Origin of the sequence: Luteimonas salinilitoris, from assembly GCF_041300785.1 — a bacterium.
Classification (GTDB): domain Bacteria; phylum Pseudomonadota; class Gammaproteobacteria; order Xanthomonadales; family Xanthomonadaceae; genus Luteimonas; species Luteimonas salinilitoris.
Window position 1 is genome coordinate 745,330 of record NZ_JBFWIB010000001.1, and the last position, 57,671, is coordinate 803,000.

Consider the following 57,671-nt stretch of genomic DNA (forward strand, 5'->3'; position numbering starts at 1 on the left):
CTTCCTCGATCGCCTCGCACAGCCGTTGGCGGCACGGCTGCGGCCCGGCATGCGCGGGCTGGACTACGGCGTCGGCCCGGGCCCTGCGTTGCCGACGATGCTGGCCGCACGCGGCTTTCCCACGGCCGCGTACGACCCGCTGTACGCCGCGGACCCTGTACTGCTGCGGCGCCGCTACGACTTCATCGCCTGCAGCGAAACGGCCGAACACTTCCACGATCCCGCGGCCGAGTTCGCGCGTCTCGATGATCTGTTGCGGCCGGGCGGCTGGCTCGGCCTCATGACGCAATGGCGATTGCCGGAGCGGCCCTTCGCCGCCTGGGGCTACGCCCGCGATCCGACCCACGTCTGCTTCTACCAGCAATGCACGCTGCAGTGGATCGCGCGGCGCCACCGCTGGCAGCTGGAATGTCCGGCGCCGCACATCGCGTTGTTCCACAAGTCGGCCGCGCAGGGCATGGATCATGGATCCCGGCTGAAATAGGCGTACTGCCCGGGTGCGCCGAACTCGTCGTCCGGTTCGCCGATGCCGCCGACGCGCACCGCGTAGCCGTTGCGCCGCGCCACGCCGACCGCCCAGGCGCGGAAGCGCGAGCGGTCCCACTCGAAGCGATGGTCGGGATCGCGCAGGCGGCCCTCGGGCAGTCCCAGCAGCGGGTTGTATTCGCGGTTGGGCGTGGTGACGATCGCGACGTACGGCCGGTAGCAGGCGAACAGCGTGCGCTCGGCGGCCGAGAGCACGCCCGGGTCGAAATGCTCGATGGTTTCCACCATCGTCGCGGCCTCGTGGAAGGGCAGCCCGTCCAGCGGCCGCGTGCAGTTGGCGTGCATCAGCTGCAGCCGCGACTGTCCGGCGCGCGGTTGCAGTTCGTGCCTCGCCACCGCCAGCGCATCGGCGCTGACGTCGATGCCCGTCACCCGTGCGAACTGCGGATGCCGCAGCAGGCTGGCCAGCAGGCGGCCGGCGCCGCAGCCGAGGTCGAGCACGCTGCCGGCGCCGGACTGCAGCAGCAGGCCGGTCACCAGGTCGAGGCGTTCGTCGTGCAGGGTCGCTTTCATCGCCGGCGATCCGGAGGGAGAGATCCGGGTCAGCGCGATGATAGCCGCGTCGCGCCGCCTGCGCGGGAAGACCAGCGGCCGGTGCACCCGTTTTCGCCAGGCGCTTTCGGCGTGCTCGGCGCCCTCGAACCGGAGGCTGATCCAGCTTGAGCAGGAGGAGGGCGCGGGGTGGCGTGGCTTACGTGTCATGTCAGATGGCCTCCCAGGGATCGACGGTAACGGCGGCTCACGGACTGTGCAGAAAAGCTCAATCCGAGTGAGCGCCAATGTGACGCCGTCAATCCGTCCGGCCGTAGAACACGCCGCTCCCGGGCAGCTGCAGGACGCCGTCGTCGATCCCGCCGCCGAGCAGCCCGTGATCGTCGACCGGCCGCGCCGCGATGCCTTGCGGCAGTCGCCAGGCGACCGCGTCGGCCGAGAGATTGAACGCCACCAGCAGCGATTCGCCGTCATGGCCGCGGGTGAAGGCCAGGACCGGTTCCGGCGCATCGAGAAAGCGGATGTCGCCCTCGACCAGCGCCGGGTGCGCCTTGCGCCAGCGCAGGAAACGCCGCACCGCGACGAGCACCGAATCCGGGTCGGCTTCCTGCCTGGAGACACTGCGGGCGCGGTGCGCGTCCGAGATCGGCAGCCATGGCTGGCCGTCGCTGAAGCCGGTGCCGTCGTCGCCGTTCCACGGCATCGGCGTGCGGCAGCCGTCGCGGCCCTTGAACGTCGGCCAGAAGGCGATGCCGTAGGGGTCGCGCAACGCCTCGAACGGCACCTCCGCCTCCGGCAGGCCGAGCTCCTCGCCCTGGTACAGGCAGACCGAGCCGCGCAGCGAGCAGACCAGCGCCACCATCTGCCGGGCGAAATCGTCGCTGGCGCGCTGCCCGCCCCAGCGCGTCACCGCGCGCCGCACGTCGTGGTTGGAGATCGCCCAGCACGGCCAGCCCTCGGTCATCGCCGCCTCCAGCCGCTCCACCGTGCCGCGGATGTAGGCGGCGCTGAAGTCGTCGGTCAGCAGCTCGAAGCTGTAGCCCATGTGCAGGCGCCGGCCGCTGGTGTATTCGGCGGTGGTCGCCAGCGAATCCTCGGAGGAGATCTCGCCGAGCGCCGCCGCATCGGCGTAGCGGTCCATCAGCGCCCGCAGCTGCTCCAGGAAGCCGATGTTCTCCGGCTGGGTGTTGTTGTGGTGGTGGTACTGGAATGCGTACGGGTTGTCCGGGCTGAAGCCGCGCCCGGTGCGCAGTTCCGGCGGCTTGGGCGGGTTGTCGCGCAGCAGCTTGTCGTGGAAGCAGAAATTGATCGCGTCCAGGCGCAGTCCGTCGACGCCCTTGTCCAGCCAGAAACGCACGTTGTCGAGCGTCGCCTCGCGCACCTCGGGGTTGTGGAAGTTCAGGTCCGGCTGCGAGGACAGGAAGTTGTGCAGGTAGTACTGGCCGCGGCGCGGCTCCCACTTCCAGGCCACGCCGCCGAAGATCGACAGCCAGTTGTTGGGCGGGGTGCCGTCGGGGCGCGCATCGGCCCAGACGTACCAGTCGGCCCTGGGATTGTCGCGGGACTGCCGGCTCTCGACGAACCAGGCGTGCTCGGCCGAGGTGTGGCTGAGTACCTGGTCGATCATCACCCGCAGGCCGAGCCCGTGCGCCTTGCGCAGCAGGTCCTCGAAGTCGTGCAGGGTGCCGAACAGCGGGTCGACGTCGCGGTAGTCGGCGATGTCGTAACCGAAGTCGTGCATCGGCGAACGGAAGAACGGCGCGATCCAGATCGCGTCCACGCCCAGGCTGGCGACGTAGTCCAGGCGCTCGACGATGCCCGGCAGGTCGCCGACGCCATCGCCATCGGTATCCATGAAGCTGCGCGGGTAGATCTGGTAGATCACCGCGCCGCGCCACCAGGGGCTGCTCGTCATCCGCATCCTCGGAATCGGTCGCGCCAAGGATGCGGCGCGCTTTCGGGGCGCCACTATTCCACGATGCGCCATCCCATGGCGACGACCGCGTTCGCGCTGATGCGATGAATACGTATGCAACCGCCATGCTGCACCTGCACCCGAAACTACCATGGCCCCGGCCCGCGACAGCGGGTGTCGACGTGCCCGGACGACGGGTGCAGGATCAACGCAACGGGAGCCGGACCGGCACATGGGCGCAAAACCGCAACTGACGTTCTGGCAGATCTGGAACATGTGCTTCGGTTTCCTCGGCATCCAGTTCGGCTTCGCGCTGCAGAACGCCAACGTCAGCAGGATTTTCCAGACGCTGGGCGCCGACATGGACCAGGTGCCGGGCCTGTGGATCGCCGCGCCGCTGACCGGGCTGCTGGTGCAGCCGGTAATCGGCTACTTCTCCGACCGCACCTGGACGCGGCTGGGGCGACGCCGGCCGTACTTTCTGTGGGGCGCGATCTTCTCCACCGCCGCGCTGCTGGTGATGCCGAACTCGCCGGCGCTATGGATCGCCGCCGGCACCCTGTGGATCCTCGACGCCTCGCTCAACGTGTCGATGGAGCCGTTCCGCGCCTTCGTCGGCGACCAGCTGGCCCCGCGACAGCGGCCGGCCGGCTACGCGATGCAGAGCTTCTTCATTGGTATCGGTTCGGTGGTCGCCAGCCTGCTGCCCTGGCTGCTGGCCAAGGTCGGAGTCGGCAATACCGCCGGGCCGGGCGAGATCCCGGATACCGTCCGCTACGCCTTCTATTTCGGCGGTGCGGTACTGTTCGGCGCGATCGCGTGGACGATCCTGCGTACCCGCGAGTACCCGCCGGACACCCTGCACGCCTTCGACGATGCGCAGCCGCCGGAACTGCCCGGCGACCGCGCGCGGGCGGCTCTGGAGCCGGGCAGCGGCCTGCCCTGGCTGCTGCTGGGCATCCTCGGCATGGCCGCGGTGTATGCGTTCGGCTGGGATCGCATGCTGTACGTGCTGGCAGGCATTCCGCTGGCGTATGGCGTGCTGCTGTTGGTGGCGCGGCGACTGGCGCCGCAGCGGATGCTGGCGACGATCGCCGCCGACCTGCACAACATGCCGCAGGCGATGCGGCAACTGGCCGTGGTGCAGTTCTTTTCCTGGTTCGGGTTGTTCGCGATGTGGATCTACGCCACCGCCGCGGTGACCCAGGTGCATTTCGGCACCACCGATCCACAGTCGGCGGCCTACAACGAGGGCGCCAACTGGGTGGGCGTGCTGTTCGCCGCCTACAACGGCTTCGCGGCGCTGGCGGCAATCGTGATCCCGTGGATGGTGCGCGCGATCGGCCTGCGCGGCAGTCACCTGGTCAACGTCACCCTGGGCGGGCTCGGGCTGATGTCGATGGCGCTGGTCCGCGATCCGCAGTGGCTGCTGCTGTCGATGGTCGGGGTGGGCTTCGCCTGGGCCTCGATCCTCTCGTTGCCGTACGCGCTGCTGTCCGACAGCGTGTCGTCGAAGAAGATGGGCATCTACATGGGCATCTTCAATTTCTTCATCGTCATTCCGCAGCTGGTCGCGGTGAGCACGCTGGGCTTCCTGCTGCGGCACCTGCTGGATGGCGCGCCGATCCGGATTGTGGTGCTGGGCGGCGCCAGCCTGATCGTGGCCGGCTTGTGCGTGCTGCGGGTACGCGACCCGCAGCCGCTGGAGCAGCCGGCATGAGGCGTGCTTGGCTTGGCTGCGTGATCGCGCTGGCGCTGGCGGCCTGCACGCCGGACGGTCCGGTGCCGCCGGAAACATCGCCCGCGCCGGCTAGCGCGAAATCGCCGGCGCCCGGCTTCTACGGCACCACCGAGCCGTTCGCGGAAAATGCGGTGTACTTCGTGGTCACCGACCGCTTCGTCAACGGCGATCCGTCCAACGACCAGCGCGACCAGGGCCGGCCGCATCCGAGCTTCGATATTCCTGTCGAATGCCCGGACGGGATCGACGGCAACATCGGCTACCTCGGCGGCGACTTCAAGGGCATCCTCGACAACGCCGGCTACATCCGCGGCATGGGCTTCACCGCGGTGTGGATCACGCCGATCGTCGACAACCCCGACCAGGCCTTCACCGGCGGCGACGCGATCAGCTGCGGCAGTTCGCTGACCGACCGCGGCAAGGCCGCGTACCACGGCTACTGGGGCATGAACTTCTATCGGCTCGACGAGCACCTGCCGAGCGCGGGCCTGGATTTCGCCGCGTTCACCGCGGGCATGAAGGCGCAGGGGCTGAAGACCGTGCTCGACATCGTCGCCAATCATTCCTCGCCTGCGTACACCATGCCCGAGCGGCAGCCCGGCTTCGGGCAGGTGTTCGATGCCGACGGCGCGCTCGTCGCCGACCACCAGAACCTGCCGCCGGCCGAACTCGATCCGGCGAACGAGCCGTTGCACCGGTTCTATTCGACCAAACCCGACCTTGCCCAGCTCGGCGACTTCGACCCGGCCAGCCCCGAGGCCATGGACTACCTGGTCGGCGCCTACCTGCAGTGGATCGGGCAGGGCGCGGACGCGTTCCGCATCGACACCATCCGCCACATGCCGCACCCGTTCTGGAAGGAGTTCAGCGACCGCATCCGCGCCGAGCATCCGGGGTTCTTCATGTTCGCCGAGGCCTTCGACTACGACGCGGCCAAGATCGCCGCGCACACGCTGCCGGAGAACGGCGGCGTCAGCGTGCTCGACTTCCCGATGAAGGAGGCGATGCAGAAGGTCTTCGCCGAAGGCGCCGATTTCTCGCTGCTGGCCGACGCGCTGCACCTGCAGGGCGACCCCTATGCCAACCCCTACGAACTGGCGACCTTCTACGACAACCACGACATGGCGCGCATGGACGCCGGCGACGCCGGCTTCATCGACGCCCACAACTGGCTGTTCACCGCGCGCGGCATCCCGGTGGTCTACTACGGCTCCGAGACCGGCTTCATGCGCGGCCGCGGCGAGCACGCCGGCAACCGCAACTACTTCGGCCAGGCGCGCGTGGACGCCGCCGCCGGGCATCCGATCCAGGCCGCGCTGACCCGCATCGCCAACCTGCGGCGGCAGTCGCCGGCGCTGCAGAAGGGCCTGCAGCTGGACCTGCGCTTGCAAGGCGACGAGGCGGCGTTCTACCGCGTCTACGACGATGGCGACAACGCCCAGATCGCGCTGGTGCTGCTGAACAAGGGCGACGCGGCACGCACGATGGAAGTCACCGAGTTCCTGGAGCCCGGGGACTGGCGCGACGGTTTCGACGGGACGGTGCAGACCGTGGAGGGCGTCCTCGCCGCCGAGGTGCCGGCACACGGCGTGCGCCTCTTCCTGCACGACGCGCCGCCCCGGCGCGACGACCTGCGCGCGCGCCTGCGCTCGCTGATGGACCACCAGCCCTCCTCCATGCTTCCGTAGGAGCGCGCCATGCGCGCGATGCCGCGCCAGGCAGCCTTCTCCGCTGCGGTGAGATCAGACCCGTCGCCACGGGCGGTGTAAATGAACAGCCGGGCCCTTCGCGATGGGCTAACCACCATCCAGGCTTGAAGCGTCGGCGATTCATTGGCGAAACCCGTGGCGACGGCCCAATCCTCACCGCGGCGGACAGTGCTGCCTGGCACGGTATCGCGGGCGCGGCCCGCTCCTACGCCGGACCGTAAAGGACCTGTTCGCAGGAGCCTGCCATGCGTGCGATTCCGATGCGGTCCGCGCGCCGGTGTCGCCGTCAATGTGGTAGCCACGCAGGCGCGCGGCCGATGCCGACCTCAGTTCCCGGTCGAGCCGCGCAGCACCAGCTTCGCCGGAATCGTGCGGCTCTCCACCGCTTCTCCCACGATCAGCCCGAGCAGGCTGTCGACCAGGAGGGCACCGGCCTGGCGGGTGTCCTGCTGTACCGTCGACAGCCCCGGGGTGACGAAGCTCGCCAGAGGGATGTCGTCGAAGCCGGCCACGGCCACGTCCCCGGGCACGTGCAGTCCGCTTTCGTGCAGCGCCTTCATCGCGCCGATGGCGATCAGGTCGCTGCCGGCGAACACGGCGTCCAGGTCGGGGACCCGCTGGAGCAGTTCGACGGTTGCGGCATGTCCGGACTGCTCGGTGGAGATCGCGTCGATCAGCCACTCCGGACGCGCCTCGATCCCGGCCTCGTCCATCGCCCGCACGCTGCCGCGGTAGCGCTCGCGGAATTCCGGGTAGCGCTCGGAGGCGTCGCCGACGAAGGCGATCCGGCGCCGTCCCTGCGCGATCAAATGCGCGGTCATGTCCAGGCCGCCGCGGAAGTTGTCGCAGCCGATCGACACGCCCGGCTGCCCGGGCAGCGCGGCGCCCCAGCGCACGAAGTGGGTGCCCTGTCCGACCAGCTGCTCGAGGCGCCTGCGCGAAACCAGGTAGTCGCCGTAGCCGAGCAGGATCAGTCCGTCGGCCTTGTTGCTGTCCTCGTAGTCGGCATGCCAGTCGTCCGACAGCTGCTGGAAGGAGACCAGCAGGTCGTAGCCGCGCAATGCGCAGGCGCGGGTGATCGAGCCCAGCATCGAGTGGAAGAACGGGTTGATCAGCGAATCGTCTGGGGTTGGATCCTCGAAGAACAGCAGCGCCAGCGTGCCCGACTGCTGGCAGCGCAGGTTGGACGCGTTCTTGTCGACCTTGTAGTTCAGCTCGCGCGCGATCGCCAGGATCCGGCGCCGGGTCTCGGGATTGACCATGGGGCTGCCGCGCAGGGCACGCGAGACGGTCGGCTGCGACACCCCGGCCAGGTGGGCGATGTCCAGCGAAGTGGCTTTGCCCTTGATGGTCACATCCGTTCCGGGTGAATCCGCGCGGGGGATCGGAGTCGGTCCCGGTAGGGGGGTGGCCCCGATTCTTCGTTATTCGACGGCAAGAGGCAAGGAAGGCCCGAAATCCGCGGCGGATCCCGGAAGACCGCTTACCGGGATTGCGGCGGACCGCCGGCCGGCGGGAATACAGCGCGGAAGTAGTCCCGCCGGCCGGATTCCCGGCGATCCGGGATCGCGAGGAGGGGACGGTCATGGCCGGCTGGAGGCACATGCGCGAAGCGCGCGGCGAGCATCGCCTGCGCGAAGAGGAATGGGAGGCCGTCGAGCGCATGCGCGAGGCCGGCTCCGGGCTTGCGCCGCAGAAGTGGCGAGGGGCGAGGGCCTTCATCGACGCGATGCTGTGGGTGGCGGGCAATCGCTCCTCGTGGAAACGGTTGCCGGAGGGCTACGGCCCGGTACGCGCGACCTACGTGCGGTTCACCCGCTGGGCCCAGGACGGCACCTTGCGCAAGGTGGTCGACGCATTGCCGGAAGCGGCGCACCGGAAGATGCTCCAGGAACTCCTGGAAGACTATCTCGACAACAGTCTCCTGCATCATGCGCACTGCGGCGGCAGGCGGCGCATGCGGGGGATGTCGTTGCGGCCCGATGGCGCCGCACCGCCTAGCATGGAATGGCACGCCATGCGCGACCCGCCCGGGCATGACGTCATGCGGCCGGCGGCGAACGACGGCATCGACCTGTCCGGGTACGGACCGATGGCGGAGGCCGACCCGGCATGCAGCGAGGCGGAGAGGGCGCTGATGAAATCCTCCCACTGGGGATAGCGGGCCCTTCCGCGCGGCCGGGACAGGCTCAAAAGCGGTAGGCGAACTTGAGCAGGTAGTAGCGCCCCACCGGATCGTCGAAGGACGCGTTGTAGCCGGCGCGTTCCAGTTCGTAGTTGGCCGGCTGGCGGTCCGCCAGGTTGTTGACGTGCCCGGACACCGTCCAGCGGTCGAATCCGGAATAGGTCGTGCCGAGCGCGAGAACGTTGATCGACGGGTTGCGGCACTTGCCGGCGTCGGCGTTGGCGTCCGGGCAGGGCCGTCCCGCCGCGTGCACGCGGTAGCCGGAGAAATGGCGAACCGACGCCGTCGTCGACCAGTCGCCCTTCGACCACTCCAGCGAGGCGAAGGCCGAGGATGCAGGCGAGAGGTGTCCGGCGCGGTCGACCGTTTCGCCATCGGGTGAGGTCACGAGGGCCTGGCGGACGCGGTGTCCGGAAAGACGAAAGTCGAACGTGCCGTATCCGCGCGTATGCCGGCGCCAGTTGGCGTCGAAATGCAGTCCCCTGACGTCCGATCGGCCGAGGTTGGAAAAAACGATGCGGGCCCGGGACAGCAGGCCGTCCTCATCGCGCACGTAGGTCTCCGGGAAGCGGCCCGGATGCGCGACGGGATCGGCGATGGCGATCTCGTCCCGTCGCACCACGTTGAAGTAGTCGACGGCGATGTTGAAATCGTCGTTCGGCTCCCAGACCAGGCCGAGGTTGCGGGCAAGCGCCCGCTCGGGTTTCAGGTCCGGATTGCGCTCGGACACGACCGGAAGCGTGCATATCGGGCCGGTGGGATTCCTGCAGGGAGCGAACGGTGGTTCATTCGGGACACGGGCAGGATCGGGATGGCCGAGATGGGGATTGGCAGGCGCCCCTTCCGTCTCGTAGAGACTGGGCGCCCGGAACGCGTTGCCGATGCTGCCGCGGATTAGCAGCCGGTCGTGGGGTTTCCAGGTGAGTCCCAGCCGCGGGGATGTGGACGATCCGTAGGGGCTGGCGCGGTCGAGGCGCCAAGCGGCTTCTGCCGTCAACCGACCGGGCAGCGGGACCGCGAATTCCGCATAAGCCGCCATGCGCCGGCTGGATCCGTCCGGATCGATGGGCGCGATGGGGAACGGCAGGGACGGGTCCGAGAAGTAGGGGTCTGGTGTGTAGTCCAGGCGGTCGCGTTGCGCCTCGATGCCGAAGGCGGCGCGGACGTCGCCGCTGGATCGGGAGGCCACCGGCCCATCGACGTGGATCGAAACGGAGTTGACGGTGCTCTTGCCCGCGATCCGCAGTGACGGCGACAGCGCGTGCAGCAGAGCCGGATCGTTGGGACGGCCGTTGACGTGGTAGTGGGGGGGATGCTGGAAGGTTTCGGCCAATATCGACTGGTTAACCACGCCGTGGATCGTGTTGGTCACGCGGCTGCTGTGGTGCGACGCGTATGCGTCCAGACTCCAGCCGCCCAGCGGCGTCGTGAATCCGAGCGTGCCGTCGAACAGGGTGGTGCGGCTGCGGCTGGAGATCGAGCCGATGTCGTAGAAGGCGTGGCTCGCGCCGATGAAGGGATCGTAGTTGGGATCGTCCGGCGGGACCAGCGGACCCGCCAGCGTCATCGGTGCGGTATTCAGCCGCATGCGGGCGTCAGCCGAACGGATGTCGAGGTAGCCTTCCGTCTCCCCGGAAACGGGAAAGCGCCAGTGCGCGTGCAAGGTGCGGCCATCGGCTCCGGGTGCCAAGCTCCTATAGCTTTCCCGGTCGAGCCTGCAGGCCGGATCGGTTTCATCCCCGGCGGCCACGCAGGGCGGATATGGCGTGATGTCGAAAGGGACGGACAGGTAGGAGAAGTAGCCGAGCGGTATAGTCCTATCCGGAAGCCCGTCTGCGCGGCGATCCTGCGTGTGCCAGTCGCGTGAGGTGCCCGCCAAGTGCGTCTGCGAGAACGCGTCGACGCTGACGGACAGGTCGCTCCGGCCGACCGCGAAACCGGCGCTCGCCGACAGCCGCCGGAATCCGGCGTCGCCGCGCCCGGAGATCCCGGCCTGGACCGAGACCTCGCCGCCGCGGTAGTGCTGTTTCAGGATGATGTTGACCACGCCGGCCACCGCGTCCGCCCCGTAGATCGCCGAGGCGCCGCCGCGGAGGATCTCGACGCGCTCGACCATGCTCAGGGGGATGCCGCCCAGGTCCGTCAGTCCGCCCAGGTCGCTGGAGACGAGCGCGTAGTTGGCGGTGCGCCTGCCGTCGACCAGGTACAGCGTTCCCCTCGGGCCGAGTCCGTGCAGGCTGGCGGAGTGGGCGACGGCGATCGACAGCAGCGACGTCAGCGCCTCGCTGAGCGGTTCGGAGGACGCCTGCACGGCGTGATGGCCGGTCATGCCCGGCTGGTGCCGCAGCAGTTCGAACAGCGTGGTGAAGCCGCTGGCCTCGATCTGCTCGCGGGTGATCAGGGTCACCGGGGTCGCCGTCTCCAGCGACACGCGGGGAATCCGTGTGCCGGTGACCTGGACGCCGTGCAGGTCGATGGGCGTTTCGCGCGCCGGCGCCGGCGCCGGCCGTCCGGAGGCGGTCGCCGGCGGCGCGCGTTTTCGCGAACGCGGCGCGGCCTGCAGCAGGTACGTGCCGGCATTGACCGACACCGCGGTCAGGCCGGTGCCGCGCAGCAGGCGGGCCAGGGCCTGGCTGCGCGACATGCGCCCCTTGAGCGGCGCGGCCGTCTTGCCGCCGACCAGCGACGGGGAATAGAAGATCTGGGCGCCGCTCTGTTCGGCGAATCGGGTCAGGGCGCCGTCGAGGCTTTCGGCGGGGATGTCGTAGTCGGCTTCCCGATCGTCAGGGCCGGCGACGGCGGAGGAAAGCGGCAGCGACGCCAGCAGCGCGCCAAGCATCGAGCCCGCCAGCGTGGCGCGCGCCAGGAAACCGGACATGCCTGCGCGAGGCCGGGGCCGCACATCCTGTTTCCCCTGTCCCATGCAGCCGGCCGAAGCTATCGAGTGCGCAGGATGATGTCGCCTTCGCGGTTCTTTTCCGCGTGAAGGTTCCACCCCTTTCGCAGGGCGTCCACCAGCGCCTGCTGGTCGCCGGCCTGGAACACGCCGCTGACCCGGATCCGCGCAAGCGCGGGCTCGGCGAGGACGAGCTTGGTGTCGGAATAGCGGTTGGCTTCCTCCACGAGGACATCGAGCGGCCTGTCGCTGAAGACCAGCTTGCCGCCGGTCCATGCTTGCGCGTCCGAAGCCCGCAACGGCTGCACGGGACCGAAGTCGCCGTGCCGGTCGTATGCCAGCTGCTGGTCCGGCGCCAGCGTATGCGATCTGGCACCGGTGCCGGCGGTCACGGTGACCGAGCCCTCGAACAGGCCCACGACCACCTCGCCACCGAGGTTCTGCAGCTGGAACTTCGTGCCGACCACGCGCACGGTTCCGTTGGCCGCATGGACCAGCATCGGGCGCGCCGGGTCGGAAGCGGCCTCGATGTAGACGCGTCCGTGGGTCAGCGTCAGGGTCCTTTCCCGATCCGCGAACGCGATGTCCAGGGTCGAGTCGGTGTCGAGCACGATCCGGCTGCCGTCGTCCAGCACCGCCTCGTGCCGCTCCCCCACGGCGGTTGCGATGCGCTGGTCCGCCGCGGGAACGGGGAGCAGGAGGCGGTAGCCGACGACGCCCGCCAGCACGACTGCCGCCGCAGCGGCGGCGAGCGGCCACCGACGCCTCCATTCCTTCGCCGCGCCGTGCGTCATGTCGCGCTTGATCCTGCGCGTGGCGGCGGCCAGGAGCGGGTCGGTCGACAGCCTTCCCGCTGCGGTGTGGACCCGTTCGGCTTCGACGTAGCCCGCAATCCGTTCCGGCGCTTCGGCCAGCCAGTCCTCGAACGCTGCGTGTTCCTCCGGCGTGCAGTCGGGAGCGCGCAGGCGAACCACCCATTCTTCGGCGCTGCGTGCGGCGATGCGCCGGTTGTCGATGTGCTCGTTCATGGTGTTTCGGGTCCGGGAGAGGCCAGCAATTCCTTGCGCAGCAGCGAAAGCGCCTTGCTCATCTGCTTTTCCACCGCCTTGACGGAAATACCCGCGTGCCGGGAGATCTGGCTGTAGCTCATGCCTTCGATCCGGTTGAGGAGATAGATCTGGCGGCAGTGCTGCGGCAGTCGCAGGATGGCCTGCCGTACGCGCGCCAGTTCCTGGTGGTGGTGGGCGTGCTGGTCGGGCTCGACGGCGTCGTCGGGAAGTTCGTATCCGCCGGCGTCGAGGCTCGTGTGCGTGGGATCGCCGGCACCGGCGCGGCTGCGCCGGCTGTCGCACAGCAGGTTCAGGGCGATGCGATAGGACAGCGTCCGCAGTGCGCTTTCCGGCTGCCCACGATAGCGCGTCAACCGCATCAGGCTTTCCTGTGCCATGTCCTGGGCGTCCTGTTCGGAAACCTGTCTCGACTGCAGAAACCGTACCAGCGCGCCGAACTGGCTGCGCAGAAAGTCCTGGAATGCCCGGTCGTCGATGTCCTGCTTCGGATCGATGGCGGGGGACGGCTCCCGGCTCATGCGTGGCTGCGCTTCGCATCCATTGGGTACCGGCATCCTAGCTCAACGGATGCTGCGATGACCAAAGCGCAGCCGCGGCCGCGGCGCGGCTGCGTGTCCCTGTCGTCCGAACGTAATAACGCAACGCGGGCCGCGCCTCCCTACCGCGAGGCCCGGGGCCGCACGCATGCACCGCCAGGCGCGCTGCCGGAAACAGTTCCGGCCCAGATCGATGGGCGTCGCCGCGGCCTGCGGCTCGCATGAAACAGGGACCGGTAGGGAGGTTGCCGCCGCCGCTCGTTACATGGGCGGAACCCGGCTGCCGCAGGGCGGTTCGAGTCGGCCGGGTCGTCGTGCCGGATGTACAGAACTGGAGAGCGATGCATGGGGAAGATCGGATACGGACGCGCAGGCGTTGGGCTTGCAGTCGCCGCGATGGCGGCGATCACGGCCGGGAGCGCCGCCGCGCAGCAGCGTGAACAGGCCGATTACGCGGCCATCCTGGGGCAGCCGCTGGTGACCACGGACGCCGTGACCGGCGAAAAGCGACGGCTGAGCGCCGCCGAAGTCGAGGCCGCCGCCGCTCGGCTAGGGGTGCGCCGGACCAGCGAACAGAAGCGCAGGTCCGCCGCCGTCAACCGGATGCTGCTGCGCATGCCGGCCACCTACGCTGAATCGGTGGCGCAGGCCGAGAGGGCGGGCAAGGGGACCAGCCGCCGCACCTCGCTGGAAGAGATCCAGGTGACCTACGGCGCGATCGGGCCGGACGGAAAGATGAATGCGACGCACGATCCGGACGACACGGGTCGCGGCGATGCCCGCTGATCGGGCGCCACCAAACGAGGAGGGGAACTGGATGAAGCACGGGACTCTGGGCGTCGCCCTGTCGATGGCATTGATGGCCGCGCACTCCAATGCGTCGGCGCAGTCGAACATCGTTCTGGTCAACATGGATCCGCCCGACGCTGGGCTCAACGATCCGGCGTCGGCCACGCCGATCGGCGGAAACCCCGGTCGGACGCTGGGCGAGCAGCGGCGCATCGCCTACCAGTACGCGATGGATCTTTGGCGCGCTTTGCTGAGCAGCGACGTGGATGTCCGGGTGCAGGCGTCGTTCACCCCGCTCGAGTGCGGCGATCGCACCATTCTCGGCTCGGCAGGTCCCGTGAGTTGGGAAAGCGATTTTGCGGGTGCGCCGATCGCGGGCGTGGAGTACCCGGTCGCGATGGCCAATGCGGTCGCTGGCGAGGATCTGGTCCCGGGAAGCGACGACATCAATACATACTTCAACTCCGAGTTGGGCACGGAAGCCTGCGGCGGCAAGGAGTGGTTCTATGGCTTGTATGGAAACGCCGACAACACGGCGGGCGGCTCCAACTTCCTGAACGTGATCATGCACGAGATCGGCCACGGGCTGGGCGTCTCGGGCCGGCTCGGTTCGTTTCTCGGGACTCCGTTCTGGCTCGGGCCGACCGGGTACGGAGCGCTGGCGGTATCGAACCAGTTCGACGACACCAGCATCAACGATCTCGACAGCGGCCAGCGCAACACCGCGCTGATCACGGTCGGCGACATCGTATGGACGGGCGGGCGCGCGAACGTGTCCACGCAGCTGATCGCCGACAATCGGCGCAACCTGCTGGTGACCGCGCCGGAGACCGTGGCCGGACAGTACGAGGCCGGGTTCGCCGCCTTCGGCAGTCCGGACCGGGAAGCGTTTCCGTCGGGCGAGATCGCGCTCGTGCTCGATCCTGACGCTGCAACCTCCCAGGCCTGCGAGGAGAGCATCGCGCATCCGGAGGTGCTCCAGGGCAGGATCGCGCTGGTCGACCGCGGCGAGTGCGAATTCGGGTTCAAGGCGCTCAATGCGCAGCGGCACGGCGCCATCGCCGTGATCATCGCCAACAGCGACGATGCGGTCTTCGGCGACATGGGGCCCGGCGCCTCGGGCGGCGAAGTCACGATCCCGGTGGTGTCCGTCAGCAGTTCCACCGGCCAGCGCCTGCGCGGGGAAGAGCCGGTACTCGCGCAGGGGACGGTCGAGGACCCCGACAGCTTCTACGGGATGGATGCGCGCGGCCGCACGCGGCTATATACGACGTCGCAGTTCGAGCGCGGGTCGACGTTCTCGCACGTCGACCGCGACATGTCGCCGAACGCGCTGATGGAGCCGAGCGAAACCGCGACGCTGGAGGCCCATGCCTTCATCGACATCTCGCTCGACCTGTACGAGGACCTGGGATGGCCGGTGGATCGCGACGGCACCGCGGTCCTGGGAGGCTGCGACACCGGAATCCCGGTGATCCGCGACGTGGGCTTCATTCCGGGCGCAAGCCTGATGGCGCACCAGAACGTATGCGAGGTGGCCGCGCAGGGCAGTCGCGCCGGCTACCAGCGCTGCATGAACGACCACGCGCTCCGGCTCCGCGACAACGGCCATATCAGCAACGCCGAGGTATCGCAGGTGAGGCGATGCCTGGCCGCGCGGCGCTGATGGCCGATTCCGCCTGACGCGATTTTCCCGGTCGCGGCGCGATCGGGCCGCTCCCGCCGATCTCCGGCCGTACCGCACATGCAAGTCCGGCCGCCGCAGGGCGGATCCGGAGGCGCATTCCGCTCGACCGACACCGAAACCCTACATTGAGGAAGCAGTTGATGAACCGCATCTACCGGAAAGTCTGGAGCCAGGAGCGAGGGCTCGTCGTGGCCTCCGAACTGGCGAAAGCCAAGGGCAAAGGAAAGGGAGCGCGCCTGCTGCAGGCCGTGTTTGTGGCGAGCGCCATCGCGTCGGGTCCGGCCATGGCCGGCGATGTCTGCGAACAGAACGGGGACGGTGCGGCGCCGTCCGCGCCGCTGGCCGCTTCACTGGCCTGCGGCGACGGTGCAGAAGCGGGGTCGGCCGGCGCGACCGCCATCGGCGCATCGGCCCGCGCCAGACAGATCAGCGCCACGGCGATCGGTTACAACGCCCGCGCGCTGCAGGGCGGCGCTACGGCGCTGGGCGCCAATGCCTGGGTCACGAGTGCGGCCGGTACGGCGCTGGGCACCAACACCCAGGCGTTCGGCCTGAACAGCACGGCGGTCGGATACGCGGCGCAGGGGCACGCGTATGGTGCGGTCGCGGTGGGCATGAGCGCCTACGTGGGTCCGGACGCCAATGCCAGCGCCGCCGTCGGCTACGGCGCCCGCGCCTTCGAGTCCGGGGTGTTCTCCGTGGGCAGCGGCAGCGGCGCGAACGGTGTGGGCCCGGCGACACGCCGCGTGGTCAACGTGTCCGCGGGCGAGCTGGACGCGACGAGCACGGACGCGGTCAACGGCAGCCAGCTGTTCGAGACGAACACGCGGGTGGACGGCCTGGAGGTGCAGGTGGAGACGAGCCGGGCGCGCTACTACAGCGTGAACTCGGAGGGCGGCGGCAACGAGGGCAACGACGGCGCCGTGGGTGCGAATGCGATTGCGATCGGACGCGACGCGTCGGCGGCAGGCGATGGTGCGCTGGCAGCCGGGTACAACGCTGCGGCCAGCGGCGTGGACGCCACGGCAGTGGGCGAGTACAGCGAAGCAAGCGGACCGGATACTACGGCTTTGGGTGCCAGCAGCTTGGCCGCCGGACCATTGTCCGTTGCCGTCGGGGCGGTGAGCCAGGCGACCGGTGAACGTAGTGTCGCTTTAGGTTCGGCCGCACTGGCTAGTGGCGCCTCGAGCACGGCGTTGGGCAGTCCTCACGCTGTACTTGACGCGAACGGCAACCGGGTGTTGGTGAGGACCGTGGCCTCGGGCGAGAGCAGCACAGCGTTGGGCGCAGGCGCCGTGACGAGTTCAACCGGTGCGGTCGCCGTGGGCGTAGGCGCGACGACGACCGGGATCAACAGCGTGGCACTGGGGACCTATGCGATCGCCGAGCGTGACAACACCGTCTCGGTAGGGCGCGCAGGCCAGGAACGCCAGATCACCAACGTAGCGGCAGGCACGGAGGCCACCGATGCGGTGAACCTGGAGCAGTTGGACGCGACGGTGACCGAGGCGAACAGGTTCTTCCAGGCGACCGGCAACACGGCGGCGCCGGACGAGGATGCCGGCGCCTATGCCGAAGGCGACTACGCGACCGCCTCGGGCGAGGCAGCCACGGCGATCGGGACGGGCGCGAGCGCCTACGGTAGCGGTGCGTTCGCGCTGGAGATCAATGCGCTGGCGGCCGGCTACAACGCCGCGGCCAGCGGGGTGGACACCACCGCGCTGGGTGCGGCCAGCGAGGCGTCCGGCGAAGGCGCCAGCGCGCTCGGCGCGCGGGCGCATGCGTCCGGGCCGTTTTCGCTGGCGATCGGTGCGCAGGCGTCCGCCGTCGGCCGACAGTCCGTGGCGCTTGGATTCCTGGCCGCGGCCGACGAAGGCAGTACGGCGCTGGGAGGCCAGAGCCACGCCAGCCTGTTCGGCTCGGCGACCGGTTATGGAAGCCAAGCGCACGGAGGTGAATCGACGGCGCTGGGCTTCAGAGCCGTCGCATCGGCCCTCAACAGCGTGGCGCTGGGTGCGCGTTCGGTGGCCGATCGCGCCGACACGGTGTCGGTGGGCAGCGCCGGCAGCGAGCGCCAGATCGTCAACGTAGCGGCGGGTACCGAAACCACCGACGCGGTGAACCTGGGGCAGCTGGACGCAACGGTGACCGAGGCGAACAGGTTCTTCCAGGCGACCGGCAGTGCGGAAACGCCGGACGAGGATACCGGCGCCTATGCCGAAGGAGACTACGCGACCGCCTCGGGCGAGGCGGCCACGGCGATCGGGACGGGCGCGAGCGCCTACGGCAGCGGCGCGTTCGCGCTGGAGACCAACGCGCTGGCGGCCGGGTACAACGCCGCGGCCAGCGGCGAGGACGCCACCGCGCTGGGTGCGGCCAGCGATGCCTCGGGAGATGGCGCCAGCGCGCTGGGTGCGCGGGCACATGCCGCCCTGCAGGGAACGGCACTGGGTACTGAGGCGTCGGCGGTGATCCAGTCCACTGCCATCGGATGGAGGAGCGAAGCGTCCGGAGTAGCAAGCATCGCGGTAGGTGCGCTCAGCCGGTCGTCCGGGGTCGGATCCGTGGTATTGGGGAACGAAGCCAGCGCATCGGGTGACCTGAGCGTCGCGCTGGGTGCGCTGTCGGTGGCCGATCGCGCGAACACGGTCTCGGTGGGCAGCGCCGGCAGCGAGCGACAGATCGTCAACGTGGCCGCGGGCACCGAGGTCACCGACGCGGTGAACCTGGGCCAGTTGGACGAGGTATCCAGCGACCTGGGCGAACTGGCGGACATGGCGGTGGTGTACGACGGCGAGGCCAAGGACGCGGTGTCGTTCGCGGGGTCGGATGGAACGCGCCTGACCAACGTCGCGGCGGGCGAGCTGAGCGCCGACAGCACGGACGCGGTCAACGGCAGCCAGCTGTTCGAGACGAACACGCGGGTGGACGGGCTGGAAGGCGAGGTCGAGGCGGGCCGCACCCGCTACTACAGTGTGAACTCGGAGGGCGGCGGCAATGAGGACAACGACGGCGCCGTGGGCGCGGATGCGGTTGCGGTCGGACGCGATGCGTCGGCGGCAGGCGATGGTGCGCTGGCGGCCGGGCTGGGCGCAGCGGCATCGGGCGCCGAGAGCACGGCGGTAGGCACCTACAGCAGCGCCGACGGCGCCGGTGCGAGCGCGATCGGCTACGTGAACACAGCCGGCGGCGCGGACAGCAGCGCGGTGGGTAGCTTCAACCTGGCCGACGGCGACGGCAGCAGCGCGTTCGGCCGCGACAACACGGTGTTCGGCACGGACGGCAACGCGTTCGGCGCGGGCAACGAGGTGGTGGGCGCATCGGCCACGGCGATCGGCGTGGAGAGCGTGGCCAGCGGGGCGGGTAGCTTCGCCGGCGGCGCGGGCGCGGTGGCGTCGGGAGACGATGCGCTGGCGCTGGGCAACGGCGCGCTGGCGTCGACGGCCGAGAGCGTGGCGATGGGATCGCTGGCCGGTGCGGAGGGCGCGCACGCGACGGCCCTGGGCTCGGCGAGCAGTGCCGCGGGTGACCGGAGCACGGCAGTAGGCAGCGGCGCGACGGCGCTTGACCTGAATGGAACGGCGGTGGGCTTCAACGCCATCGCGTTCGAGTCGGGCTCGCTGGCGCTGGGCGCGGAGGCGCAGGCGCTGATGGCGGGCGCGACGGCGGTGGGCACGGGCAGCCAGGCGACGGGGCTGAACGGCACGGCGCTGGGCAGTACTGCGGAAGCTGGCGGCGACGCGGGCGTGGCGATCGGCGCGGCCAGCCAGGCGATGGAGCTGGAGGCGACGGCGCTGGGCGCGTACAGCGCGGCGACGGGACGGTTCTCGACGGCACTGGGCGCCGAAAGCGAAGCCGGCGGATACGGCGCGACGGCGGTCGGCGTGGCGGCGAAAGCGAACGCGGACCTGAGCGTGGCCCTGGGCGCGGGCTCGGAGGCCGACCGTGCGAATACGGTCTCGGTGGGCAGCGCCGATGCGGAACGCCAGATCGTCAACGTGGCGGCGGGCACCGAAGCCACCGACGCGGTGAACCTGGGTCAGCTGGATGCGACGGTGACCGAGGCGAACAGGTTCTTCCAGGCGACCGGCAACACGGCGGCACCGGACGAGGATGCCGGCGCCTATGCCGAAGGCGACTACGCGACGGCCTCGGGCGAGGCGGCCACGGCGATCGGGACGGGCGCGAGCGCCTACGGTAGCGGTGCGTTCGCGCTGGAGACCAATGCGCTGGCAGCCGGCTACAACGCCGCGGCCAGCGGCGTGGACGCTACGGCGATAGGAGCGGCCAGCGAGGCCTCGGAAGAGGGCGCCAGCGCGCTGGGCGCGCGGGCGTATGCCGCCGGACCGTTCTCGAGCGCCATCGGCGCCGAGGCGACGGCGAGCGGCCGCCAGTCGCTGGCGGCGGGATTCCTCAGCCAGGCAGGCGATGCGGGCACCGCGCTGGGCAGCTATAGCGAAGCCAGCGGATTCAAGGGGCTGGCTACCGGCTACGGCAGCACCGCGAGCGGTGTCGAATCGGCCGCGATCGGGTTCGGTGCGGCGGCTCTAGCGGACGGCAGCGTCGCCCTGGGCGCGAGATCGGTGGCCGACCGCGCGGACACGGTATCGGTGGGCAGCGCCGGTGCGGAGCGTCAGATCGTCAACGTGGCGGCGGGCACGGAGGCCACCGACGCGGTGAACCTGGGGCAGTTGGACGAAGTAGCCGGCAGCGTCGGCGAACTGGCCGACAGCGCCGTGCTCTACGACGATGAGAGCAAGGGTGTCGTCACGCTCGCGGGGGAAAACGGCACCATCGTGACGAATGTCGCGGCCGGTGAGTTGGGTGCGGACAGTACGGACGCGGTCAACGGCAGCCAGCTGTTCGAAACCAACGAGCGCGTGGGCAGCATCGAGGACGTGGCCGCCAACGCGATCGTGTACGACGACGACAGCAGGGCGGTCGCGACGCTGGCCGGCGGCAACGGCACCCTGGTCACCAATCTGGCGGCGGGCGCGGTGGCGGCGGACAGCGCCGACGCGATCCACGGCGGGCAACTGTACGACGCCCTCGACAGCGCCGCCGGCATCCTCGGCGGCGGTGCGACGGTCACCGCGTTCGGCACCCTGGCCGCGCCCGCCTACAGCATCCAGGGCGGGACCTACTTCACCGTGGCGGATGCGCTGGGCGCACTGGACGCTCAGGTCAGCCTGGTCGACCAGCGGCTGGGCATGGTCGAGGGGGCCACGGGTTCCGATTCCGGCAGCGGCGGCGGCCGCGACGAGAAGGTCGCGGTCGACGGCGCGGTGGACGGCAGCGATGCCGCGCACGCCGGCGAGGGCACCAAGGCGGTGGCCATCGGCTCCAACGCGACGGCCGGTGGCGAGAACGGGATCGCGATCGGCGGTGACGCCTACGCGCACGGCCCGAACGACATCGCGATCGGTGGTAACTCCAGGGTCAACGCCGACGGCAGCACCGCGCTCGGCGCCAACACCACGATCACCGCCGAGGCTAACAACGCGGTGGCGGTGGGCGAGGGGTCGAGCGTGAGCGCCGCCTCCGGCACAGCGATCGGCCAGGGCGCTTCGGTGACCGCCGAGGGGGCGGTGGCGCTGGGCCAGGGTTCGGTGGCCGACCGCGCCAACACGGTCTCGGTCGGCAGAGACGGCAACCAGCGCCAGGTCGTCAACGTGGCAGCGGGCACGGCCGATACCGATGCGGCCAACGTGGCCCAGGTGAAGGCCGGCGTGGCCGAATCGAAGGCTCACACCGATACCACGGCAACGCAGACGCTGTCGTCCGCCAACGCCTACACCGACCAGCAGTTTGCGGCCTGGAACGACAACTTCGAAGCCTTCCAGGGCAACGTCGAGCGCCGTTTCCATGACGTGGACCGCCGCATCGATCGCCAGGGCGCGATGGGCGCGGCGATGCTGAACATGGCGACCAGCGCGGCCGGCATCCGCACCCAGAACCGGGTCGGCGTCGGTGTCGGTTTCCAGGGCGGCGAGAACGCGCTGTCGGTCGGCTACCAGCGCGCGCTCAGCGACCGCGCCACGCTGACTATCGGCGGCGCGTTCAGCGGCGACGAGAAGTCGGTCGGCATCGGCGCGGGCTTCGGCTGGTGAGGCGAGTGCCGGACGCGCGAAAGGACGGCTGCATTGCGGCCGGACGGGTTCGCCCGGTCGCGAACGAAGCCCGAATCCACATTCCTATCGGCAGAGGGATTGAAGAACGATGAAAAAGCACATGCTCGGCCTGGCGGTCGGCCAGGCCCTGATCGCCCTTTCCATGGCCACGGCCGGCGCGCAATCCCAGCGGCTGTCCGAAGGCGCCTTGTCGGAGCCGGAAGCGGCCACGTTCACGCGCCAGGCCAGGTTCGACCGGTTCGTCGTCAAGTACAAGAGCTATGCCGCGGAGATCGGCGACGCCGACAGGATGGAGAGCGGATTGAGATCCGCCTCGCTGCGTTCCGGACTGACCGGTCATCGCGCGGCAGGCGTGCGCAAGCTGCGCGACATGGCCCTGCCCGGCTGGCGGGTGGTGGAAACCTCGCGCCTGCTGAGCGAGCAGGAAGCGCGCGACTTCATCCGCGAACTGGAACAGGACCCCGCGGTGGAGCGGGCGGATGTGGACGATCTGGACACCCACACCCACACCCAGAGCGAATCGATCGCGATGGTGCCCGACGATCCCAACTATGCCGGCCGGCAGTGGCACTTCTACGATCCGGCGGGCGGCGTGCGTGCGGAGGAAGCCTGGGAGCTGGCCGATGGCGACGGCGTGGTCGTGGCCGTGATCGATACCGGCATCGTGGAGAACCATCTCGACCTGGCGGCCAACGTGCTGCCCGGGTACGACTTCATCAGCGACAGCCGCAATTCCCGCCGGCCCGTCGACGGCCGCGTAGCGGGTGGCTGGGACGTCGGCAACTGGGCCGAACGGGACTATTGCGTGGCCCTAGGCGGGCAGCCGCACAGTCCGAGGAACAGCTCGTGGCATGGCAGCCACGTGGCCGGCACCATCGCCCAGGAAACCAACAACGGGCGGGGCACCGTCGGCTTGTCGCACGGCGCCCAGGTGATGCCGTTGCGGGTTCTGGGTGCCTGCGGCGGATACACCAGCGACATCACGGATGCGATCACCTGGGCATCGGGAGGTGAGGTGCCCGGGCTGCCTGCCAACGAGCATCCGGCGGAAGTGATCAACATGAGCCTGGGCAGCGTCAACAGGAGGGCCTGTCCGGCGCAGTACCAGGAAGCGATCGACGGCGCGATCGAGCGGGGTTCGATCGTCGTGGTCGCGGCCGGCAACGACAACGACGCCGCCGGCCTGTACACCATGTCCGCCTGCGACAACGTGATCAGCGTCGGCGCCACCCGCATCACCGGCGGCAAGGCTTCGTACTCGAGCTATGGCGAGCGCGTGGACCTGTCGGCGCCTGGCGGCGGTGGTAGCGTCGACGGGAACCCGGACGGCTATGTGTGGCAGGTAGTGAACGCTTCGAGCCAGGCGCCGACCGCGAACTGGCTGCTGGGCGGCAAGGCGGGTACCTCCATGGCCAGCCCGCACGTGGCGGCGGTGGCGGCCATGGTGCAGAGCGTTGCCGAAGCGCCGCTGGGCTGGGAGCGGATGCGCGATCTGCTGCGGGAGACGGCCCGTCCGTTTCCGGCCTTCATCTCGCCCGCAACGCCGCTGGGCGCGGGCATCGTGGATGCCAGAGCCGCGCTCGAGCGCGTGCTGGGGCAGGACGCCCCGGAGGCCCTGATCAACGGCGTACGTCGTGCCGGCGTTTCCGGTGCGGCCGGCGCCATGTCGCTCTTCAGTTTCGAGGTCGAGGCGGGTCGCGCGATCAGCATCCGCACGCTCGGCGGCACGGGAGACGTGTCGCTGGTGGCCAGCTTTGGCGCGCCGCCGACGGTGGCGGACCACGAGCATATCTCCTCGCGTAGCGGAAACGTCGAACTGATCCGGATCGACGCGCGCAGCGCCCGGGCGGGCACGTACTACATCGGCGTGGTGGGAGGCACGACCGCCTACGACGGGGTGCTCGTCGAGGCCAGACAGTGAGGTCGGGTATGGCGATCGACTGATCCGGGGCAATCCGCGCAATGCGGGCGACATCTGTTCCGGCCATTTGGTCGCGCTCTTTTACGGGCGCGGCGAAGAATCCAACGGGAGAAGAGTCATGACGGGCAAGAAAATCAAGCTGCGAGCGATCACCTGCGCGATCGCGCTGTCCCTGGCGGGCACCGCGTTCGCCGCGGACAGGATCGAGTACGAGCGGATCAACCTGGGCGCGCTGGTCGACGGGGAGTCGTACGGCGAGCTGGTCGTCAAGTACCGGGAAGGCACGCCACAGCGCCAGAACCCGGGAAGCGTGGCGAATGCGATCGGCGCTTCATGGACGGCGGCATTGGGGAGCGGCGCCGCATCGGCCGGGCAGCCCCTGCATGTGCGGCGTCTGGGCGTGGGTGCCGACGTAATCCGCCTGCCGAAGTTGCTGGACGTGGCCGAGGCGCGACAGCTGATGCGGCAGATCGCGGCCGATCCGGCGGTGGAGTACGTGGAGCCCGTGGTCCGCATGGAGAAGTTCGCCGTGCCCGACGACCCGCGCTGGGACGAGCAGTGGCACTACCACGCTCCGGAGGAAAGCGCGGGCGGAATCAATCTGGCCGCCGCCCTGGACCATGCCGACGGCAGCGGCGTGGTGGTCGCGGTGCTCGACACCGGCCTGACCGATCATCCGGACCTCTCCGCCAACGTGCTGATGGACGAAGGCTACGACTTCGTGCTCCGGCAACCGGGCGGGAGCGATCCGGGGGACTTCCAGGAGCTATGTCTCGGTACCTTCTGTTTCTTGATCTCGCCCAGCTCTTGGCACGGCACGCACGTCGCGGGCACGGTCGCCGCCGTGACCAACGATGGGATCGGCGTGGCCGGCGTGGCGCCCAACGCGGTCGTCCTGCCGGTCCGGGTGCTGGGGCCGGGCGGCGGATCGAGTACGGACATCTCGGACGCGATCCTGTGGAGTTCCGGGGGCGAGATCGATGGCGTGCCCGCCAACGAGTTCCCGGCCGACGTGATCAACATGAGCCTGGGTAGCGGAAGCCCTGTCGCGTGCCCCAACGTGTACAAGGACGCGCTTGCCGAGGCGCACCGCCGCGATGTCACGGTGGTGGTCGCCGCAGGAAATTCCGGAAACAACTCGGCCAACGAATGGGGGCTCGGGCACACCATGGGAAACTGCTCGGAAGACATCGTCGTGGTGGGCGGCACCGGCCCAGCGGGCGCCAGGGGCGGCGTGGCGCGCGACGGCACATTGCTCAGCCGCGGTTCCAACCACGGCGGAAGAATCGACATCGCGGCGCCTTACGGGATCGGAACCACCGTGTTGGGGGATCCGGACAACGTACTTTCCACCCTCAACACGGGCCAGCGCGGTCCCGAAGAGCCGACGTACGAGTTCTATCCAGGCACGTCGATGGCCTCGCCCCACGTGGCCGGGGCGGTGGCGTTGATGCAGAGCGTCGCCCCGAACCGCCTGTCGCCGGACCAGGTCAAGCAGATACTGAAATCGACGGCCCGCCCGTTCCCGGTGGAGCTGGACAAGCCGGTGGGCATCGGCATCCTGGATGCCGAAGCGGCGGTTTTGGCAGCGATGCAGCCGCCCTGCGACCAGACCGATGAAGGCTGTGCCCTGCCGCCCCAGCAGCTGTTCAACGCGGCGCCCCTGATGCCCCTGTCCGCGGACGCCGACGATGGAGTCCTGTACTCGTTCGAGGCCACCGCCGGCAGCATGCTCAACATCATGGCCTCCGGTGGCGCCGGCGACGCGTCCCTGTACGTGGGCTTCGGCACGGAGCCGACCGCCGACGCGTACGACTTCAGGTCCGTCCGCCCCGGCAACAACGAGGTGGTGCGGATCGCCGCGCCGCAGGCGGGAACGTATTTCATCCGGGTGACCGGCGAGTACGAAGGGATCACGCTGCGCGCGCAGCAGGCGCGTGCGGACGATTGATGCGTTCGATCGGCTGACCCTGGACCAGGTTCGCCTCATCGCTACACCCCTGTGCGATGAGCGGCAGGCAGGGGCGGAACGCGTTCCGCCCCTGCCACTTCATCCGTCGGGACCGCGGCGTAAACGTCATGACGTCCGGATACGGGCCTGGTTCCCAGGCGACCGGCCGCTCTTCAAGTTTCCTCCCGTACGTTTTCCGATGCGGTGGCTCGGTCGATTCTCGATAGCGCTGTTTCCCCGAAGAATTCACCCAGAACCCCGATAGAGCCGCTATGACAAAGCCCCGAGATTGCCGTACGAGCACTGCCGCCGACCGTCCTCGCAAGCTGAGCATCGCTGTGGCTGCAACCCTTGTCGGGGGCGCCACGATGCTGGCGATGACCAATGCCCTGGCGGGCAACTTCCACGTGAACGGAGACACGGTCTATTACAGCGGGGGGGTTCTGGGCGGTGACCCGGATACGCTCAGCCAGTTGCTGGCGCAGGCCGAGGCCGAGAACAGGGCAATCCGACGTGTCGTGTTTCGCAATTCGCCGGGCGGAGCCGCCAGTGGCGGTGTGGGCATGGGCGGCATCATCCGCGAGGCCGGGCTGGACACGGTGCTGGAAGGCGGCTGCTGGTCGGCCTGCGCCGATGCCTTCGCGGGCGGAGTGAATCGGTTCATCGCGCGTTTCGATCTCCCCGCGTACAGCTACTACTCCGAGACTGCGTTGGGCATCCACGGCGCCGCAAGCGGCGGAAGGCCGGTCCCATACCCGGGACAGGAAATCTACCTCGACTACTATCGCGAGATGCTTGGCGACGCAGGATGGGAGATCGCCGGCGATCGCGTCACGCAGGCGCATTACGAACTGACCCAGTCGTCGGGATTCCTGCGCTACTTCGATCCGGCCTTCGCCGGTGTGGCGACGCGCTTCTGCCCCACCGGAGACACCTCCGAAGCGGGAGGGTGCACCGACTATCCGGACGACACCATCTTCAGCGATACGCTGGCGACCTCGGACGAGTACGCGATCCCGAACGACGCTCTCGTGGTGGATGCCCGTCTGGGCGGCGACCTCAATCCCCATTTCATGGCCCCCGGCCGTTACGCCTCGGACCGGGTGGAGCTTGCCTATTTCGACACGGTCGACCGGCGGTTCAGTCTTGAAGATGCCTATGGCGTCATCCGCATCGAGGAAGGCGGCCACTGGCAGCTGGATACTGCTTCCGCCGCGCAGTACGTGGTGGTCGACGGCGGCACCTTGCAACTGCGGCAGGACGGTTGGATCCACATGTCCGAGGCGATCGGCGCCCGGAACGGCGGACGCGTGGTTCTCGACGGCGGCGCGCTGCGAACGCTGACCATCGTCGACCGTGGCGGTGCGTTGACCGGCGCCGGAACCCTCAATGCCACCATCATGATCGGTCCGGGCGGGACGCTGGCGCCGCATCGGATGGTCATGCAGCCGTACTCGCTCGAACCGCTGGCTACGAATGGAGAAGGGATTTTCCGCGATGAGCCCTTCCGCATCGGCAAAGGGCGGATCCTCAACGTGCTTGATGGCGGAAATCTCGCTTTCGGGGTATCCGCATCGACGGTCGAGCCGGCGCTGGTGCTGGAGCAGGCGCGTTACTTCCTGTTCGATACCTCCTTCGGAGACATCACGTTGCGCGGCAATCACAACAAGGCGCAACTTGCGATCAGCCCGGGATCCCGCCTCGCACTGCAGTTCGAGCGGGGATTCTTTTCCGCCGGGCACACCGTGCCCCTGGTGGGGAACCGGGTGGACGATTCCGCACTCTGGCTGCCCGAGGCGCCCTGCACCCGGTCCGACTGGCGGGCGCACGACTATTCGGGCCTGGACTGCACCTTGGTCGGCGAAGAGGGGTTGACGGCGGCGGCACCGGATATCCCGTTCATCGACGGCCGCTTCCAGGCGGCAGTGCGTGCCGACGATCCCATCTACAGCGTGGATCTGACGCGGGAAGGGGCGGTGTTTCGCCCTCGCCATAACTCGCTGCTGAGCTTCATGGTGCACCAAACGGACGAAGCGATCTGGCTGACCGCGAACCCGGCGTTCGACGACACCTCGATCTTCGCCAACGCACAGTCGGGCGACGGCCTCGGCATCGCGCTGCGCAATGCGTCCGAGAAGGCAGGCTCCCCGCTGCAGCCGATACTGGGTGCGTTGCAGTTCGCCGACCGCGACGTGGCGAAGGCGCAGTCGGGCGCGCTGCGCGGCGACGGCCATGCCAGCCTGCGGATGGCCGGTTTAGCGCTGGTGGGCGGTTTCGGCGACGTGGTCGGGCAGCGCCTGTTCAGCGTGCGCAACCGTGGCGAGGATGGCGGCGGCCTGGCGGCGTTCGGAGCGTATTCGTCGGGGGCAGGCGCGCTGGCGGGAACGAACGGCATCCGGTTCGACCGGCTGATAATGCACCTGGCGGATCCGGGCGCGGGGGGCGCTGAGGCGGGCATCCCGGCGGATGGTGCGCGGGTCTGGGGTCGAGGCTTCGGCCAGATCGGCCAGCTGGATGGGGAAGGCCGGATTGCGCCGATGGACTACAACATCGGTGGTGCGGTGCTGGGCGCCGACAAGACGTTGGCCGATGGCAAGGTGGTGCTGGGCGGCAGTGTCGGCTTCGGTTCGATGTCGGCGACGACGCGCGCTCTGCAATTCCGGGGCGAGGTGGATGCAATCGATCTTGGCGCTTACCTGGATGCAGACTACGGCCGTGGGTTCGTGAACCTGTCGTTGCGCTACACAGATCTGAAGCACGACACGACGCGTTCGATCGTCGGTATCGAAGGTCTGGAAGCGGCGAACGGGGCGGACTATGGCGGCGATGCGCTGTCGGCGCGTCTGGAGCACGGATTCACGCTGCGCAGTGCCGGTGGAACTGTGTGGCAGCCGCTGTTGCCTGTCGTCGATTATGCGCGCCTGTCCGAGGTGGATTTCACCGAAGATGCCGATGGTGCCGCGCCGCTGACTGGAACCAACGGCGATGTCGAAAGCCTGCGGGTGGGGGCCGGCCTGCAGGTCTGGAAGAGCTTCCGGACCAAGGGCGGCGACGTGCTAACGCCGCATGCCCGAGTGTTGTGGCAGAAAGAGCTGGGCGATAGCCAGGTGCGGTACTTTTCGGCTTTCGCGGCCGAGCCGGAACTGACGTTCGGCGTGGCCAGCCAGGACATCGGCGACACGGCGATGGGCTGGAACATCGGCATGACCAGCCGCGCGAGCGACCGGCTGTCGGTCCTTCTGGACTACGTGGGCCAGCGCACCGACGGCAGCACCGACCACGGCGTGATGCTGGGAGTGGGGTACCGATTCTGATGGTTAGCTGGCGGTAAATATTTCGGCTGGGAGAACCAATGAAGCACGTAGCAAGCTATCTACTCGCTCTCTTGTTTGCAGGGATCCGTTGTACCGCCGGGAGCGCGTATACGGTCGGTCTGAGCGACGGCAGCAACTTCAGCAGCGGCTGGCGCCGGATGCGCCAGGGGGCGAGCGGCAACTATCTGCGCTACGAGCTGTACAAGGCGACGATCTCAAGCGACCGCTGGGGCGGCGTCGGCGCGCAGAGGCGCAGCAGCGTCACGGCCGACAGCAACCCCAGCATCCACGATGGCGCGACGGCGCAAGGCTACACCTACCGCGCCGAGGTCGATCCGGCTCAGACGACTCCGCCCGTCGGTACCTACACCGACAATGTCGTGGTGGATGTCCAGTTCTGATACGGAGTCGCCCCGAACTTCATCGTCCGGGATTTCCCTCTTCCTCCCTGCACGGCAGGGAAAACCGATGGTAGGGCATCGATCATCGCACCATCACCCGGGTCGAGAGTTTTAGCAGCCATGAAGATTCCGCCAGAGCAAGCTGTATCCGATGCGGGGTCCCGGTCGAGGACGAATGTGATCATGTTTTCCATCGAGACCAAATGGGGAGAGGTGAGTCTGATCGTCAACGATGAGTCGCCCTTGCGGGCGGAAGCGATATCCCGCATTTGCCGAGAGGTTCTGGAGCGGGAGTTGAACCATTTGCTTCCGAAGCCATAGAAGCCGAATGCGTCCATGACGTTGCCGGGGAACATAGGTGGCCAGCGGTGCGACGGGTGCGGCTGGCAGGCAGGTGGAAGGACATGCGGATCCCGCCGGTGAGCGGCGCGCACGGGCTTATTCCGTCATCTTCCGGCGAGACCGGGCCTAGGTTAGACTCACCCCACGACCGATAGAGGCAAGGTGGCCCGCGGCAACGCCGGCCGAGCGTGCGACATGAACACTACCACCGACCACCGCTGACACGCTCCCGAGGTCCCGGCTTGCGCAGGCGCCCTCGAGGCGCCTTTTTCGTGCGCTGCGCGCACGGGATTGGAGATTCGGGATTGGGGATTCGGCAGATGAATCCCTCCCGATTCTGCCAATCCCGAATCCCGAATCCCGAATCCCGGCTCTCAAATGATCACCATCACCCTACCTGACGGCAGCCGCCGCGAGTTCGAATCCCCGGTCAGCGCCATGGACGTGGCGCAGTCGATCGGCCCGGGCCTGGCCAAGGCCACGGTGGCCGGCAAGGTCGATGGCCGCCTGGTCGACGCCAGCGACCTCATCGACCGCGACGCCACCTTGCAGATCATCACCCCGAAGGACCCAGAGGGCGTGGAAATCATCCGCCACTCCTGCGCGCACCTGGTCGGGCACGCGGTCAAGCAGCTGTATCCCGAGGCCAAGATGGTGATCGGGCCGGTGATCGAGGACGGCTTCTACTACGACATCTGGTACGAGCGCCCGTTCACGCCCGAGGACCTGGCCGCGATCGAGCGGCGCATGGCCGACCTGATCGACACCGGCTACGACGTGGTCAAGAAGGTGACCCCGCGCGAGGAGGTGATCGCCACCTTCAGGGCGCGCGGCGAGGACTACAAGCTGCGGCTGATCGAGGACATGCCCGACGAGACGCAGATGGGCCTGTACCACCACCAGGAATACGTCGACATGTGCCGCGGCCCGCACGTGCCGAACACGCGTTTCCTGAAGGCGTTCAAGCTGCTGCGCATCTCCGGCGCCTACTGGCGCGGCGATGCGAAGAACGAGCAGCTACAGCGCATCTACGGCACCGCATGGGCCGACGCCAAGCAGCTCAAGGCCTACGTGCAGCGGATCGAGGAGGCCGAGAAGCGCGACCATCGCCGCATCGGCAAGCAGCAGGAACTGTTCCACCTGCAGGAGGAGGCGCCGGGCCTGATCTTCTGGCACCCGAAGGGCTGGGCGCTGTGGCAGGTGGTCGAGCAGCACATGCGCCGCGTGTACCGCGACAGCGGCTACGGCGAGGTGCGCTGCCCGCAGATCCTAGACGTGTCGCTGTGGCAGAAGTCCGGCCATTGGGACAACTACCACGAGAACATGTTCTTCACCGAGTCGGAGAAGCGCACCTACGCGCTCAAGCCGATGAACTGCCCCGGCCACGTGCAGGTGTTCAACCAGGGCCTGCACAGCTACCGCGACCTGCCGATCCGCTACGGCGAGTTCGGCTCCTGCCACCGCAACGAGCCCTCCGGCGCGCTGCACGGCATCCTGCGCGTGCGCGGCTTCACCCAGGACGACGGCCACGTGTTCTGCACCGAGGACCAGGTCGAGGCCGAAGTCACGGCCTTCCACCGCCAGGCGATGGAGGTCTACGCCGCCTTCGGGTTCACCGATGTGCAGCTCAAGATCGCGCTGCGCCCGGAGCCGCGGCTGGGCGACGACGCCACCTGGGACAAGGCCGAGACCGCGCTGCGCAACGCCCTGGCCGCCTGCGGGGTGGAATGGCAGGAACTGCCGGGCGAGGGCGCCTTCTACGGTCCCAAGATCGAGTATCACCTGCGGGACGCCATCGGCCGCACCTGGCAGCTGGGCACGATGCAGGTCGATTTCATGATGCCCGGGCGGCTAGGGGCTGAATACGTCGACGAGCACAGCCAGAAGCGGACTCCGGTGATGCTGCATCGGGCCATCGTCGGCTCGATGGAGCGTTTCATCGGCATCCTGATCGAGCACCATGCCGGGGCCTTCCCGGCCTGGCTGGCGCCGGTGCAGGCGGTGGTGATGAACATCACCGACGCGCAGGCCGGCTACGTCGAGGAGGTCCGGAAAACCCTTGCGAATCAAGGATTACGGGTCAGCGCGGATTTGCGGAACGAGAAAATCGGCTATAAGATCCGCGAGCACACGCTGCAGCGGGTGCCTTACCTGCTCGTGGTGGGGGACCGCGAGAAGGACAACGGGGCGGTCGCCGTGCGCACGCGAACGGGGGAGGACCTGGGGAGCATGCCGGTTTCCGACTTCGTTTCACGTCTCCGTGGCGAGCACGCGGTAGCATGAGTGTGTGATCCGGCGCGGCCCTCCGCGCCGGAAGGCCCGGCTGCTGACGAGCGGCCGGCATTATCGAATTTGGAGATCGCAATATCAGCACCCCGGAAAAGCAGAACCGCAGGAACAGCGACATCCGCGTACCCCGTGTACGCGTGATCGGTTCGGACGGCGAGATGATCGGCGTCCTGTCGCGTGACGAAGCCTTGCAGCAGGCCGAGAGCGAAGGCCTCGACCTGGTCGAGATCCAGCCCAATGCCGATCCGCCGGTCTGCCGGATCATGGATTACGGCAAGTACAAGTTCGACCTGCAGAAGAAGGCCAATGCGGCCAAGAAGAAGCAGAAGCAGGTCGAGATCAAGGAAGTCAAGTTCCGGCCGGTCACCGACGAGGGCGACTACCAGATCAAGCTGCGCAAGATGCGCGGCTTCCTGGACGAAGGCGACAAGATCAAGGTCAACATCCGCTTCCGTGGCCGCGAGATGAGCCACCAGGAGCTGGGCCGCGAGATGGCCGCCCGCATCGAGGCCGATCTCGGCGAGGACATCGTCATCGAATCGCGTCCGCGCCTGGAAGGCCGGCAGATGGTCATGATGATCGCTCCCAAGAAGAAATAGCTGTCGGCGGCCTTCGGCGGGCCGATGCCAACCGTTCCCCTCTCCGCGCTTGCGGGGGAGGGAAGGTGACGGCGCGCGCCAATGGCGCGCTCGCTTCTTCCTGAGCAGGTCGAGCGCCGGATTCAAGCGCTACAAAGCAGTTGGGTTTGCGGGCTCCGGAGCCAGCGGCGCCCGGGCCGGGACATGCTCCCCGGCTCGGTCGGGCCATCCATGGCCCGACTCGCCGCCGCAGCCCATCCATGGGCTGCTGTCCGCATGCCCCGACCCGGACGCCGCGCCGGCAATTCGCATTCGTATGCTTGGTCGCCCTAAAGCCGAAGCCGATCAACGTCGGAGCGGGAGCAGTGCCGGGGGCGTTGCGGAGAGCTGGCCATGGATGGCCAGCGGCCCTGAGTCCGGCCATGGATGGCCGGACCGAAGGGCGGAGCAATGCCCCCGGCACTGCTCCTGCTCTGCGCAGCAACCGAAGTCGCTCTTGCTTCATTGCCGAAAAAGCGGTGGGTTCGCCGGCTCCGGATCCAGCGGCGCCGAAACGCCCGCTCACAACCGGCTGATTTGCAAGCAAAACCCCAGCCCTGCATAATGGCCGGCCCGGTTCGCCGGGTTGTTGTCTGCAGTATTCAGGACCCGCCGCGATTTCCTCGGGGAATCAACGGCTTACAAGCCGGCCAGGGCAGGATGGAAAGCGTGGCGAGCCGCCACCGCCCGCGCCAGTCACAGTTCCACCCACAAGGACATCGCAATGCCCAAGATCAAGACGCATCGGGGCGCGGCCAAGCGCTTCCGGAAGACCGCTTCCGGCAAGTACAAGGCGGGCCACGCCAACCGCAGCCATATCCTCACCAAGAAAGCGACCAAGCGGAAGCGCAACCTCCGGCAGACGAACCACGTCCGCGCCGAGGATGCCGGCCGTCTGGACCGCATGCTGCCGTATCTCTGAGGAGGGCTGAACAATGGCACGAGTCAAACGTGGCGTAACCGCACGCCGTCGTCACAAGAAGGTCCTGAATCTCGCCAAGGGCTACTACAACGCGCGCCGCAAGGTGTTCCGCGTCGCCAAGCAGGCGGTGATCAAGGCGCAGCAGTACGCCTACATCGGCCGCAAGCAGAAGAAGCGCAATTTCCGCTCGCTGTGGATCACCCGTATCAACGCGGCCGCCCGCATCAACGGCATGAGCTACAGCCGCTTCATGAACGGCCTGTCCAAGGCCGGCATCACCCTGGACCGCAAGGTGCTGGCGGATATCGCCGTGCACGACGCAGCCGGGTTTGCGGCGCTGGCCGAAAAGGCGAAGGGCGCACTCGCAGCGTAATGCAGGTCCCCTGCAAGCGCCCGCACACCCGCGTGCGGACTCTTGGGACAACCTGATTCACGCATGGGGAAGGGCGCAGGTCCTTCCCCATTGTTTTTTCGGTTACCGTCAGTTCCAGCGCGGCATCGCTGATCCTTCTTCCCGAGGGAAGGGTGATGCGAGCGTCGGATGAGGTGCGGAGAAGCGGCAGGCGCTTGAACGATCGCGCCTTCGCCGTACCCTCACCCCAAAACCCCTCTCCCGGAGGAGAGGGGCTGACAGCGAGGGGATACGTCCGTCGATGAGCGATATCGAACAGATCAGCCGGCAGGCACATGCCGACATTGCCGCGGCACAGACGCCCGAGGCGCTGGAGGCGCTGCGGGTCGCATTGCTCGGCAAGCACGGCAGCATCACCGCGCAGCTGAAGTCGCTGGGTGCGCTGCCGGCCGAGGAACGCAAGGCCGCCGGCGCCGGCATCAACCGCGCCCGCGACGCCATCGGCCAGGCGCTGGCGGAACGTCGCCAGGCGCTGGAGACCGCGGCGCTGGACGCTCGGCTGGGCGGCGAGACGATCGACATCACCCTGCCGGGGCGCGACGCCGCGCGCGGCGGCCTGCATCCGGTCAGCCGCACGATCGAGCGCATCGCCGACATCTTCGGGCGGCTCGGCTACGAGCTCGCCGACGGCCCCGAGATCGAGGACGACTGGCACAACTTCGAGGCGCTGAACTTCCCGCCGCATCATCCGGCGCGGGCGATGCACGACACGTTCTACATTGCCGACGGCAGCGATGCCGGCAAAAGCGGCGGCGGACGCCACCTGCTGCGCACCCACACCTCCGGCGTGCAGGTCCGCTACATGGCCGACCACGCGCCGCCGCTGCGGATGATCGCGCTGGGCAAGGTGTACCGCTCCGATTCCGACCAGACCCATACGCCGATGTTCCACCAGTGCGAGGGGCTGCTGGTCGACGAGCATGCGAGCTTCGCCGACCTCAAGGGCACCCTGACCGAGTTCGTGCGCGCGTTCTTCGAGCGCGATTTCGCCATGCGCTTTCGTCCGAGCTATTTCCCCTTCACCGAGCCCTCGGCCGAGGTCGACATCGCCTGGCAGCAGCCGGACGGCGGCACGCGCTGGCTGGAGGTGCTGGGCTGCGGCATGGTGCACCCGAACGTGCTGCGCAACGTCGGCATCGATCCGGAGCGTTACACCGGCTTCGCCTTCGGCATGGGCGTCGAGCGCCTGGCGATGCTGCGCTACGGCGTCGACGACCTGCGCGCATTCTTCGACAACGATGTGCGGTTTCTCAAGCAATTCGCTTGAGAGCCGGGAATCGGGATTGGGGAATAGGGAATAGTAGAAGCAAGAGCACCTTCCCGCTCCCGCCCGGTCCGACCGCAAGATAGCTCTCCGATTCTCGATTCTCGATTCTCGATTCTCGATTCTCCATTCCCGATTCCCGGCTCTTCCCATGAAATTCAGCGAAAACTGGCTCCGCCAACACGTCAAGGTCGATGCCTCGCGCGATGAGCTCGCGGCGACGCTGACCGCGATCGGGCTGGAAGTCGAGGAATTGACGCCGCTGGGCGAGCAGCTCGACGGCGTGGTCGTGGCGCGCATCGTCTCCGCCGAGAAGCACCCGCAGGCCGACCGGCTGCAGGTCTGCCGGGTCGACGCCGGGCAGGGCGAGCCGCTGCAGATCGTCTGCGGCGCGCCGAACGCGCACGCAGGCCTGGTGGCGCCGCTGGCCATGGTCGGCAGCCGCGTCGGCGACATCACGATCAAGGCGGCGAAGCTGCGCGGCGTGGAATCGAACGGCATGCTGTGCTCGGCCCGCGAGCTCGGCCTCGACAGCGACGGCGCCGGCCTGATGGAGCTGCCGGACGACGCGCCGGTCGGCGCGCCGCTGGCCGACTGCCTGGGCCTGCCCGACGCGACCATCGAGCTGAAGCTCACGCCGAACCGCGCCGACTGCTTCGGCATCCGCGGCATCGCCTTCGACGTCGCCGCCGCCTGCGACAGCAAAGTGACGGTGGCCGAGCCGGTGCCGATGCCGGCGCTGTCGGATGCGGCGCTGCCGGTCGCGCTCGACGCCGGCGCCGATGTGCCGCGCTACGTCGGTCGGGTGATCGCGAACCTGGATCCGACGTGCAAGACGCCGCTGTGGATGGCCGAACGCCTGCGCCGCAGCGGGGTGCGTCCGGTGAGCTTCCTGGTCGACGTCACCCAGTACGTGATGCTCGAACTGGGCCAGCCGATGCACGCCTTCGACCGCGATCGCCTCCGGGGCCCGGTCGGCGTGCGCCGTGCCCGCGCCGGCGAAACGCTGAAACTGCTCGACGGCCGCGACGTGACGCTGGACGAGGGCTTCCTGGTCGTCACCGACGCCGGCCGCGCGGTCGCACTGGGCGGGGTGATGGGCGGCTACGACACCCGCGTCACGGAGACGACCCGCAGCGTGTTCCTGGAGGCGGCGCACTTCGCGCCGGCGGCGGTGATCGGCCGCGCGCGCCGGCTCGGCATGCATACCGACGCCGCGCACCGCTACGAGCGCGGCGTCGATCCGGAATTGCCGCGCCAGGCGATCGAGATGGCGACGCGGCTGATCCTCGAGATCGCCGGCGGCGTCCCCGGTCCGGTCACCGAAGCGGTGCTGCCGGAACACCTGCCGCGGCCGCGCTCGATCGTACTGCGCCGCGCGCGCCTGGCGCGGGTGCTGGGCCTGGTCGTCGATGACGCCGAGGTCGACCGCATCCTGCGTGCGCTGGGCTTCGCCGTCGAGGCGATCGATGACGGTTGGCGGGTGACGCCGCCGGCGCGCCGCTTCGACCTGGCGATCGAGGAGGACCTGATCGAGGAGGTCGCGCGAATCCACGGCTACGACCGCATTCCGGTCACGCTGCCGGGCGGCGCCACCCGGTTGGCCGTTCCGGAAGAGGGACGCACGCCGGAAGCCGACCTGCGCCGGCAGTTGGTGGCGCGCGACTACCTGGAGGCGGTGAACTACGCCTTCATCGACGCCGCGCTGCTCGCGCGCTGGCAGGCCGACGCGGGCGCGGTGCCGCTGGCCAATCCGCTCAGCGCCGAGCTCGGCGTGATGCGCACGCTGCTGCTGCCGGGACTGGTCGATGCGCTCGCCGGCAACACCGCGCGCCAGCAACCGCGGGTGCGGTTGTTCGAGATCGGGAAGGTGTTTGAAGGCCGGGAATCGGGAATCGGGAATCGGGAATCGGGAGAAGCAACGGCAACAGCGGCGGTGGAGACATCGGGATCTGCGCCGGTGGAGACGCTGCGGATTGCTGCGGTCGCGACCGGGGATGCGCGGGTGGAGCAGTGGGGCGAGGCGGCGCGCGAGGTCGATTTCCATGATCTCAAGGGCGACCTGGAAAGCCTGGCGGCCTGCGCGGGCGCGCAGCTCGAGTTCCGTCCGGCGCAGGCCGCCTACGGCCATCCCGGGCGCTCGGCGGAGGTGGTCCGCGATGGCGCGCGTGTCGGCTGGATCGGCGAGCTGCATCCGCGGTTGCTGGCAGCGCTGGAGCTGGACCGGCGCGTGCTCGCCTTCGAAGTCGACCTGGCCGCGGTGCAGCGCCGTGCCCTGCCCAGGGCCGGCGCGCTGACCCGTTTTCCGTCGGTGCGCCGCGACCTTGCATTCATCGTTGCGCAGGACGTGCCGTGGGCTTCGGTCGAAGCTTCGATCCGTACGGCGGCGGGGCCGCTGCTGGCCGGGTTGCGCCTGTTCGACCGTTATCAGGGCAAAGGGGTCGAAAGCGGTTGCAAGAGCCTGGCTATGGGCTTGATTCTGCAGGACAAATCGCGCACTCTGACCGACCACGACGTGGAAGACGTGAAGGGGCGGATCATCGCCGTCCTGGAACGCGACCACGGCGCCCGTATTCGAAGCTGATGGTCCGGGGAGCGGCATGGCATTGACCAAGGCGGAAATGGCCGAGCGGCTGTACGAGGAAGTCGGCTTGAACAAGCGCGAGGCGAAGGAGTTCGTCGACGCGTTCTTCGACGCGCTGCGCGAGTCCCTGCAGCAGGGTCGCCAGGTCAAGCTGTCGGGCTTCGGCAACTTCGATCTGCGCCGCAAGAACGAGCGCCCCGGGCGCAATCCCAAGACCGGCGAGGAGATCCCGATCTCCGCACGCACCGTGGTCACCTTCCGCCCCGGGCAGAAGCTGAAGGAACGCGTGGAAGCCTACGGCGGAGGCGCGCATGCTTGATCCCGGTAGCAACCGCGAACTGCCGCCGATCCCGGCCAAGCGCTACTTCACCATCGGCGAGGTGAGCGAGCTGTGCGACGTCAAGCCGCACGTGCTGCGCTACTGGGAAACCGAGTTCCCGGGCCTGAGCCCGGTCAAGCGCCGCGGCAACCGCCGCTACTACCAGCGCCACGACGTGTTGATGGTGCGGCAGATCCGCGCCCTGCTGTACGAACAGGGCTATACCATCGGCGGCGCGCGGCTGCGGCTGGAGGGCGACGGCGCCCGCGAGGAATCGACGCTCAGCAGCCAGATCGTGCGCCAAGTGCGGATGGAGCTCGAGGAGATCCACCACCTGCTGCGGCGCTGACGGCGTCTCGGAGCCGACCTCGCCGTAGAGCGGAGCTTGCTCCGCTGCGCACGTTCCGGAGCCGGCTCTCGTAGAGCCGAGCTTGCTCGGCTGCGCTGGCTCCGGAGCCGAGAGCAGCGGAGCAAGCTCCGCTCTACAAGGCGGGGAGCAATGCCGGTACAATCAGCGGCCGCCCTGTGCGGGCGCGGCACATCTCGGGGTGTAGCGCAGCCTGGTAGCGCACCTGTCTGGGGGACAGGTGGTCGTCGGTTCGAATCCGGCCACCCCGACCATTCGAAACGGCCCGCCGCGCGCGGGCCGTGCCGTATCCGGGGCGCGGGCCAGGATCGGGAGATCGCGATGACCGCCGACGAGCTCGTCCGCCGCCTGCGCCTGCAGCCGCATCCCGAGGGCGGCCATTACCGCCGCCTCTACACCTCTGCCCGCCGCGTCGCCCATCGCGGACACGAGCGCGCCGCGCTGAGCGCGATCCGCTACCTGCTCGCCCGCGGGCAGCGCAGTCGCTGGCACCGGATCGATGCCGACGAGGTCTGGCACTGGCAGTCCGGCGGCCCCCTCGAACTGCTGCGCTTCGATGAAAGCCGCGACGAGCTCGCGCGCGTCCTGCTCGGTGCCGGGCCCGGCATGCGTCGCGCCGCGGTGGTGCCGGCCGGTGCTTGGCAGGCGGCGCATCCGCTGGACGGGCACGCTCTGCTGCTCTGCACGGTCTCGCCGGGCTTCGCATGGCAGGGTTTCGAGCTGCTGGAGGGCGGCAGCGCGGTGGCCGCGGAACTTCGCACGCGCGATGTGTTTCATTGATGGCCCGCCGCCATCTCGAGCCCGCCATGCCCACCGTCCTGCTGGCCTGCCTGCTGTTCGCCGCCTCGCTCGGCGCCCTGGCGCAGGAACCTGAAGCGGCCGTGCGCGGCGACGACGGCATCGTCGACATGGAGGCGATGGTCGTGTCCGGCGTGCAGCCCGGTCCCGGCCTGTGGAAGGTCTCCAGGGACGGGCGCGTGCTGTGGATTCTCGGCACGGTGACGCCGCTGCCGCGACGGATGGAGTGGACCTCTTCGGAGGTCGAGGCGACGATCGCGCAGTCGCAGCAGGTGCTCGATGCGCCGTCGGCGACCGTGGATTCGGGTGCCGGCGTGTTCCGCAACATGCTGCTGCTGCCATCGCTGCTCAGGATGCGGCGCAATCCCGACGGACGCACCCTGCAGGACAGCGTTCCCGCCGAGGCGTACGCGCGCTGGTTGCCGCTCAAGGCCCGCTACATCGGCCGCAGCCGCGGGGTCGAGCGCTGGCGGCCGATCTTCGCCGCGCAGGAACTGTACGAGGCGGCCATCAAGCGTTCGGGCATGACGCTGGACAGCGTCGCCGAGCCGGTGGTGACGCGCGCCGCGAAGCGGCATCGGGTGCCGCGCACGCCGGTGGAAATGCGCATCGTGATCGAGGATCCGAAATCCGCGATCCGGGAATTCAACAGCGGCCCGCTGGCCGATACCGAGTGCTTCGCCAGGACCCTGTCGCACATCGAGACCGATCTCGACGCCATGCGCGAGCGCGCCAATGCCTGGGCGGTCGGCGACACCGAGGCGCTGCGCAACGCGCGGTTCGACGATCAGTACGCGGTCTGCATCCGCGCCGTCACCGACACCGGGCTGGCGCGCAGGCTGGGGCTGGACAACGTGAGCAGGCGCCTGGGCGATGCGTGGCTGGAGGCGGCCGAATCCGCGCTCGCCGTCAACGCCTCGACGTTCGCCAGCCTGCCGCTGCCGGCATTGCTGCGCGAGGACGGCGTGCTGGCGCGACTGCAGGCGAAAGGCTACGTCGTCGAGGCGCCCTGAGCACACCGGCGCGGTGTGCCCCCCGTAGGAGCGCGCCATGCGCGCGATGCCGGTCATGTCGCAGGATCCGGCGATCATCGTCTGCCGCCATGTCGAGCCGGCAAGCGCATCGGAAACCGGAGCCCCCGGCGGCGAAGCGCCCGCGGCATCGCGCGCATGGCGCGCTCCTACGGGGAGAGGTGCTCAGCCGGCGGCGATGACGGCGCGTGACGGCTGGACGGCCAGTTCCGGCCAGCGCGCCAGCACCGAGGCGCGGATTCCGGATACGTCCAGGCCGGCCTCGGCCAGCAGGTCCTCGCGGCTGGCGTGGTGCTGGAAGGCGTCCGGCAGGCCCAGGTGCAGGATCGGCAGCGCCATGTCCTGCTCGTTCAGCAGTTCGGCGACCGCGGAGCCGGCGCCGCCCATCACCACGTTGTCCTCGAGGGTGACGAAGCCTGCGTGCGTGCGTGCCAGTTCCAGGACCAGGGCGCGGTCGAGCGGCTTGACGAAACGCATGTTGACCACGGTCAGGTCGAGATCCTCGCCGACCTGTTCCGCGGCGGGCACGATCGCGCCGAAGGCGAGCAGGGCGATGCGCGATCCGCGCCGGCGCACGTCCGCCTTGCCGATGGCGAGCGTGTCGAGCGACGCCTGCACCGCGACTCCGGGACCGGCGCCGCGCGGATAGCGCACCGCCGCCGGGCCCGCATGGCGGAAGCCGGTCGAGAGCATGCGCCGGCATTCGTCCTCGTCGGCCGGTGCCATCACCACCATGTTCGGCACGCAGCGCAGGTACGACAGGTCGAGGTTGCCGGCGTGGGTGGCGCCGTCCGGCCCGACCACGCCGCCGCGGTCGACCGCGAACAGCACGTCGAGGTTCTGGATGGCGACGTCGTGCACCAGCTGGTCGTAGCCGCGCTGCAGGAAGGTGGAGTAGATCGCGACCACAGGTTTCGCGCCCTCGCAGGCCATGCCCGCGGCCAGCGTGACCGCGTGCTGCTCGGCGATGGCGACGTCGAAATAGCGATCCGGGTATTCTCGGCTGAAGCGCACCAGGCCGGACCCTTCGCGCATCGCCGGGGTGATGCCGAGCAGCGCCGGATCCGCGGCGGCCATGTCGCACAGCCAGTCGCCGAACACGTCGGTATAGGTGGGCTTCTTCGCGCCCGGCTTGCTGACCACGCCGAGCGACGGGTCGAACGGCGAGACCGCGTGGTAGCCGATCTGGTCGTCCTCGGCCAGTTCGTAGCCCTTGCCCTTGGTGGTGATGACGTGCAGCAGCTGCGGGCCCTTGAGTGTCTTCAGCGTCTTCAGCGCGGCGGCCAGTGCGCGCACGTCGTGGCCGTCGATCGGGCCGGTGTAGTGGAACCCCATCTCCTCGAACAGCGTGGAGGGCACGAACATGCCCTTCCAGTGCTCCTCCCAGCGGCGCACGAACTTCGCGGTCGGGTTGTTCTTGTCGCCGAGCAGCTTCTTGCCGCCCTCGCGCAGCGCGTTCAGGGTCTTGCTGCCGGTCATCCTGCCCAGCATCCGGGTCATGCCGCCGACGTTCTCGCTGATCGACATGCGGTTGTCGTTGAGCACCACCAGCAGGTCCGGTTCCGGATCCATGCCGCCGGCGTGGTTCAGCGCTTCGTAGGCCATGCCCGCGGTCATCGCGCCGTCGCCGATCACCGCGATCACCTTGCGGCCGTTGCCGGCGCGGGCGTTGGCGATCGCCATGCCCAGCGCGGCCGAGATCGAGGTCGACGAGTGGCCGACGCCGAAGGTGTCGTACTCGGATTCGTCGCGCTTGGGGAACGGCGCCACGCCGTCCTTCTGCTTGACGGTGTGGATCCCGTCGCGGCGGCCGGTGAGGATCTTGTGCGGATAGCACTGGTGGCCGACGTCCCAGACGATGCGGTCGTCGGGCGTGTCGTACAGGTAGTGCAGGGCGGTGGTCAGCTCGATCACGCCGAGGCCGGCGCCGAAGTGGCCGCCGCTGCGGCCGACCGACTCGATCAGGTAGGCGCGGAGTTCGTCGGCGATCGCCGGCAGCTCGGCCTCGTCGAAGGCGCGCAGCTGGGCCGGGGAGTCGATGCGGGACAGGCGCGGGTAGCGCGTGGAGTCGATCATCCGGTCATTTTCGCCCCCGCCGCCGTGACGGGCAAGGAAAGCGGCCCGGCGGCGGCGGCGCGCGGCCGCGGCGTTCAGGGTTTGCGGCGCAGGCGGCCGAAGAAACCGCCGGACCTGGCCGGCGTTTCCGGCTCCGGGGTCGGCTCCGGAACCAGTTCGGCGTAACCGGTCGCCAGGTTGGCGTTGATGAAATCGGCGACTTCGGCCACTGGGGTGCCGCTGGCTTCCGCGATCTCGGCCAATGTCGCCGGTCCTTTCATCATCGCCGTGGCGATGCGGAAATGGCGCGGATACTCGCGTTCGGTCTGCGGCCACTTGGTCAGGCGGTAGCGGCCGTCCGGATCGTGGCCCGGCAGCAGCGCCCCATCCGCGGCCAGCAAGCCGCCGAGCCACTGCAGGCGCGAGAGCGGCTGCGGCGCGCCGGCTGCGGCGATACCCGCCGTCCAGGGGCTGTCGTCCGTTGCTTCGAACGCCTCTTCGCGAACGGTTCCGCTGAAATAGGGCGCCAGCGGCTTGAGCTGCGCCGGGCCGTGGTATTCGCGGGTGCTGGCGTCGATCCACAGCACCGGGCCGTCGTCGCGCTGGTAGCGCCGGCGCCCCGACAACGCGCCGGGCCGCAGCCAGTCGGCGAACACCGGGTCGCGCGCGGGCGGTGGCTCGGCGGGCGATGCCGCGGCGGGCGTCGGCTCGGGCGCGGGTGCGGGCGGCGCTTCCGGTGCCGCCGCGATCCCGGCGTCCGCGGGCGGCGGCTCCGCCGGCGGTGCGGGTTCGGCGACCGGCTCCGCCGTCGCCTGCGGCGTGGCGGCGGACGCATCGGGTTGCGGTGCCGCCGCGGTGGCTTTCGAGGCGAGGTCGACGCCGGCCTTGGCGGCGATCCCGCGCAGCACATCGACCACCATCGGCGTGTCGAAGGGGCGGCCGAGACGGAAGTCGGCCTGCGTGCGCGCCGCCGCGGTCAGGCCGACGACCTGCTTGCCGGCGGCGTGCAGGCGCAGCCAGCCCATCGGTCCGTACATGCTGTCCATGTCGATCACGACGTACTCGGCCGCGGTTTCCGGAACCAGCGAAAAATGGTCCTGGAGCTGTTCGTTGGCTTCGACGAACGCAGCCCGCAACGCGGTCTCGGTTGCCTGGTCCATGCTGGTGAAGCCGACGGTCAAAACCATGCTGCGACGCTCGAAAAGTGATGCGAGGGCGCGAGTTTAGCCTGAGACGGCCGCGTGCAGGCCCGTGCGGTGGGCCGCGAAGGCCGCGGTGAGGTCAGTGGGAGGGAAGCTGTGCCGCGATGCGTCCGTATCCGTAGCGCCGCGGATACCCGCGCCGTCGGGCCGAGACGTGGTTGCGGAGTTGCGCTGGGTCGGGATCGATCGTCGGCGCGCGGTCAGCCGGCGCGTCGCTTCTTCTTCGGCAGTTGCGAGTTCAGGAACGCCATCTGGTCGGCGAGGATGTTGCGGTTCGACAGGATCAGGTGCTCGATCCAGCTCGGCCGGTAGGGCACGGCGAGCAGCGGCATCGATGCCTGCGCCGGGGTGCGCCCGCCCTTGCGCGAGTTGCAGTGGAAGCAGGCCGAGACCACGTTCTCCCACAGGTCGCGGCCGCCCTGCGACAGCGGCATCACGTGGTCGCGGGTGAGTTGCTGGCGATGGAAGTGGTTGCCGCAGTACAGGCACAGGAACTGGTCGCGGGCGAACAGGGCGGCATTGCTGAGCGCGGGCGTCGGATCCAGCGCCTTGGCGCGCGCATGCCCGCGTGCGGCGATGATCGGGTGCAACGGCATCACGCTGCGTTCGCCGCTGCTGCGGTTGATGCCGCCATGGATGTGCAGGCAGGGATCGCCGAGCGTCCAGGCGACGGCCTCGCGGGCGTACAGGCAGGCGGCGTCCTGCCAGCTCATCCAGTCGAGTACGCGGCCGTGGGCGTCGAGCGAGAGCAGGCGCACCCGGTCGAGCCGCACCGGCGCGGCCTGGGAGGCGGAAGAAGAGGCAAAGGACCGGTTGGAGGCCGGGTCCGCAAGTGAACCGGTACGGAGCAGCTGAAGCTTCGCTCTGTCGTCCTTCATTGAGTCAACAGCTTATACAGAATTGTTGACGTTTTGTGTATCCGCGCCAGGTAGTCCTTTCCGCTGCGGTGAGATCAGGCCCGTCGCCACGGGGCGTCGCCAATGAATAGCCGGGGCTTCAGGCCAAGGGTGGAGCGGATGTCGGCAAAGCGTGATGAGCCCGGCTGTTCATTTTCACCGCCCGTGGCGACGGGCTCCCCCTGTCGTAGGAGCGCGCCATGCGCGCGATGCCGCGGGCATGTCATCGCCCGCGGATTTCCGGTGACCGGCGCGCCTGCCGGTCTAGAATCGCGGTATCCACCGGATCCTGTCGGCACCCGCGGTATCGCGCGCATGGCGCGCTCCTACGAGAGGAGCCGTCCGCGTCAGGCGTCGAAACGGTCCGCGTCCAGCGACATCAGCGTCGCCGCGCCGCTGTCGATCGCCGCCTTGTGTGTCAAGGTGCGCGGCAGGATGCGGGCGAAGTAGAAGCGTGCGGTTTCCAGCTTGGCATCCTTGAACGCCTCGGACTGCGACGAAGCCTGCGCTGCGGCGACGCCGCGCGCCCACCAGTAGGCCAGCGCGACGTAGCCGGAGTAGAACAGGTAGTCGACGCTGGCCGCACCGATCTCCTCCGGGTCGGACATCGCGCGACGGCCGATCTCCCGCGTCAGGCGCTGCCACTCGTCCGCCTTCGTGCGCAGCGGGGCGATGAACTCGGCGAGCGCGGCATCGCCCTCGTGGGCGCCGCAGAAGCTTTCGATCATTTCCAGGAAGACCTTCAGGCCCGCGCCCTGCAGCTGCATCACCTTGCGGCCCACCAGGTCCAGCGCCTGGATGCCGGTGGTGCCCTCGTACAGGGTGGTGATGCGGGCGTCGCGCGCCAGCTGCTCCATGCCGTGCTCGGCGATGTAGCCGTGTCCGCCGAAGCACTGCAGCGCGTGGTAGGTGCACTCGACGCCCCATTCGGTCAGGCAGGCCTTGACGATCGGGGTCAGGAAGCCGAGCAGGGCATCGGCTTGTTCGCGCTCGGCCGCGTCGGGCGCGTGGCCGATGATGTCGACCAGCGCGCCGGCGTGGCAGCCGAGCAGGCGGCCGCCCTCGACCAGTGCCTTGCAGGTGAGCAGCATGCGCCGCACGTCGGGATGGACGATGATCGGATCGGCCGGCTGGTCCGGGAACTTCGGCCCCGACAGCGCCCGCATCTGCAGGCGTTCGCGCGCATAGCGCAGCGCGTTCTGCAGTGCGCGGTCGGACAATCCGAGCCCCTGCAGGCCGACCGCGAGGCGCGCGGTGTTCATCATGGTGAACATCGCCGCCAGGCCCTTGTGCGGCGCGCCGATCAGCCAGCCCTGCGCATCGTCGAGGTTCAGCACGCAGGTCGCCGAGCCGTGGATGCCCATCTTGTGTTCGATCGCGCCGCAGCGCACGCCGTTGCGTTCGCCGATGCCGCCGTCGCGGTCGACCCGGAACTTGGGCACGATGAACATCGAGATGCCCCGGCTGCCGGCCGGCGCGTCCGGCAGCCGCGCCAGCACCAGGTGCACGATGTTGTCGGTCAGGTCGTGCTCGCCGGCGGTAATGAAGATCTTGGTGCCGCTGATCGCATGGCTGCCGTCGTCGTTGGGCACGGCGCGCGTGCGCAGCAGGCCCAGGTCGGTGCCGCAGTGCGCTTCGGTCAGGCACATGGTGCCGGTCCAGCGGCCTTCGACCAGCGGCTTGAGGAAGACCTCCTGCTGCCACGGTTCGCCATGGTGCAGCAGCGCCTCGGTGGCGCCGTGCGAGAGCAGCGGGAAGTTGCCCCAGGCCAGGTTGGCGGCGTCGATCATCTCCTTCAGCGGCACGCCGACCGCGTGCGGCAGCCCCTGCCCGCCGAACGCCGGCGGCGCGGTCAGTCCGGGCCAGCCGCCTTCGACGTATTGCGCATAGGCCTCGCGGAAGCCCGGCGGCGTGGTCACCGCGCCGGTGGCCTTGTCGTAGCGGCATCCGGCCTCGTCGCCGATGCGGTTGAGCGGCGCCAGCACGGTCTCGTTGAAGCGCGCGCCTTCCTCCAGCACGGCGTCGACGATGTCGCGGCTCGCGTCGGTGAAACCGAGCCGCGCGAACAGCGCCTCGGCCTCGAGCACGTCGTACAGGGCGAAGCGGATGTCGGCGAGGGGGGGCTGGTAGGTGCTCATATTCGGTCGCTGGTGGAGTGGGGTGATGTCGAATCAAAAAGCGGTGCGCCCCGTGGTGCGGACGGCAGACCGAAACGCAGGAATCCGGGAACGATCAATCGCGGGCATTCGCTTCTGCCATTCCCGACTGCCCATTCCCGATTCCCGGCCGTTCTAGCGCAGCACTCCGGGCAACCCGGGCACGGGGCTCAGCACGCCGCTGCGCTCGATGCGGTAGTCGCGCGCGCGGCCGCGATCGGTGGGGACGGCGTTGAGCTCGCCTTCCAGGGTGTAGGGCAGGCTGCGGCCGCCGGCGAGGGTATCGGCCAGCAGGATGCGTGCGGCGGCGGTCGGCGTCAGGGTCACGGTGACGACGTCGGCCGATTCCTGCGCGATCGACAGTTGCGGCGCGCCCTGCAGCGTGCCCGCCGCCTCGCCGCCCGTGGTCAGCTCCAGGCGGATGCCGTCGAAGCGCATCGCGATGCTGCTGTAGTTCTGCACGCGCAGGTCGACCGACCAGCTGCCGTCGGCGGCGACGCTGAGCTGCTGGATGCTGGCCGCGGGCTCGGAGATGCGCCGGACCGGCCCGCTGCTGCAGGCGACCAGCAGCAGGCAGAACGCGCAGAGCAGGGGAGTGAACAGACGTGCCATGCCGGACGCTCCGAAGGTGAATGCGCGCAGGATATACCAACCGTCGCGGCGAGCGATGTCGCGCTTCTCAGACCGCTTGGATGTGCAGTCCGATGTCGAGCGCGGCGATGTCGGCAGGCTCGCCCTGCAGGTCGGTGCTCAGCAGGGGGCGGGCGTCCAGCCAGCGTCGTTCCACGCGCACGACGAGAAGATCGCCGTCCGCCACTGCTTCCAGCCTCGGGATCGCCTGCGCCTCCTGGCCGCGGTTGAGCAGTACCGCCAGCCGCAGCAGCACGCTCAGCCGTCGCGCCGCCGGCAGCAGGCGCTCGGGCAGCGCGTCGAACGCGGATTTCGGCACCTTGCGGCGATGGGTGCGCACCAGCGCGGCGAGGAACTGCTGTTCCTGGCGCGAGAATCCCGAGATGTCCGAATGCTCCAGTACATAGCCGCCGTGCACGTGGTACTGGCTGTGGGCGATGGTCAGGCCGAGCTCGTGCAGGCGCGCGGCCCAGCCGAGCATCAGCAGGTCGTCGGCGCCGAGCTGCCAGGCGCGCGCCACCTGGTCGAACAGGCGCACCGCGGTCTGCTCCACGCGCGCGGCCTGCGCCGCGTCGATGCCGTAGCGCAGGGTGAGCGAGGCGATCGAGGTTTCGCGCGGATCGTCCTCGCTGCCGCGGCCGAGCATGTCGTAGAGCACGCCCTCGCGCAGCGCGGCCTTGCTGACCGCCATGCGTTCCAGGCCGAGCGTGCGGAACGCCGCCTCCAGCACCAGCAGGCCGCCGGCAATCACCGGGCGCCGTTCCGCCGACAATCCGGGCAGGTCGATGTCGTCGATGCGATCGGCGGCGAGCAGCTGGTCGCGCACCTGCGGCAACGCCTCCGCGGTCACCGCGCCCTTGGTCAGTTTCATCGCCGCGCAGATCTGGCCGATCGCCTTGTTGGTGCCGGACGCGCCCAGCGCCTCCTGCCAGCCGAGGTCGCGATAGGCGGCGGCGAACTGCTGGAACTCGGCCGAGACCTCGGCCAGCGCCTCGCGCCAGCGCTTGCGCGACAGCTTGCCGTTGCCGAAGAAGCGCCGGGTGCTGCCGATGCAGCCCACCTGCAGGCTCTCGCGCTCGATCGCGTCGAAGCCGGAGCCGATGATGCATTCGGTGGAGCCGCCGCCGATGTCGATCACCAGCCGTCGATGGGTCGGCTTCGGCGGCTGCGCGTGGGCGACGCCTAGATAGATCAGGCGTGCTTCCTCGCGTCCGGAGATCACCTCGATGGCATGGCCGAGCGCGTTCTCGGCCGGCACCAGGAACGCCTGCGGCACGGCGAGCTGCCGCACCGCGTTGGTCGCCAGCGCGCGGACCCGCTGCGGTGGGATGTCGCCGATGCGCTGGCCGAAGCGCGACAGGCACTCCAGCGCGCGCTGCCGCACCTCGGCGCGCAACCCGCCCTTGCCGTCGAGGCCCTCGCCCAGCCGTACGGTTTCGCGCAGCCGGTCGACGACCCGCAGCTGGCCCAGCGTGTAGCGCGCGACAACCATGTGGAAGCTGTTCGAGCCGAGGTCGATGGCGGCGAGCGAGTCGCCGTCTTCGAGCGGGTCGGCCAGCGATCCGGCCAGCGCCAGGGTATCGGTCATCCGCAGAGTTTCGCCAGCAACCAGGACTGCGCCGAGTGGGGCATCGCCTCGTCGCCGGGCGCAAGCTTGCGGTATGCGCCGTCGGCCTGCAATTCCCAGGCGTTGGTGTTGTCGGCCAGGTAGTTGTTGAGCGCTTCCTCGCGCACGCGGCCGGCGAGTTCCGGATCCAGCACCGGGAAACAGGTCTCGACCCTGTGCAGCAGGTTGCGCTCCAGCCAGTCGGCGCTGGCGCAGAACAGCTCCTGGTCGCCGTCGTTGGCGAACCAGTAGACGCGGTGATGCTCGAGGAAGCGGCCGACGATCGAGATCACGCGGATGTTGTCCGACACGCCCTCCACCCCGGGCCGCAACGTGCAGGCGCCGCGCACGATCAGGTCGATCTTGACCCCGGCCTGCGAAGCGCCGTACAGGGCGCGGATCACCTGCGGTTCGTTGAGGGCGTTCGTCTTGGCGATGATGCGCGCCGGGCGTCCGGCGCGCGCGTGCGCGGCCTCGCGCGCGATCCGCGCCAGCACGCCGGCGTGCAGCGTGAACGGGGATTGCAGCAGATGGTGCAGCCGGATCAGCGGCGCCAGGCCGGAGAGCTGCTGGAAGATCTGGTGCACGTCCTCGCCGATCTCGGAATTGCTGGTGAGCAGGCCCAGGTCGGTATAGGCGCGCGCGGTGCCGGAATGATAGTTGCCGGTGCCCAGGTGCACGTAGCGGCGCAGCTTGCGGCCTTCGCGGCGTACGATCAGCAGCATCTTGGCGTGGGTCTTGTAGCCGACCACGCCGTAGACCACCTGCACGCCGGCCTCCTGCAGGCGGTCGGCGAGCCCGAGGTTGGCCTCCTCGTCGAAGCGCGCGCGCAATTCGACGACCACGGTGACGTCCTTGCCGTTGCGGGCGGCCTGCACCAGGTGCTCGACGATCGCCGAGTCCTTGCCGGTGCGATAGAGCGTCTGCTTGATCGCCAGCACGTTCGGATCCTCGGCCGCCTGCTTGATCAGCTCCAGTACCGGCGTGAACGCGTCGAACGGGTGGTGCAGCAGCACGTCCTGCTCGGCCAGCAGCTCGAACATCGCGTCGCTGTCGCGCAGCTGGCGCGGCTGGAACGGCGGAAATTTCAGGTCGGGCCGCTGCACCAGGTCGTAGACCTGGATCACCCGGTTGAGGTTGACCGCGCCGTCGATGCGGTAGACCGCGTTCTCCGGCAGTTCGAAGTTCTCCAGCAGCGTGCGTACGATCGGCTTGGGGCAGTCGGCGGCGATCTCCAGCCGCATCGCGCGCAGGTAGCCGCGCCCCACCAGTTCGTCGCGCAGCGCCAGCGCCAGGTTCTCGACTTCCTCCTCGTCGACGATCAGTTCCGAATTGCGGGTCACGCGGAACTGGTAGGCGCCCTTGACCTGCATGCCGGGGAACAGCTCGTCGACGAACTCCGACAGCACCGAGGACAGGAACACGAAGTCGTGCTCGCCGCCGGAGGCCCGCTCCGGCAGCTGGATGATGCGCGGCAGCGAGCGCGGCGCGCGTACGATCGCCAGGTGCCCGCTGCGGCCGAACGCGTCCCGGCCCTTGAGCACGACGACGATGTTGAGCGACTTGTTGAGGATCTTCGGGAACGGATGCGCCGGATCGAGGCCGAGCGGCGACAGCACCGGCATGATCTCGTCGCGGAAGTAGGCCCGCAGCCAGCGCTTCTGCCTCACGTTCCATTTCTCGCGTCCGAGGATGCGCACGCCGGCGTCGTAGAGCGCCGGCCGCAGCGTCTCGTTCCAGCAGCGGTACTGCGAATCGACCAGGTTGGCGGCGCGCTCGTGGATGCGCTTGAGCACGCTGGCCGGCGCCAGCCCGTCGGGCGATCCGGGCATGCCGAAATCCTGCGCGTGGCGCACGGTGGCGGCGCGGATCTCGAAGAATTCGTCCAGGTTGGTGCAGGAGATGCACAGGTAGCGCAGCCGCTCCAGCAACGGTACCGTCTGGTCCTGCGCCTGCGCCAGCACGCGGAAGTTGAAGTCGAGCTGCGAGAGTTCGCGGTTGAAGTAAAGCGCCGGGTCCGACAGCAGATCGTCCGCGGCCGGATCGCCGGCGCGGGTGCCGCCCGGCCCGGCGGGCAGGGCGGCGTTCATCGCCCGTACGGATTTCGGCCTGTGTCTAGCCGATGGATTGTTTGTGCGTGCGCTCACGCCCGGCTCCGATGTTGTCGCCGTCGCGCGGATGCGCGCGGTCGGCGGAGAAATGGCAGGTGAAGGTGCTGCCGCGTCCGACTTCGCTCTCGATCTCCAGGCGCGCCTGGTGCAGCTGCAGCACGTGCTTGACGATCGCCAGCCCGAGTCCGGTGCCGCCGAGCTCGCGCGAGCGGCTGGTCGAGACGCGGTAGAAGCGCTCGGTGATGCGCGGCAGGTGCGCGGCCGGGATGCCGTAGCCGCTGTCGGTGACCGAGAGCGCCACACCGCCGTCGGCGCGTGCGAAGCGGATGACGATGCTGCCGCCCGCCGGGGTGTAGCGTACCGCGTTCGCGACCAGGTTGGAGAACGCGCTGTGCAGCTCCCGGGTCGAGCCCCAGAGGTCCAGCGCCGCCCGGTCGTCGATCGTGACGGTATGGCGGCCCTGGCTCAGCGCCTCGGCCTCGCGCTTGAGCGTGGCGAGCATCGATCCCATGCCCACGCTCTCGTCGCTGATCGTGTCCTGCGCTTCGAGCCGCGACAGCGTCAGCAGGTCCTCGACCAGCTGCGTCATGCGCTGCGACTGGCGCCGCATCTCCTCCAGGATCGGCGCCCACTCCGGCTGTTCGGTCGGATCGAGCATGTCGAGATAGCCGTGCACCACCGTCAGCGGCGTGCGCAGCTCGTGCGAGACGTTGGCGACGAAATCGCGCCGCACCTGTTCCAGGTGCATGATCTTGCTGACGTCGCGCGCGACCAGCAGCCAGAGCTCCTCGGAATAGGGGATCAGGCGCATGCTCAGGCGCATCGCCGGGTCGAGCGGCGAGGGGACGTCCAGCAGCGGTTCGGCGTGGCGGCCGCTGGCCAGCCAGTGCGCGATCGGCAGCGGTCGCAGGCGATCGCCGAGCGAGGCGCCGAGATCGCCCGGGTACTGCAGTCCGAGCAGGCCGGAAGAGGCCTCGTTGAACCACTGCACGCGCTGGCTGTTGCGCTCCAGCACGATCACCGCATCGGGCAGCGCGGCGGCGGCGGCGCGATAGGCGCGCAGCATTTCCACCAGGCGCCGCTTGCGGCTGCGGGTGTCGTCCTGGCTGCGGTGCAGCAGGCGGTCGAGTTCGTTCCACACCCCGTTGCCGTCCGCGGGCGGGATGCGCTGGCGCGAGGTCAGCCGCAACAGCACCCGGCGCAGCCGCCAGTAATGCCAGGCGACCACGCCCAGCGCCGCCGCCGTCAACACCGGCCACGCCTGCCCGATCAGCAACCCGGCTGCCAGCGCGCCGAGCAGGATCAGGGCGAGCAGGCCGAGGGTCTTGGTCCAGGCGGAGCGGGCGCGGGGAGGCATGGTCAGCAGTGGGAATCGGGAATGGGAAATGGGGAATCGGCAAAGCAGATCATAAGCATCCTGTCATTCACTCGCGTCGATGCCGACCGAGATCAGGGCGACAGGTCGCCAGCGAGTGCGTTTTCGATTCCCGACTCCCGATTCCCTATTCCCGGCTCCTCACATCGACGCCGAAAAACGATAGCCCGCCCCGCGTACCGTCTGCACCATCCCGTCCAGCCGCACCGGCTCGAGCGTCTTGCGCAGGCGGCGGATGTGCACGTCGACGGTGCGTTCCTCGACGTAGACGCTGCCGCCCCAGACGTGATCGAGCAGCTGCGAGCGCGAGTAGACGCGTTCGGGATGGGTCATGAAGAAATGCAGCAGGCGGTATTCGGTGGGACCGATGTTGACCGGCTCCTCGCCGGCGAAGACCCGGTGCGCGGCGCCGTCGATGCGCAGCCCGCCGACGTTGATGCTGCCGTCCTCGTCGTCCTCGCGCGAGCGGCGCATCACCGCGCGGATGCGCGCCAGAAGCTCGCGCGCCGAGAACGGCTTGACGACGTAGTCGTCGACGCCCGCTTCCAGGCCGCCGACCCGGTCGTTTTCCTCGCCGCGCGCGGTGAGCATGATGATCGGCACCTCGCGGGTGAGCTCCTCGCGGCGCCAGCGCCGGGCCAGGTCGAGCCCGCTGGTGCCGGGGAGCATCCAGTCGAGCAGGATCAGGTCGGGTACGCGGTCGGCGATCGCCGACTGCGCCTCGCGCGCGTCCGCGGCGTGGGCCGGCTCGAAGTCGCCCTTGCGCAACGCGAACGCGACCATCTCGCGGATGGCGGGTTCGTCGTCGACGATCAGGATCCGTTTCTGCATGTCGCTCGCCTGTGGCCGTTGATGGCATTAGACGACAGATTTGTGACTTATATATGACATACGGCGTGAAGATCGCGGCGGACTCGCCGCCGCAGGCCATCCAAGGCCTGCTATCCGCATTCCCCGGCCCGGGCGCCGCATCGACGATTCGATTTCGTGGGCTTGGTCCTCGGTCACCGAGGTCACCGATGGCGGCGCGTGCTCGCGCGCCGAACGCCTGTGGGAGTGGCGGCGGCATGCCGCCGCCGGGAAGTCGCGACCAGATGGCGGTGCGCCGGCGAACGATCGGCTGTCGCGACTTCCGTCGCTCCCACCAGAGCAGCTTGCGGGGAACGAAACGAACTCCGTTCTGCAGCGGTCACCGCCGCCGCAGATCCTCGTCCCGGATGCCCTGGCGGCGCAATTCGAGCACCGTAGGAGTGATCGCGGCGATGCGCGCGTCGATCCGGGCGCGGGCGTAGTAGTCGAGGTCGTCGCGCTTCTTCAGGGTATTGAGCTGGACCAGGGCCTGTTCCGCACGGCCGCTGAGGAAGGCGGCCTCGGCGTACGCCTCGCCGGCACGCACCGGATCGCCGGCGATTTCGCTGATGCGAGCAAAAGTGCGCTGGAACAGCGGGTCGTCGGCGGCCGAGCGCAGCAGCGGGCGCAGCAGTTCCTGGGCACGACGTCCGGCCTCCGGCGTGTTGCGCTCGGCCAGCACGCCGGCGTAGGTGAGTGCGACCGCGCGGTGTTCGGGCATGCGCTGCAGCAGCGCTTCGAAACGGGCGTCGGCTTCGGCGTTGCGGCCGGACCGCGCCTCGGCCTCCGCCAAGCCGAGGGTCAGCCAGATATCGCCCGGATAGTCCTGCAGCAGCGCCGCGAACTGGTTGGCGGCCGCGGCGCCCTCGCCGGCGCGCAGCCGCGCCAGCGCCAGTCCGTAACGTTTGGCGTCGTCGAAGTCGCCGGCGCGGCGCATGCGCTCGTACTCGCGGATGGCGGCGCCGATGGTGTTGGCGCTGAGCACCCGCATGCGCTCGCGCGCCCAGCCGAACTCGGTGCTGTCGCCGTAGCCGAGGCCGGCGGCCGAGACCCGCAACGAGCCGGGCAGCAGCGGATTGAAGGTGCCGGAGGGAACCTGTGCCACGGCCGCGCCGCCCGGCACGGCGATCCGCTCGGTGCGGGTGGCCTCCGGGGTCGAGGTGGTCGCCAGCACGCTGCTGCCGCTGCCGCGCAGCTGTTCGGCGCGCTGCCGCGCCTCGCTGATGCGGGTGGTGGTGACCGGGTGGGTCCGCAGGTAGTCCGGGGCCCGCTCGCGTTCGCCGCCCTGGTTGGTGCGCGAGGCGGCCTGCATGCGTTCGAACATGTCGGCCATGCCGTCGACGTCGAAGCCGCTGCGCGCGAGCGTGCGCATGCCGAGGCGGTCGGCCTCCGATTCGTTGGAGCGCGTGTAGTCGATCTGGCGTTGGATCGCCAGTCCCTGCGCCGAGGCGATCGCCGCCATCGCCGCGTTTCCGGACGAACTGCTGTCGCTGCTGGACGCCACCGCGATCGCGCCCAGCATCGCCAGCAGGATCGGGATGCTGTCGCGCTGCGCGCGCTCTGCGCCGCGCAGCACGTGGTTCTGGGTGACATGGGCGATCTCGTGCGACAGCACCGCGGCCACCTCGTCCTCGGTCTCGGCGGTCAGCACCAGGCCGACGTTGAGCCCGACATAGCCGCCGAGCGTGGCGAACGCGTTGATGCTGCGGTCCTTCATCATGAAGAAGGTGAAGGACTGCCGCGGCTGGTCGCTGGACGCCGCCAGCCGGTTGCCGGTCGCGCGCAGCCACTGGTCCACCAGCGGATCCTCGAGCACCATGTCGTAGTGCCGCAACTGCGCCAGCAGCATCTGCCCGTACTCGCTCTGCTGCGACGGGCTGAGGACGGTGCCGGCGGACGAGCCGATATCGGGCAACCGGCTGTCCTGCGCCGCGGCATGGCTGCCGGCGACGGCGAGGCAGAGGGCGGCGGCAAACAGGAACGTGCGCATTGCGATTCGCGGCAGGGCGGGCAGGCGCAGCATGCCGGGCACGGACGCGGGCGGCGTGAATCCGGCGTTAATCCTCATCGATCCTCGTCGTCGACGCACGCTTGCGTCGCTGTGTTGCGGTGGCGGGCTGGAAATGCCGCCGGGGCGGACCCACACTCTAGGACAATCACGAACGTGGCAAGTTTCCGGAGATCCGCTTGAACGCCCCCGCAGATCGGGCCGATGCGCCCGAAATCACCCTCTACACCAGCGCCGTGTGCGGCTATTGCGTAGCCGCGAAGAACTTCCTGAAGAGCCGCGGGCTGGAGTGGAAGGAGGTCAGGATCGACCTCGACGCGCAGGCGCGCGAGCACATGGTCGCGCAGGCCCGGCGCACCAGCGTGCCGCAGATATTCATCGGCGATACCCACGTCGGCGGCTACGACGACCTGGTGGCGCTGCACCGTTCCGGCCGGCTGGAGCCCCTGCTGTCTGGCGACCGCGCGTGAGCGCGGGCGACGCCGAGGACGACCGCATCCGCGAGTTCACCGCGTTCCGCCAGCGCATGAACGAACGCATCCTGGCGGAGCCGAACTAGGGCCTGTTAACGCTTCCCGAGCAGGTCGCGTTGCGCCGCATGGCGGCCACTGCGGCGCAACCCAAAGGGCCGGGCCTGAGGCTGCGCGGGGCGGCGTCATCACTCAGTTGCGTATCGACATACGCGCCTTCGTTCTTCCTTGCCCCGCACACCCTCAGGCCCGGTGCGACCTGCTCGGGAAGCGCTAACAGGCCCTAGTGGTGCGGCGGTTCTTCGCGCTCGATACCCAGGCCTACCAGGCCGGCGCGCTCGACGTGAAGACCAAGGAGCTGCTGGGCCTGGTCGCCTTGCTGGTGCTGCGCTGCGACGATTGCATCGGCTATCACGTCGCCCAGTGCCGCGAGGCCGGGGTGGACCGCGACGAGATGTTCGAGGCGTTCTCGGTCGGCCTGGTCGTCGGTGGGTCGATCGTGATCCCGCACCTGCGCCGCGCGGTCGACTTCCTCGACCGGCTGGAGCGCCAGTGCCGGGGTCGCACGATCACGGCTGATTTTCCGCCTCCGGCGGAGCGGGGTTCGCCGGCATGAAGGCCGCCGAACGGCGCGCCTTCCCGGGGCGCCGCCGGCCGCCGCGCGGCCTCCTGTCCTGCAGGACAAGGCCGCTTCCGGCATAATCGCGCATCTCTTTCGACCCGGCGCCGCGCCTGTGCGCGGCGTCTTTCTGCACGGAAAACCCCCACATGACCCAGACGATCACGGTCATCCGCGGCGACGGCATCGGCCCGGAGATCATGGATGCGACCCTGCACGTGCTCGACAGCATGCAGCTCGGCCTGCGCTACGAGGACGCCGACGCCGGCCTGATGGCACTGGAGAAGCACGGCGAACTGCTGCCGGCGACGACCCTGGAGTCGATCCGCAGGAACGGCATCGCGCTCAAGAGCCCGTTGACCACGCCGGTGGGCGAGGGTTTCAGCTCGATCAACGTGGCGCTGCGCCGGCACTTCGACCTGTACGCCAACGTGCGCCCCGCGAAGTCGTTTCCGAACACCAAGTCGCGGTTTCCCGACGGCATCGACCTGATCACCGTGCGCGAGAACACCGAGGGCGCCTACATCGGCGAGGGCCAGTCGATCACCGAGGACGGCGAGACCGCCACCCTGATGCAGAAGGTCACCCGCAAGGGGTCCGAGCGCATCGTCCGCTACGCCTTCGACCTGGCGCGCCGCACCGGCCGCAAGAAGATCACGGTGGTGCACAAGGCCAACATCCTCAAGACCACCTCGGGCCTGTTCCTGAAGGTGGCGCGAGAGGTGGCGGCGCAGTATCCCGAAATCGAGTGCAACGAGATGATCGTCGACAACACCTGCATGCAGCTGGTGATGCGGCCCGAGCAGTTCGACGTCATCGTCACCACCAACCTGTTCGGCGACATCATCTCCGACCTGTGCGCCGGCCTGGTCGGCGGCCTGGGGCTGGCGCCCGGCGCCAACATCGGCGCGGACGCGGCGATCTTCGAGGCGGTGCACGGCACCGCGCCGGACATCGCCGGCCAGGGCCTGGCGAACCCGTGCGCGCTGATCCTGGGCGCAGGGCAGATGCTGGACCATCTGGGCAAGCCGGACGAGGCGGCCCGTCTGCGCAAGGCGGTCGTCGCCACGCTGGAGGCGAAGGATTCGCTGACGCCGGACCTGGGTGGCAGCGGCAACACGATGTCGTTCGCCAAGGCGATCGCCGGCCGGCTCTGAGGCGATCGGCTAGGCAAGGACCCCGGCCCAGGCATCGGAAGAACACACGTAGAGCCGAGCTTGCTCGGCTGCGTGGGCTCCGGAGCCCGGGCAGCGGAGCAAGCTCCGCTCTACGGAAACTGGTGCGAAAGCCGGGACTCGAACCCGGACGGGGGTTACCCGCTGGAACCTAAATCCAGTGCGTCTACCAATTCCGCCACTTTCGCATTGCCCGCCGGTTCATTCTACAAGCGGCGTGTCCCGTGGGCGCGTGCCGTACCCGGGCCCGCAGCGCGCCGGCATCGCGCGCTCCGGCGGGCGTTCCCGGT

At 69.1% G+C, this 57,671-nt stretch carries 40 protein-coding genes, 2 tRNA genes and 1 pseudogene (1 of these 43 running past the window's edge); 25 read left to right on the forward strand and 18 right to left on the reverse strand.

The window, feature by feature from the left end:
• On the forward strand, window positions 1–484 hold the 3' portion of the coding sequence (locus tag AB5T46_RS03110) for a class I SAM-dependent methyltransferase (protein ID WP_370562362.1). It extends 188 nt beyond the left edge of the window; 484 of the gene's 672 nt are visible here — the last part of the coding sequence; its start codon lies off the left edge, out of view; its stop codon occupies window positions 482–484.
• Here AB5T46_RS03110 and AB5T46_RS03115 read toward each other — a convergent pair.
• Both AB5T46_RS03115 and AB5T46_RS03120 read right to left on the reverse strand, forming a co-directional pair.
• On the reverse strand, window positions 463–1,059 hold the full coding sequence (locus tag AB5T46_RS03115; RefSeq protein WP_370562363.1) for a methyltransferase domain-containing protein: 597 nt from the start codon (window positions 1,057–1,059) through the stop codon (window positions 463–465). The two genes, AB5T46_RS03110 and AB5T46_RS03115, sit on opposite strands and share 22 nt — an antisense overlap.
• A gap of 277 nt (window positions 1,060–1,336) precedes the next feature.
• Window positions 1,337–2,953, reverse strand: coding sequence for an alpha-glucosidase family protein (locus AB5T46_RS03120; RefSeq protein ID WP_370562364.1), 1,617 nt, complete (start codon window positions 2,951–2,953; stop codon window positions 1,337–1,339).
• Window positions 2,954–3,185: 232 nt separating this feature from the next.
• On the opposite strand from AB5T46_RS03120, the gene AB5T46_RS03125 reads away from it, so the two are divergent.
• Together AB5T46_RS03125 and AB5T46_RS03130 are read left to right on the forward strand one after the other, a co-directional pair.
• Window positions 3,186–4,673, forward strand: a complete 1,488-nt coding sequence (locus AB5T46_RS03125) for an MFS transporter (RefSeq protein WP_370562365.1) — start codon at window positions 3,186–3,188, stop codon at window positions 4,671–4,673.
• A complete protein-coding gene (locus tag AB5T46_RS03130) occupies window positions 4,670–6,382 on the forward strand; it encodes an alpha-amylase family glycosyl hydrolase (RefSeq protein ID WP_370562367.1) in 1,713 nt (570 codons plus the stop codon). Before AB5T46_RS03125 ends, AB5T46_RS03130 begins: the two co-directional genes overlap by 4 nt.
• Before the next feature lie 347 nt (window positions 6,383–6,729).
• Here the strand turns inward: AB5T46_RS03130 and AB5T46_RS03135 are convergent, their stop codons facing one another.
• A complete protein-coding gene (locus AB5T46_RS03135; RefSeq protein ID WP_370562368.1) occupies window positions 6,730–7,758 on the reverse strand; it encodes a LacI family DNA-binding transcriptional regulator in 1,029 nt (342 codons plus the stop codon).
• Between the two features lie 230 nt (window positions 7,759–7,988).
• On the opposite strand from AB5T46_RS03135, the gene AB5T46_RS03140 reads away from it, so the two are divergent.
• Window positions 7,989–8,564 carry a transposase gene (locus AB5T46_RS03140; protein WP_370562369.1) on the forward strand — a complete coding sequence of 192 codons (576 nt, stop codon included), beginning with the start codon at window positions 7,989–7,991 and terminating at the stop codon, window positions 8,562–8,564.
• 28 nt (window positions 8,565–8,592) lie between these two features.
• Here AB5T46_RS03140 and AB5T46_RS03145 read toward each other — a convergent pair whose 3' ends face one another.
• The 3 genes from AB5T46_RS03145 to AB5T46_RS03155 are packed head-to-tail and all read right to left on the reverse strand — an operon-like array spanning window position 8,593 to window position 13,072.
• Window positions 8,593–11,466, reverse strand: coding sequence for a TonB-dependent receptor domain-containing protein (locus AB5T46_RS03145; RefSeq protein ID WP_370562370.1), 2,874 nt, complete (start codon window positions 11,464–11,466; stop codon window positions 8,593–8,595).
• 59 nt (window positions 11,467–11,525) lie between these two features.
• On the reverse strand, window positions 11,526–12,512 hold the full coding sequence (locus AB5T46_RS03150) for a FecR family protein (RefSeq protein WP_370562371.1): 987 nt from the start codon (window positions 12,510–12,512) through the stop codon (window positions 11,526–11,528).
• Window positions 12,509–13,072, reverse strand: a complete 564-nt coding sequence (locus tag AB5T46_RS03155) for an RNA polymerase sigma factor (RefSeq protein ID WP_370562372.1) — start codon at window positions 13,070–13,072, stop codon at window positions 12,509–12,511. The genes AB5T46_RS03150 and AB5T46_RS03155 overlap by 4 nt, the downstream gene beginning before the upstream one ends.
• Before the next feature lie 414 nt (window positions 13,073–13,486).
• On the opposite strand from AB5T46_RS03155, the gene AB5T46_RS03160 reads away from it, so the two are divergent.
• From AB5T46_RS03160 to AB5T46_RS03190, 7 genes are all read left to right on the forward strand, one after another.
• Window positions 13,487–13,876 carry a hypothetical protein gene (locus tag AB5T46_RS03160; RefSeq protein WP_370562374.1) on the forward strand — a complete coding sequence of 130 codons (390 nt, stop codon included), beginning with the start codon at window positions 13,487–13,489 and terminating at the stop codon, window positions 13,874–13,876.
• A 31-nt stretch (window positions 13,877–13,907) separates the two neighbouring features.
• Window positions 13,908–15,545 carry a PA domain-containing protein gene (locus AB5T46_RS03165; protein ID WP_370562375.1) on the forward strand — a complete coding sequence of 546 codons (1,638 nt, stop codon included), beginning with the start codon at window positions 13,908–13,910 and terminating at the stop codon, window positions 15,543–15,545.
• A 161-nt stretch (window positions 15,546–15,706) separates the two neighbouring features.
• Entirely contained in the window at window positions 15,707–21,676 is a 5,970-nt protein-coding gene (locus AB5T46_RS03170) for an ESPR-type extended signal peptide-containing protein (protein WP_370562376.1), read from the forward strand.
• 109 nt (window positions 21,677–21,785) lie between these two features.
• Entirely contained in the window at window positions 21,786–23,618 is a 1,833-nt protein-coding gene (locus tag AB5T46_RS03175) for a S8 family peptidase (protein ID WP_370562377.1), read from the forward strand.
• Between the two features lie 118 nt (window positions 23,619–23,736).
• Window positions 23,737–25,569 (forward strand): S8 family serine peptidase, encoded by a 1,833-nt coding sequence (locus tag AB5T46_RS03180; RefSeq protein WP_370562378.1) that lies wholly within the window; start codon window positions 23,737–23,739, stop codon window positions 25,567–25,569.
• A 377-nt stretch (window positions 25,570–25,946) separates the two neighbouring features.
• Window positions 25,947–28,883, forward strand: a complete 2,937-nt coding sequence (locus AB5T46_RS03185) for an autotransporter domain-containing protein (protein WP_370562380.1) — start codon at window positions 25,947–25,949, stop codon at window positions 28,881–28,883.
• Window positions 28,884–28,921: 38 nt separating this feature from the next.
• Window positions 28,922–29,284 (forward strand): Csu type fimbrial protein, encoded by a 363-nt coding sequence (locus AB5T46_RS03190; protein WP_370562381.1) that lies wholly within the window; start codon window positions 28,922–28,924, stop codon window positions 29,282–29,284.
• Here AB5T46_RS03190 and AB5T46_RS03195 read toward each other — a convergent pair.
• Window positions 29,248–29,622 (reverse strand): hypothetical protein, encoded by a 375-nt coding sequence (locus AB5T46_RS03195; protein ID WP_370562382.1) that lies wholly within the window; start codon window positions 29,620–29,622, stop codon window positions 29,248–29,250. The genes AB5T46_RS03190 and AB5T46_RS03195 overlap by 37 nt on opposite strands.
• Before the next feature lie 382 nt (window positions 29,623–30,004).
• Between AB5T46_RS03195 and thrS the strand changes: the two genes are divergently transcribed.
• The 11 genes from thrS (at window position 30,005) to AB5T46_RS03250 (ending at window position 40,211) form a co-directional block, all read left to right on the forward strand.
• Window positions 30,005–31,909 (forward strand): threonine--tRNA ligase, encoded by a 1,905-nt coding sequence (gene thrS / locus AB5T46_RS03200; protein ID WP_370562383.1) that lies wholly within the window; start codon window positions 30,005–30,007, stop codon window positions 31,907–31,909.
• 59 nt (window positions 31,910–31,968) lie between these two features.
• Complete coding sequence (infC, locus tag AB5T46_RS03205) at window positions 31,969–32,514, forward strand: translation initiation factor IF-3 (protein ID WP_149194213.1); 546 nt, start codon at window positions 31,969–31,971, stop codon at window positions 32,512–32,514.
• A gap of 742 nt (window positions 32,515–33,256) precedes the next feature.
• Entirely contained in the window at window positions 33,257–33,454 is a 198-nt protein-coding gene (gene rpmI, locus AB5T46_RS03210; protein ID WP_024889803.1) for a 50S ribosomal protein L35, read from the forward strand.
• Window positions 33,455–33,467: 13 nt separating this feature from the next.
• The gene (gene rplT, locus AB5T46_RS03215) at window positions 33,468–33,827 is read left to right on the forward strand and encodes a 50S ribosomal protein L20 (protein WP_370562385.1); all 360 of its coding nucleotides are present in this window, start codon (window positions 33,468–33,470) and stop codon (window positions 33,825–33,827) included.
• A 280-nt stretch (window positions 33,828–34,107) separates the two neighbouring features.
• Entirely contained in the window at window positions 34,108–35,133 is a 1,026-nt protein-coding gene (pheS, locus tag AB5T46_RS03220; protein WP_370562386.1) for a phenylalanine--tRNA ligase subunit alpha, read from the forward strand.
• A 148-nt stretch (window positions 35,134–35,281) separates the two neighbouring features.
• Entirely contained in the window at window positions 35,282–37,714 is a 2,433-nt protein-coding gene (pheT, locus tag AB5T46_RS03225) for a phenylalanine--tRNA ligase subunit beta (RefSeq protein WP_370562387.1), read from the forward strand.
• A gap of 16 nt (window positions 37,715–37,730) precedes the next feature.
• On the forward strand, window positions 37,731–38,033 hold the full coding sequence (locus AB5T46_RS03230) for an integration host factor subunit alpha (RefSeq protein WP_370562388.1): 303 nt from the start codon (window positions 37,731–37,733) through the stop codon (window positions 38,031–38,033).
• Window positions 38,026–38,382 (forward strand): MerR family transcriptional regulator, encoded by a 357-nt coding sequence (locus AB5T46_RS03235; protein ID WP_370562389.1) that lies wholly within the window; start codon window positions 38,026–38,028, stop codon window positions 38,380–38,382. Before AB5T46_RS03230 ends, AB5T46_RS03235 begins: the two co-directional genes overlap by 8 nt.
• A gap of 195 nt (window positions 38,383–38,577) precedes the next feature.
• Window positions 38,578–38,654 (forward strand) — tRNA-Pro (locus AB5T46_RS03240).
• Window positions 38,655–38,721: 67 nt separating this feature from the next.
• The gene (locus tag AB5T46_RS03245; RefSeq protein WP_370562390.1) at window positions 38,722–39,180 is read left to right on the forward strand and encodes a cupin domain-containing protein; all 459 of its coding nucleotides are present in this window, start codon (window positions 38,722–38,724) and stop codon (window positions 39,178–39,180) included.
• Window positions 39,181–39,206: 26 nt separating this feature from the next.
• Complete coding sequence (locus tag AB5T46_RS03250) at window positions 39,207–40,211, forward strand: TraB/GumN family protein (protein WP_370562391.1); 1,005 nt, start codon at window positions 39,207–39,209, stop codon at window positions 40,209–40,211.
• 183 nt (window positions 40,212–40,394) lie between these two features.
• On the opposite strand, the gene dxs is transcribed toward AB5T46_RS03250, so the two are convergent.
• From dxs to AB5T46_RS03300, 10 genes are all read right to left on the reverse strand, one after another.
• Window positions 40,395–42,305: a 1-deoxy-D-xylulose-5-phosphate synthase gene (gene dxs / locus AB5T46_RS03255; protein ID WP_370562392.1), complete on the reverse strand. Its 1,911-nt coding sequence runs from the start codon at window positions 42,303–42,305 to the stop codon at window positions 40,395–40,397.
• A gap of 74 nt (window positions 42,306–42,379) precedes the next feature.
• Window positions 42,380–43,471: a hypothetical protein gene (locus AB5T46_RS03260; RefSeq protein ID WP_370562393.1), complete on the reverse strand. Its 1,092-nt coding sequence runs from the start codon at window positions 43,469–43,471 to the stop codon at window positions 42,380–42,382.
• A gap of 215 nt (window positions 43,472–43,686) precedes the next feature.
• Window positions 43,687–44,364 (reverse strand): HNH endonuclease, encoded by a 678-nt coding sequence (locus tag AB5T46_RS03265; protein ID WP_370562394.1) that lies wholly within the window; start codon window positions 44,362–44,364, stop codon window positions 43,687–43,689.
• Between the two features lie 365 nt (window positions 44,365–44,729).
• Window positions 44,730–46,520, reverse strand: a complete 1,791-nt coding sequence (locus AB5T46_RS03270) for an acyl-CoA dehydrogenase C-terminal domain-containing protein (protein ID WP_370562395.1) — start codon at window positions 46,518–46,520, stop codon at window positions 44,730–44,732.
• Window positions 46,521–46,673: 153 nt separating this feature from the next.
• Entirely contained in the window at window positions 46,674–47,150 is a 477-nt protein-coding gene (locus AB5T46_RS03275) for an LEA/WHy family protein (protein ID WP_370562396.1), read from the reverse strand.
• Window positions 47,151–47,217: 67 nt separating this feature from the next.
• Entirely contained in the window at window positions 47,218–48,756 is a 1,539-nt protein-coding gene (gene ppx, locus AB5T46_RS03280) for an exopolyphosphatase (RefSeq protein ID WP_370562397.1), read from the reverse strand.
• The gene (gene ppk1 / locus AB5T46_RS03285; RefSeq protein WP_370562398.1) at window positions 48,753–50,864 is read right to left on the reverse strand and encodes a polyphosphate kinase 1; all 2,112 of its coding nucleotides are present in this window, start codon (window positions 50,862–50,864) and stop codon (window positions 48,753–48,755) included. The genes ppx and ppk1 overlap by 4 nt, the downstream gene beginning before the upstream one ends.
• Before the next feature lie 25 nt (window positions 50,865–50,889).
• The gene (phoR, locus tag AB5T46_RS03290; RefSeq protein WP_370562399.1) at window positions 50,890–52,242 is read right to left on the reverse strand and encodes a phosphate regulon sensor histidine kinase PhoR; all 1,353 of its coding nucleotides are present in this window, start codon (window positions 52,240–52,242) and stop codon (window positions 50,890–50,892) included.
• A 159-nt stretch (window positions 52,243–52,401) separates the two neighbouring features.
• Entirely contained in the window at window positions 52,402–53,091 is a 690-nt protein-coding gene (gene phoB, locus AB5T46_RS03295; protein WP_370562400.1) for a phosphate regulon transcriptional regulator PhoB, read from the reverse strand.
• 358 nt (window positions 53,092–53,449) lie between these two features.
• Window positions 53,450–55,099: a M48 family metalloprotease gene (locus AB5T46_RS03300; RefSeq protein ID WP_370562448.1), complete on the reverse strand. Its 1,650-nt coding sequence runs from the start codon at window positions 55,097–55,099 to the stop codon at window positions 53,450–53,452.
• Between the two features lie 197 nt (window positions 55,100–55,296).
• Between AB5T46_RS03300 and grxC the strand changes: the two genes are divergently transcribed.
• The 3 genes and pseudogenes from grxC to AB5T46_RS03315 all read left to right on the forward strand — a co-directional run bounded on the left by grxC (window position 55,297) and on the right by AB5T46_RS03315 (window position 57,363).
• Window positions 55,297–55,587, forward strand: a complete 291-nt coding sequence (gene grxC / locus AB5T46_RS03305; RefSeq protein ID WP_370562401.1) for a glutaredoxin 3 — start codon at window positions 55,297–55,299, stop codon at window positions 55,585–55,587.
• A 286-nt stretch (window positions 55,588–55,873) separates the two neighbouring features.
• Window positions 55,874–56,166 (forward strand): annotated as a pseudogene (locus tag AB5T46_RS03310) (carboxymuconolactone decarboxylase family protein); the annotation flags it as partial.
• Window positions 56,167–56,355: 189 nt separating this feature from the next.
• A complete protein-coding gene (locus AB5T46_RS03315; RefSeq protein ID WP_370562402.1) occupies window positions 56,356–57,363 on the forward strand; it encodes an isocitrate dehydrogenase in 1,008 nt (335 codons plus the stop codon).
• Between the two features lie 120 nt (window positions 57,364–57,483).
• Here AB5T46_RS03315 and AB5T46_RS03320 read toward each other — a convergent pair.
• Window positions 57,484–57,569, reverse strand: a tRNA-Leu gene (locus AB5T46_RS03320).
• Between the last annotated feature and the right edge of the window lie 102 nt (window positions 57,570–57,671).

Bases quoted from the DNA above. Each gene is read 5' to 3' on its own strand.
- AB5T46_RS03125 (WP_370562365.1), top strand. From the start codon at position 3,186: ATGGGCGCAAAACCGCAACTGACGTTCTGGCAGATCTGGAACATGTGC.
- AB5T46_RS03175 (WP_370562377.1), top strand. From the start codon at position 21,786: ATGAAAAAGCACATGCTCGGCCTGGCGGTCGGCCAGGCCCTGATCGCC.
- AB5T46_RS03265 (WP_370562394.1), bottom strand. From the start codon at position 44,364: ATGAAGGACGACAGAGCGAAGCTTCAGCTGCTCCGTACCGGTTCACTT.
- AB5T46_RS03315 (WP_370562402.1), top strand. From the start codon at position 56,356: ATGACCCAGACGATCACGGTCATCCGCGGCGACGGCATCGGCCCGGAG.
- AB5T46_RS03250 (WP_370562391.1), top strand. From the start codon at position 39,207: ATGCCCACCGTCCTGCTGGCCTGCCTGCTGTTCGCCGCCTCGCTCGGC.
- phoR (WP_370562399.1), bottom strand. From the start codon at position 52,242: ATGCCTCCCCGCGCCCGCTCCGCCTGGACCAAGACCCTCGGCCTGCTC.
- thrS (WP_370562383.1), top strand. From the start codon at position 30,005: ATGATCACCATCACCCTACCTGACGGCAGCCGCCGCGAGTTCGAATCC.
- AB5T46_RS03170 (WP_370562376.1), top strand. From the start codon at position 15,707: ATGAACCGCATCTACCGGAAAGTCTGGAGCCAGGAGCGAGGGCTCGTC.
- rplT (WP_370562385.1), top strand. From the start codon at position 33,468: ATGGCACGAGTCAAACGTGGCGTAACCGCACGCCGTCGTCACAAGAAG.
- AB5T46_RS03140 (WP_370562369.1), top strand. From the start codon at position 7,989: ATGGCCGGCTGGAGGCACATGCGCGAAGCGCGCGGCGAGCATCGCCTG.
- AB5T46_RS03155 (WP_370562372.1), bottom strand. From the start codon at position 13,072: ATGAGCCGGGAGCCGTCCCCCGCCATCGATCCGAAGCAGGACATCGAC.
- AB5T46_RS03145 (WP_370562370.1), bottom strand. From the start codon at position 11,466: ATGTCCGGTTTCCTGGCGCGCGCCACGCTGGCGGGCTCGATGCTTGGC.
- AB5T46_RS03230 (WP_370562388.1), top strand. From the start codon at position 37,731: ATGGCATTGACCAAGGCGGAAATGGCCGAGCGGCTGTACGAGGAAGTC.
- ppx (WP_370562397.1), bottom strand. From the start codon at position 48,756: ATGACCGATACCCTGGCGCTGGCCGGATCGCTGGCCGACCCGCTCGAA.
- pheS (WP_370562386.1), top strand. From the start codon at position 34,108: ATGAGCGATATCGAACAGATCAGCCGGCAGGCACATGCCGACATTGCC.
- AB5T46_RS03180 (WP_370562378.1), top strand. From the start codon at position 23,737: ATGACGGGCAAGAAAATCAAGCTGCGAGCGATCACCTGCGCGATCGCG.
- pheT (WP_370562387.1), top strand. From the start codon at position 35,282: ATGAAATTCAGCGAAAACTGGCTCCGCCAACACGTCAAGGTCGATGCC.
- AB5T46_RS03185 (WP_370562380.1), top strand. From the start codon at position 25,947: ATGACCAATGCCCTGGCGGGCAACTTCCACGTGAACGGAGACACGGTC.
- rpmI (WP_024889803.1), top strand. From the start codon at position 33,257: ATGCCCAAGATCAAGACGCATCGGGGCGCGGCCAAGCGCTTCCGGAAG.
- AB5T46_RS03115 (WP_370562363.1), bottom strand. From the start codon at position 1,059: ATGAAAGCGACCCTGCACGACGAACGCCTCGACCTGGTGACCGGCCTG.
- AB5T46_RS03190 (WP_370562381.1), top strand. From the start codon at position 28,922: ATGAAGCACGTAGCAAGCTATCTACTCGCTCTCTTGTTTGCAGGGATC.
- AB5T46_RS03275 (WP_370562396.1), bottom strand. From the start codon at position 47,150: ATGGCACGTCTGTTCACTCCCCTGCTCTGCGCGTTCTGCCTGCTGCTG.
- AB5T46_RS03260 (WP_370562393.1), bottom strand. From the start codon at position 43,471: ATGGTTTTGACCGTCGGCTTCACCAGCATGGACCAGGCAACCGAGACC.
- phoB (WP_370562400.1), bottom strand. From the start codon at position 53,091: ATGCAGAAACGGATCCTGATCGTCGACGACGAACCCGCCATCCGCGAG.
- AB5T46_RS03245 (WP_370562390.1), top strand. From the start codon at position 38,722: ATGACCGCCGACGAGCTCGTCCGCCGCCTGCGCCTGCAGCCGCATCCC.
- AB5T46_RS03160 (WP_370562374.1), top strand. From the start codon at position 13,487: ATGGCGGCGATCACGGCCGGGAGCGCCGCCGCGCAGCAGCGTGAACAG.
- AB5T46_RS03165 (WP_370562375.1), top strand. From the start codon at position 13,908: ATGAAGCACGGGACTCTGGGCGTCGCCCTGTCGATGGCATTGATGGCC.
- AB5T46_RS03235 (WP_370562389.1), top strand. From the start codon at position 38,026: ATGCTTGATCCCGGTAGCAACCGCGAACTGCCGCCGATCCCGGCCAAG.
- AB5T46_RS03120 (WP_370562364.1), bottom strand. From the start codon at position 2,953: ATGACGAGCAGCCCCTGGTGGCGCGGCGCGGTGATCTACCAGATCTAC.
- ppk1 (WP_370562398.1), bottom strand. From the start codon at position 50,864: ATGAACGCCGCCCTGCCCGCCGGGCCGGGCGGCACCCGCGCCGGCGAT.
- AB5T46_RS03270 (WP_370562395.1), bottom strand. From the start codon at position 46,520: ATGAGCACCTACCAGCCCCCCCTCGCCGACATCCGCTTCGCCCTGTAC.
- AB5T46_RS03300 (WP_370562448.1), bottom strand. From the start codon at position 55,099: ATGCGCACGTTCCTGTTTGCCGCCGCCCTCTGCCTCGCCGTCGCCGGC.
- AB5T46_RS03195 (WP_370562382.1), bottom strand. From the start codon at position 29,622: ATGGACGCATTCGGCTTCTATGGCTTCGGAAGCAAATGGTTCAACTCC.
- AB5T46_RS03150 (WP_370562371.1), bottom strand. From the start codon at position 12,512: ATGAACGAGCACATCGACAACCGGCGCATCGCCGCACGCAGCGCCGAA.
- AB5T46_RS03130 (WP_370562367.1), top strand. From the start codon at position 4,670: ATGAGGCGTGCTTGGCTTGGCTGCGTGATCGCGCTGGCGCTGGCGGCC.
- dxs (WP_370562392.1), bottom strand. From the start codon at position 42,305: ATGATCGACTCCACGCGCTACCCGCGCCTGTCCCGCATCGACTCCCCG.